Origin of the sequence: Photobacterium obscurum, from assembly GCF_026191635.1 — a bacterium.
In the GTDB taxonomy this organism is placed as follows: Bacteria; Pseudomonadota; Gammaproteobacteria; order Enterobacterales; family Vibrionaceae; genus Photobacterium; species Photobacterium obscurum.
This window is the reverse complement of the sequence record NZ_JAKRRW010000027.1, coordinates 1-57,671: the sequence shown is the minus strand read 5'-3', so window position 1 is coordinate 57,671 and position 57,671 is coordinate 1. Positions and strand designations below refer to the sequence as shown.

At 46.9% G+C, this 57,671-nt stretch carries 46 protein-coding genes (1 of these 46 running past the window's edge); 22 read left to right on the top strand and 24 right to left on the bottom strand.

Translation table 11 applies throughout. The features are described 5' to 3' along the window. From MD588_RS22870 to MD588_RS22845, 6 genes are all read left to right on the top strand, one after another. Positions 1-469, top strand: the 3' portion of a protein-coding gene (locus MD588_RS22870; protein WP_265700122.1) for a DUF1538 domain-containing protein. Its footprint begins 266 nt before the window's first position; 469 of the gene's 735 nt are visible here — the last part of the coding sequence; its start codon lies beyond the left edge, outside the window; its stop codon occupies positions 467-469. Between the two features lie 11 nt (positions 470-480). Beyond that, the gene (locus tag MD588_RS22865) at positions 481-1,266 is read left to right on the top strand and encodes a DUF1538 domain-containing protein (protein ID WP_265700120.1); all 786 of its coding nucleotides are present in this window, start codon (positions 481-483) and stop codon (positions 1,264-1,266) included. Next, positions 1,266-1,616 (top strand): P-II family nitrogen regulator, encoded by a 351-nt coding sequence (locus MD588_RS22860; RefSeq protein ID WP_265700119.1) that lies wholly within the window; start codon positions 1,266-1,268, stop codon positions 1,614-1,616. The genes MD588_RS22865 and MD588_RS22860 overlap by 1 nt, the downstream gene beginning before the upstream one ends. Further along, a complete protein-coding gene (locus MD588_RS22855) occupies positions 1,613-2,017 on the top strand; it encodes a CBS domain-containing protein (protein WP_265700117.1) in 405 nt (134 codons plus the stop codon). Before MD588_RS22860 ends, MD588_RS22855 begins: the two co-directional genes overlap by 4 nt. 91 nt (positions 2,018-2,108) lie before the next feature. Continuing rightward, entirely contained in the window at positions 2,109-2,660 is a 552-nt protein-coding gene (gene yfcE / locus MD588_RS22850) for a phosphodiesterase (protein WP_265700116.1), read from the top strand. 165 nt (positions 2,661-2,825) lie between these two features. Next, positions 2,826-3,548, top strand: a complete 723-nt coding sequence (locus MD588_RS22845; protein ID WP_265700115.1) for an SIMPL domain-containing protein — start codon at positions 2,826-2,828, stop codon at positions 3,546-3,548. Between the two features lie 67 nt (positions 3,549-3,615). Here MD588_RS22845 and MD588_RS22840 read toward each other — a convergent pair whose 3' ends face one another. Then, positions 3,616-4,377 (bottom strand): sulfite exporter TauE/SafE family protein, encoded by a 762-nt coding sequence (locus MD588_RS22840; RefSeq protein ID WP_265700114.1) that lies wholly within the window; start codon positions 4,375-4,377, stop codon positions 3,616-3,618. Between the two features lie 354 nt (positions 4,378-4,731). On the opposite strand from MD588_RS22840, the gene MD588_RS22835 reads away from it, so the two are divergent. Together MD588_RS22835 and focA (MD588_RS22830) are read left to right on the top strand one after the other, a co-directional pair. Further along, positions 4,732-5,061, top strand: a complete 330-nt coding sequence (locus tag MD588_RS22835) for a CaiF/GrlA family transcriptional regulator (RefSeq protein WP_265700112.1) — start codon at positions 4,732-4,734, stop codon at positions 5,059-5,061. 438 nt (positions 5,062-5,499) lie between these two features. Beyond that, complete coding sequence (gene focA, locus MD588_RS22830) at positions 5,500-6,345, top strand: formate transporter FocA (RefSeq protein ID WP_265700110.1); 846 nt, start codon at positions 5,500-5,502, stop codon at positions 6,343-6,345. Positions 6,346-6,562: 217 nt separating this feature from the next. Here the strand turns inward: focA (MD588_RS22830) and MD588_RS22825 are convergent, their stop codons facing one another. The 3 genes from MD588_RS22825 to MD588_RS22815 all read right to left on the bottom strand — a co-directional run bounded on the left by MD588_RS22825 (position 6,563) and on the right by MD588_RS22815 (position 10,568). Beyond that, positions 6,563-6,862: a hypothetical protein gene (locus tag MD588_RS22825; protein ID WP_265700109.1), complete on the bottom strand. Its 300-nt coding sequence runs from the start codon at positions 6,860-6,862 to the stop codon at positions 6,563-6,565. Positions 6,863-7,037: 175 nt separating this feature from the next. Beyond that, positions 7,038-9,176, bottom strand: a complete 2,139-nt coding sequence (gene pta / locus MD588_RS22820; protein ID WP_265700137.1) for a phosphate acetyltransferase — start codon at positions 9,174-9,176, stop codon at positions 7,038-7,040. Positions 9,177-9,371: 195 nt separating this feature from the next. Beyond that, positions 9,372-10,568: an acetate kinase gene (locus MD588_RS22815; RefSeq protein WP_265700108.1), complete on the bottom strand. Its 1,197-nt coding sequence runs from the start codon at positions 10,566-10,568 to the stop codon at positions 9,372-9,374. Between the two features lie 332 nt (positions 10,569-10,900). On the opposite strand from MD588_RS22815, the gene yfbV reads away from it, so the two are divergent. Next, a complete protein-coding gene (yfbV, locus tag MD588_RS22810) occupies positions 10,901-11,353 on the top strand; it encodes a terminus macrodomain insulation protein YfbV (RefSeq protein WP_265700107.1) in 453 nt (150 codons plus the stop codon). A 155-nt stretch (positions 11,354-11,508) separates the two neighbouring features. Here yfbV and MD588_RS22805 read toward each other — a convergent pair whose 3' ends face one another. The 9 genes from MD588_RS22805 to MD588_RS22765 all read right to left on the bottom strand — a co-directional run bounded on the left by MD588_RS22805 (position 11,509) and on the right by MD588_RS22765 (position 22,823). Continuing rightward, positions 11,509-12,303 carry an ABC transporter ATP-binding protein gene (locus MD588_RS22805; RefSeq protein WP_265700105.1) on the bottom strand — a complete coding sequence of 265 codons (795 nt, stop codon included), beginning with the start codon at positions 12,301-12,303 and terminating at the stop codon, positions 11,509-11,511. Positions 12,304-12,327: 24 nt separating this feature from the next. Beyond that, positions 12,328-13,254, bottom strand: a complete 927-nt coding sequence (locus MD588_RS22800; protein ID WP_265700104.1) for an ABC transporter permease — start codon at positions 13,252-13,254, stop codon at positions 12,328-12,330. A 200-nt stretch (positions 13,255-13,454) separates the two neighbouring features. Then, the gene (locus tag MD588_RS22795; RefSeq protein WP_265700136.1) at positions 13,455-14,423 is read right to left on the bottom strand and encodes an ABC transporter substrate-binding protein; all 969 of its coding nucleotides are present in this window, start codon (positions 14,421-14,423) and stop codon (positions 13,455-13,457) included. Positions 14,424-14,891: 468 nt separating this feature from the next. After that, on the bottom strand, positions 14,892-15,854 hold the full coding sequence (locus MD588_RS22790; RefSeq protein ID WP_265700103.1) for a ChaN family lipoprotein: 963 nt from the start codon (positions 15,852-15,854) through the stop codon (positions 14,892-14,894). 225 nt (positions 15,855-16,079) lie between these two features. Then, entirely contained in the window at positions 16,080-16,895 is an 816-nt protein-coding gene (gene rlmA / locus MD588_RS22785) for a 23S rRNA (guanine(745)-N(1))-methyltransferase (protein WP_265700102.1), read from the bottom strand. A gap of 180 nt (positions 16,896-17,075) precedes the next feature. Beyond that, the gene (locus MD588_RS22780; protein WP_265700101.1) at positions 17,076-18,347 is read right to left on the bottom strand and encodes a sigma-54-dependent transcriptional regulator; all 1,272 of its coding nucleotides are present in this window, start codon (positions 18,345-18,347) and stop codon (positions 17,076-17,078) included. Next, on the bottom strand, positions 18,337-20,697 hold the full coding sequence (locus MD588_RS22775; RefSeq protein WP_265700099.1) for an ATP-binding protein: 2,361 nt from the start codon (positions 20,695-20,697) through the stop codon (positions 18,337-18,339). Before MD588_RS22775 ends, MD588_RS22780 begins: the two co-directional genes overlap by 11 nt. Further along, positions 20,697-21,953 carry an ABC transporter substrate-binding protein gene (locus tag MD588_RS22770; RefSeq protein ID WP_265700098.1) on the bottom strand — a complete coding sequence of 419 codons (1,257 nt, stop codon included), beginning with the start codon at positions 21,951-21,953 and terminating at the stop codon, positions 20,697-20,699. Before MD588_RS22770 ends, MD588_RS22775 begins: the two co-directional genes overlap by 1 nt. A gap of 369 nt (positions 21,954-22,322) precedes the next feature. Beyond that, positions 22,323-22,823, bottom strand: coding sequence for a YfbU family protein (locus MD588_RS22765; RefSeq protein ID WP_265700097.1), 501 nt, complete (start codon positions 22,821-22,823; stop codon positions 22,323-22,325). Between the two features lie 244 nt (positions 22,824-23,067). On the opposite strand from MD588_RS22765, the gene MD588_RS22760 reads away from it, so the two are divergent. Both MD588_RS22760 and MD588_RS22755 read left to right on the top strand, forming a co-directional pair. Beyond that, on the top strand, positions 23,068-23,727 hold the full coding sequence (locus MD588_RS22760; protein ID WP_265700096.1) for an energy-coupling factor ABC transporter permease: 660 nt from the start codon (positions 23,068-23,070) through the stop codon (positions 23,725-23,727). Between the two features lie 396 nt (positions 23,728-24,123). Continuing rightward, positions 24,124-25,377: a NupC/NupG family nucleoside CNT transporter gene (locus MD588_RS22755; RefSeq protein WP_265700094.1), complete on the top strand. Its 1,254-nt coding sequence runs from the start codon at positions 24,124-24,126 to the stop codon at positions 25,375-25,377. Positions 25,378-25,502: 125 nt separating this feature from the next. Here the strand turns inward: MD588_RS22755 and MD588_RS22750 are convergent, their stop codons facing one another. Both MD588_RS22750 and focA (MD588_RS22745) read right to left on the bottom strand, forming a co-directional pair. Continuing rightward, positions 25,503-27,257: a formate--tetrahydrofolate ligase gene (locus tag MD588_RS22750; protein ID WP_265700093.1), complete on the bottom strand. Its 1,755-nt coding sequence runs from the start codon at positions 27,255-27,257 to the stop codon at positions 25,503-25,505. A 238-nt stretch (positions 27,258-27,495) separates the two neighbouring features. Next, the gene (gene focA, locus MD588_RS22745; RefSeq protein ID WP_265700092.1) at positions 27,496-28,968 is read right to left on the bottom strand and encodes a formate transporter FocA; all 1,473 of its coding nucleotides are present in this window, start codon (positions 28,966-28,968) and stop codon (positions 27,496-27,498) included. A 221-nt stretch (positions 28,969-29,189) separates the two neighbouring features. Between focA (MD588_RS22745) and MD588_RS22740 the strand changes: the two genes are divergently transcribed. Together MD588_RS22740 and MD588_RS22735 are read left to right on the top strand one after the other, a co-directional pair. Next, positions 29,190-30,095, top strand: coding sequence for a LysR family transcriptional regulator (locus MD588_RS22740; protein ID WP_265700091.1), 906 nt, complete (start codon positions 29,190-29,192; stop codon positions 30,093-30,095). Between the two features lie 771 nt (positions 30,096-30,866). After that, positions 30,867-31,826 carry a hypothetical protein gene (locus tag MD588_RS22735; protein ID WP_265700090.1) on the top strand — a complete coding sequence of 320 codons (960 nt, stop codon included), beginning with the start codon at positions 30,867-30,869 and terminating at the stop codon, positions 31,824-31,826. Between the two features lie 84 nt (positions 31,827-31,910). On the opposite strand, the gene pflA is transcribed toward MD588_RS22735, so the two are convergent. The 5 genes from pflA to MD588_RS22710 all read right to left on the bottom strand — a co-directional run bounded on the left by pflA (position 31,911) and on the right by MD588_RS22710 (position 41,181). After that, entirely contained in the window at positions 31,911-32,651 is a 741-nt protein-coding gene (gene pflA, locus MD588_RS22730; protein WP_265700089.1) for a pyruvate formate lyase 1-activating protein, read from the bottom strand. A 355-nt stretch (positions 32,652-33,006) separates the two neighbouring features. Then, complete coding sequence (gene pflB, locus MD588_RS22725; protein WP_265700088.1) at positions 33,007-35,283, bottom strand: formate C-acetyltransferase; 2,277 nt, start codon at positions 35,281-35,283, stop codon at positions 33,007-33,009. Positions 35,284-35,494: 211 nt separating this feature from the next. Then, positions 35,495-37,009, bottom strand: a complete 1,515-nt coding sequence (locus MD588_RS22720) for a DUF3360 family protein (protein ID WP_265700087.1) — start codon at positions 37,007-37,009, stop codon at positions 35,495-35,497. Between the two features lie 495 nt (positions 37,010-37,504). Further along, positions 37,505-39,262 (bottom strand): 30S ribosomal protein S12 methylthiotransferase accessory factor YcaO, encoded by a 1,758-nt coding sequence (gene ycaO, locus MD588_RS22715; RefSeq protein ID WP_265700085.1) that lies wholly within the window; start codon positions 39,260-39,262, stop codon positions 37,505-37,507. A 170-nt stretch (positions 39,263-39,432) separates the two neighbouring features. Continuing rightward, complete coding sequence (locus tag MD588_RS22710) at positions 39,433-41,181, bottom strand: methyl-accepting chemotaxis protein (RefSeq protein ID WP_265700084.1); 1,749 nt, start codon at positions 41,179-41,181, stop codon at positions 39,433-39,435. A 975-nt stretch (positions 41,182-42,156) separates the two neighbouring features. On the opposite strand from MD588_RS22710, the gene MD588_RS22705 reads away from it, so the two are divergent. After that, the gene (locus MD588_RS22705) at positions 42,157-43,512 is read left to right on the top strand and encodes a M20 family metallopeptidase (RefSeq protein WP_265700082.1); all 1,356 of its coding nucleotides are present in this window, start codon (positions 42,157-42,159) and stop codon (positions 43,510-43,512) included. Beyond that, entirely contained in the window at positions 43,509-44,990 is a 1,482-nt protein-coding gene (locus MD588_RS22700) for a YfcC family protein (RefSeq protein WP_265700081.1), read from the top strand. The genes MD588_RS22705 and MD588_RS22700 overlap by 4 nt, the downstream gene beginning before the upstream one ends. Positions 44,991-45,064: 74 nt before the next feature. Here MD588_RS22700 and MD588_RS22695 read toward each other — a convergent pair whose 3' ends face one another. Next, the gene (locus MD588_RS22695) at positions 45,065-46,765 is read right to left on the bottom strand and encodes an ABC transporter substrate-binding protein (RefSeq protein WP_265700080.1); all 1,701 of its coding nucleotides are present in this window, start codon (positions 46,763-46,765) and stop codon (positions 45,065-45,067) included. Positions 46,766-47,080: 315 nt separating this feature from the next. On the opposite strand from MD588_RS22695, the gene MD588_RS22690 reads away from it, so the two are divergent. The 4 genes from MD588_RS22690 to MD588_RS22675 all read left to right on the top strand — a co-directional run bounded on the left by MD588_RS22690 (position 47,081) and on the right by MD588_RS22675 (position 50,292). Further along, positions 47,081-47,851, top strand: coding sequence for an ABC transporter ATP-binding protein (locus MD588_RS22690; RefSeq protein ID WP_265700078.1), 771 nt, complete (start codon positions 47,081-47,083; stop codon positions 47,849-47,851). Between the two features lie 84 nt (positions 47,852-47,935). Next, positions 47,936-48,712 (top strand): ABC transporter substrate-binding protein, encoded by a 777-nt coding sequence (locus MD588_RS22685; protein ID WP_265700076.1) that lies wholly within the window; start codon positions 47,936-47,938, stop codon positions 48,710-48,712. 158 nt (positions 48,713-48,870) lie between these two features. After that, positions 48,871-49,611, top strand: coding sequence for an ABC transporter permease (locus tag MD588_RS22680; RefSeq protein WP_265700075.1), 741 nt, complete (start codon positions 48,871-48,873; stop codon positions 49,609-49,611). Between the two features lie 3 nt (positions 49,612-49,614). Then, entirely contained in the window at positions 49,615-50,292 is a 678-nt protein-coding gene (locus MD588_RS22675; protein ID WP_265700074.1) for an ABC transporter permease, read from the top strand. 176 nt (positions 50,293-50,468) lie between these two features. Here MD588_RS22675 and grxB read toward each other — a convergent pair whose 3' ends face one another. Both grxB and xthA read right to left on the bottom strand, forming a co-directional pair. After that, complete coding sequence (gene grxB, locus MD588_RS22670; RefSeq protein ID WP_265700073.1) at positions 50,469-51,119, bottom strand: glutaredoxin 2; 651 nt, start codon at positions 51,117-51,119, stop codon at positions 50,469-50,471. Positions 51,120-51,185: 66 nt separating this feature from the next. Beyond that, positions 51,186-51,992, bottom strand: coding sequence for an exodeoxyribonuclease III (xthA, locus tag MD588_RS22665; protein WP_265700072.1), 807 nt, complete (start codon positions 51,990-51,992; stop codon positions 51,186-51,188). A 236-nt stretch (positions 51,993-52,228) separates the two neighbouring features. On the opposite strand from xthA, the gene MD588_RS22660 reads away from it, so the two are divergent. From MD588_RS22660 to MD588_RS22650, 3 genes are all read left to right on the top strand, one after another. Next, a complete protein-coding gene (locus MD588_RS22660; RefSeq protein ID WP_265700071.1) occupies positions 52,229-53,176 on the top strand; it encodes a LysR family transcriptional regulator in 948 nt (315 codons plus the stop codon). 199 nt (positions 53,177-53,375) lie between these two features. Beyond that, the gene (locus tag MD588_RS22655) at positions 53,376-54,440 is read left to right on the top strand and encodes an alanine racemase (protein WP_265700070.1); all 1,065 of its coding nucleotides are present in this window, start codon (positions 53,376-53,378) and stop codon (positions 54,438-54,440) included. Positions 54,441-54,679: 239 nt separating this feature from the next. Beyond that, positions 54,680-55,654, top strand: a complete 975-nt coding sequence (locus MD588_RS22650) for a glutathione S-transferase family protein (protein ID WP_265700069.1) — start codon at positions 54,680-54,682, stop codon at positions 55,652-55,654. Here the strand turns inward: MD588_RS22650 and MD588_RS22645 are convergent. Next, positions 55,651-57,378 carry a response regulator gene (locus tag MD588_RS22645; protein WP_265700068.1) on the bottom strand — a complete coding sequence of 576 codons (1,728 nt, stop codon included), beginning with the start codon at positions 57,376-57,378 and terminating at the stop codon, positions 55,651-55,653. The two genes, MD588_RS22650 and MD588_RS22645, sit on opposite strands and share 4 nt — an antisense overlap. Positions 57,379-57,671: the final 293 nt, after the last annotated feature.

Sequence of the window (57,671 nt, the reverse complement as noted above, 5' to 3'; positions counted from 1 at the left end):
TTTTTGCCTCGGGTTCGGAACGACCATTGCCGAGCCTGCCTTAACGGCGGTAGCCGCCGAAGCCGCAGAGGTTGCTGCCGAAGGCGGATTGATCGCCCCCGATGAGACTGAGCAGGAGGAGTATGCAAACGGACTGCGGGTTACCGTAGCCCTGTCTGTCGGGCTCGCCATCATGCTCGGGGTGATCCGGATATTGAAGGGCTGGCCCATTCACTGGATGATTATTAGCGGCTATGTTCTGGTCATGATTATGACCTGGTTTGCTCCACCGAGTATTGTTGGCATTGCCTATGATTCCGGAGGGGTGACCACCTCGACCATTACTGTTCCACTGGTGACGGCTCTTGGGGTCGGGCTGGCATCATCAATCAAAGGCCGCAATCCGATGATTGACGGTTTTGGGCTGATCGCCTTTGCCTCTCTGACGCCGATGATTTTTGTTATGGGCTACGGCATGCTGGTGCATTGATTGAAGGACGCATGATAGATCTATCGTCAGTACTGACTCATTTTTTGAATACTCTAGGAACAACAGTGCGGGATGTACTGCCTATCGTGATCATTATTTTTGGTTTCCAGCTCGCGGTGTTGCGACGACCGGTTGCGCACTGGCACCAGGTCTTGCTTGGATTTGTGTATGTTGTTCTCGGGTTATCACTGTTTTTGATGGGACTGGAGCTTGCGTTGTTTCCCCTTGGGGAATCAATGGCCGCGCAGTTGACGGCGCTCGATTTTTTGTTTGGTAGTGATGAAGCAATACCGGCCCAGGTGCCCTGGACAGAATACTACTGGGTATACCTGTTTTCGGCCGCGATAGGATTCAGTACCACAGTGGCAGAGCCATCGTTGATAGCCGTGGCCATAAAAGCAAGTCAGGTTTCTGGTGGCACGATTAAGGTCAATGGATTACGTATTGCTGTTGCTTTGGGGGTTGCCTTTGGTATTGCCTTGGGAAGCTACCGAATCGTTGCCGGTGATCCGCTGCATTATTATATTTTGGCGGGCTATATCGTGGTGGTTGTTCAAACCTACTTTGCCCCCAAAACCATTGTACCGTTAGCTTATGACTCGGGTGGGGTAACGACTTCAACCGTGACGGTGCCGATTGTCACGGCACTGGGGTTGGGCTTGGCGTCGACCGTGCCGGGGCGCAACCCGATGTTGGATGGATTTGGATTGATTGCGTTTGCCAGTTTATTTCCGATGATCACCGTAATGGGCTATGCCCAGTTGTCGGTATGGCAAGGCCGTAAGGAGACAGACTAATGCGCTTTAAGTTACTACTTGCTTTTGTTGAAGATTCAAAAACGGACGATGTGCTGGATGCTGCCCGTGAGGCTGGGGCAACTGGGGCAACGGTGATTAATAATGCCCGGGGGGAGGGGCTGCATAAGAAGAAAACGTTTTTCGGCTTAAGCCTGGAAGTGCAGCGTGATGTGTTGCTGTTCGTGGTTGAAGAACATTTGGCACGATCGATTCTGGAAACGATAGAGAAAGTCGGTGAGTTTGATTCCGGACCCGGTCAGGGTATTGCCGTTCAGTTGGATGTCGAAGATGCCATCGGGGTTGCTCATCAGGTTGAAACGTTGACTAAGGTTGTGGAGGACAAGTTATGAGTCGCGATACGGTTGTAAGGGTCAGGGATGTGATGATGAATACCTACGCCATAGTGGAAGGGTTGACGACGGTTGCCGAGGCGGTAGGGATTGCCAAAGAGCGTCAGGTCAAGGCTCTGATTGTGAACAAGCGTCATGACGATGATGAATATGGCATCGTGCTGATGAATGATATAGCCAAGAAAGTACTGGCAATCGATCGCTCGCCACAGCGTACTAATGTCTATGAGATTATGACCAAGCCTGCCTTGTCGGTGAGTGCTACCATGGATGTTCGCTATTGTGCCAGGCTGTTCGAACGCTTTGGGATCAGCCGGGCCCCGGTGATCGAGGACGGCAAGGTGCTGGGGATGGTGAGTTATAACAATATTGTGCTGAACGGTATGCTGCGGGATAAATAAACCGGAAGCTACAGGGGAAGCTCTTGCCGTTAGAAAAGTTGAATTGTTCGGTGTAGTATTCTGCCATCCTGTTCTGGTAAGTAACCATCCTATGAAACTGTTTTTTGCTTCTGATATTCATGGCTGTGCTGAAAGCACCAAGATCATGTTGGAGACGTTCGAGCAAAGTGGCGCCGAACACCTAATTTTGCTTGGTGATGTACTCAATCACGGGCCGAGAAATGCACTGCCTTCCGGTTATGCGCCGATTGAGGTCGCGGAGCTGTTGAATCCGTACGGTGATCGTATTACCGCCGTACGTGGTAACTGCGACAGTGACGTTGACCAGATGCTGCTCGATTTTCCGATGATGGCCGACTACAACCTGGTATTACTACCCAATGGCCGCCGTTTGTTCCTGACTCATGGCCACTTGTACCATGCCGATAAGCATCCGCGTTTGCGAGCGGGTGATGTGATTGTCTCGGGCCATACCCACCTGCCGGTTGCCGAAAAAAAGGATGAACTTTACCAGTTCAATCCTGGCTCAATCACGATCCCTCGCGGTGATCATCAGGCGAGCTATGGCCTGCTTGAGGACAATACGCTGAAAGTGGTTGGTTTTGATGGCTCGATAATTTGCGCTGTTGCCTTGGATGAATAACCGAGAAGCTCAATGGTAAGTAAAAAAAGCGTGCTGTTTGCACGCTTTTTTTATATCTGTTTGAAGCGGCTCAAATAATCCTGACATAAAGTTCACATACTAGATCTAGAACAACCGCTTTTCGCTTGTAACACTAAGTTATGTTTAAGGATTAGGGAGATAAGGATGAAGAATAATTTATTGAGTATTGTGCTTGGTGGTTTATTGATAGCCCTCGGGTTAGGCAGTTGTGGCTATTTCATTGGCCAGACGATGTTCAATGCGAAAGTGGCAATGAATATCGCAGAGGTAAGGGGGTTAGCGGAACAGCGTGTTGAATCTGATATTGCTAACTGGCAACTGAGCTTTTCTAACCGCTCGAAAAGCAAACAAGATATACCGGCTCTTTATCAACTCGCAGAGCAACAGCAGCAAGAGATCATCAGTATTCTTAAGGCCAACGGCTTCACTGATGATGAAATTGAAGTTGGCCTGATAGATTACAATTACTACGAATACCGTGATGAAAATCAGACAGTGGTCGATCAGGATCATGAACTGGAGGGGACGATTAGTCTCGAAACGACCAAGGTACGTGATGTTGCCACGGTGCGTGGCGAAGTGAATAAATTAGTCGCCAAAGGGTATAACATTGTCAATCATTCCCCGACATATCGCTTTACCAAACTCAACGAGATTAAACCTGATATGCTAAAAGTCGCGACGACCAATGCTCGTATTGCGGCAAATGAGTTTGCTGAAAATGCTGGGGTCTCGGTGGGTGGGATCCGATCTGCCCGTCAAGGGAACTTCTCGATCACGGATGTCGGTGAAGAGTATGGAGACCGATATAAAATCGAGAAAGATGTTCGGGTTGTTACCCGGATTGAATTTTATCTAACGGAATAACGCCAGCCTTAACGATGAGTGAAAAAGTGATTCGTATATCGCTTTTTCACGTCGAACTTTTCTCGCATCATAACCCTGAGATCAACTTGAGCCCAATCAGAAAAGTCAGGATTTCAAAACACCGTTTAATTACCGTATTACTTTTTTGTGCAGCCAGATGGGCACCGAGGTAGCCACCAACCAGAGAGCCGAGCAGTAATACCGGGATCCAGGGCCAGTATATTTCAGCGCCGGCAATATACATGGCTGCCGCGCCAATACCGTTCCAGAACAGGCCAACGCTGACGAGGGTGAGGGCAACTGCCTGTTTGTAATCAAACCCGAACCAGCGGATCAGGAACAAGGTCACGAACAGGCCGGTTCCTGCAGTAAGCGAGCCGTTTAAAATACCTATGAGAGCCAGTCCCACGCCTCCTATGAGCATTCCCTGGCAGTGGCGATTCCGGTTATCTTCCTGTTGGCCTAGCTCAGCCTTGGCCAAAGAATAGATCCCTAATCCCAGGATCAGCCCTCCCAACATCGATTCGGCCATTCTTCCGGGAACAAACAAAATGATGTTTGCGCCAAGGATGACACCGAGCATCCCCGACGCTATTACATAGATGGTCAGATGCCAGTTTAGGCTCCCAGCTCGGATGTGTTTGATCGCGGCGCCAAGCCCGAGGGCGACACTGGCGATCTTATGGGTAGCAAGCGCAATACTGAATGGTAGGCCAAGAAAAATAAGTAGCGGGAACTGGATCAGGCCAGCACCACCTCCGGACAGGGAGGCGAGCGTGTTAGAGAGCAAGGAGCCTATAAACAGCCCAACTGTATTCAGTATGTCCATAGTATTAAGCAACTTCCTTTTACCAGCCGTTGTTTATACCCAATTCACTTGGGATTACACATTAACAATATCGCAGCTCTTCTGCATCAAGACATTAATTTGTTGCTTTAGAAGTATCTGCTGTTTTCATTTGGGGGAATTATTGATGTCTTTATGCTTTTATGTTCTTTTTTGTTTTTGCTTATTCTGTTGTTTTTAAATGATTTTTGTCGTTTTACAACTGTTAAATTAAATTAATAATACATAATAAGATGACTCGCTGTTTGGTGTTATGAATAATGCTGGAAAAGTGTGACAACCATTCCAACTTGTGAATCAAGAGGAAGTGATAAGACAAGCAATAAGGGCCGGAAAATGTCGTTAAAGGAGCAGGTGATTAATTGGGCTTCGCAGTTGGATAGGGCGATCTCTCATCATGAGATTGCAGAAGCATTTGCAATTTCACTACGAAGGGCCAGCTATATTCTTCACCGAGTGCGCCACGAGGCTGAGAGCGATTGTTATTACAATGTGGATGTTATGCGACAGAAACGACCGGATACCGGCCACTGGATTACTAAGCTGAAGATCCGTAAGCATACGCTGCCAACCCATCGACACCAGGAATTTAAGTTAGAAGAGTTTATTAAAAACAGAGAAACGTCAAAGTCGACCGAAGCTCAAATATCCGGTTTTTCTGACTAGGCATCCGGTAATCTGTGTTTGTGGACTCAGTGTTGAAATAGATAAAACAACGTGTAGAAAATAATAATAGCGAGCTGTTTTGCCACTTTTAGGGTGGCTTTTTTTTTGCGTAATATTATTACGGTTCGCGTCAGAAAGTAGTGTTAGATATGCTTTCGGTGGTGATTAATGAATGAAGCGCATCCCGAACAGGTATTCTGAAGTTGTTTATTTATATATGTCAGCCCTTGCGTATTGTGAGGGCTTTTTTGAATGAATTGATCAATAGAATTGCCGAAATGTTGATGGATGTTTACTATATTTGTTGATTCGGAATATTCGAGGTATTGGCTCGTATATATCGAGTTTTTGTTGTGGTCGAACCTTGTAATTTGGCCGATTTAGGTTCACTATCCGGCATCGCTTTTTATGTGTTTCAATATGTTTGGGTGCAAGATTATGAGTCAGGGTCAATTTGATTCTCTTTTACCACCGCAGATGGCCGAGAAGGCTGCTGAGGTCGGGGTAGGCAAAGCCACCAAAGATCCAATTAAGTCGCTTTTGTTGGCAATTACAGCCGGTATGCATATTGGAATTGCATTTGTTTTTTACACCACGGTGACCACGGGATCGGGTGACATGGCGTGGGGGATGTCGCGCTTTGTTGGTGGTTTGGCGTTTAGCTTGGGCCTGATTCTGGTTGTGATTACTGGTGGTGAGCTGTTTACCAGTTCTGTGCTGACCTTGGTTGCAAGGGCAAGTGGAAAGATCAGCTGGAAGAGCCTCTGTCTGAACTGGGGAGTCGTGTATATCGGTAACCTGATTGGTGCACTGCTGCTGGTGGGAATTATGCTGATCAGCAAGCAGTATATGTCGGCTGATGGTGCATTAGGGATCAACACTATGCAGATCGCCCAGCACAAGCTTCACCACGATTTTTTCCAGGCTGTTGCCTTAGGAATTATGTGTAATGTCTTGGTGTGTGTGGCGGTATGGATGACCTTCAGCGGTCGTACCCTGACAGATAAAATTATTGTCATGGTGTTGCCTGTCGCGATGTTTGTTTCTGCTGGCTTTGAGCACTGTATTGCCAATATGTTTCAAGTACCTATGGCCATTGGTATCAAGACCCTGGCATCACCGGAATTCTGGCAGATGAGCGGGATGAACCCGGCTGATTTTGCTGATTTGACAATGAGTAACTTCATCATTAACAACCTTATCCCTGTGACTCTCGGTAACATCATCGGAGGTGGCGTGTTTGTCGGTATGGGCTATTGGATTATCTACCTGCGCGGTAAGTAATTTATCTGTATGTAAGAGTTAACAGTTCTACGTTTACTAACCTATTTTGTTAGTTATATATTTCTTGTTAGATATTCGAGTCTGATGTTGGCCATAGCAAATTGCTGTGGCCTTTTTTTATATTGCTTATACCGGTTGCTCTTAATGAAAAGCCCTAGCGGTAACTGGTTGGGAGGTATGTATCTATGTTCGGAGAATGCAGAGACAATTGAGCGATTTAACGGTAAATACTGGTTAAATGAGGAGGAAGTTTTTGGGATATCTGCTCTTTTTCAAAACACATCACAATAGATGTATTCACTTTATTTGTTGTCGTATATTCAGAAACATAAATCATTTTCCAACCATCATACGCTTCTAAATCTTCATTCATATTGCCGTCAGTGGTGGATTCAAACTGAGTGCATCGAGTCATCATGTTATTGTTATCGTTTGACTCACGAATGTGTGAGCTGATATTCGCCCCAGAGCAACCACTTAAAGCCACGGTAAGAATAAGACATAATAATCTGTTCATTTCAAATGCTCATCAAGTATAAATTTAATAAAAATCAACAAATTAAATACCGCGACCATTTGTGGGGGAAACTTAAATTTTGATTTTGGTATAAGCAAAAGTTGTGAATTTCATCCATAAAAAAACGCCCCCGCAATGCGGAGGCGTTAGTCATTCAGCGAGTCAGTAATGAATATTACTGGCCAGCTTCTTCAGCTTGTTTCGCCTGAATCGCAGTTAGTGCCACTGTGTATACGATATCGTCTACAAGTGCGCCACGAGAAAGGTCGTTAACCGGCTTACGCATGCCCTGAAGCATTGGACCGATAGAAACTAGGTCAGCTGAACGCTGTACTGCTTTGTAAGTCGTGTTACCCGTGTTTAGGTCTGGGAATACGAATACAGTCGCTTTACCCGCTACAGGCGAGTTAGGCGCTTTAGAAGCAGCAACATTTTCCATGATCGCAGCATCGTACTGAAGAGGACCGTCGATCACTAGATCTGGACGCTTCTCTTGAGCAATGCGAGTTGCTTCACGTACTTTATCTACATCTGCACCCTTACCAGAAGTACCGGTAGAGTAAGAGATCATCGCAACGCGTGGTTCGATACCGAATGCTTTTGCAGAGTCTGCAGACTGGATAGCGATTTCCGCTAGCTGCTCAGCGTTTGGATCTGGGTTGATTGCACAGTCACCGTATACCAGTACCTGATCAGGTAGTAGCATGAAGAATACAGACGATACGATTGACGCATCAGGTGCAGTCTTGATGATCTGGAACGGAGGAACGATAGTGTTCGCCGTTGTGTGAACAGCACCAGAAACCAGGCCGTCTACCTCGTTGTTTTCAAGCATCATTGTGCCTAGGAAAACAGAGTCTTGTAGCTTCTCACGAGCAACAACGTCAGTCATACCTTTCGCGCCACGAAGCTCAACTAGACGAGCAACGTAGTTCTCACGTACTTCTTCAGAGTTGATGATAGTGACGCCAGAACCTAGAGTAACGCCTTGCTGCTCTGCAACACGCTTGATTTCTTCTGGGTTACCAAGAAGCACACACTCCGCGATACCGCGCTCAGCACAGATAGCTGCTGCTTTAACGGTACGTGGCTCATCACCTTCAGGAAGAACGATACGCTTAGCCGCTTTACGTGCTAGTTCAGTTAGCTCGTAACGGAATGCCGGTGGGCTTAGGCGACGCTCTTTCGTTGAACCTTCAGTTAGAGATTCAATCCACTGGCCGTCAACATGGCTAGCCATGTATTCGTTAACTAGCTCAACACGCTCTTTATCGTCAGCTGGAACTTCTAGGCTGAAGCTCTGAAGGTTCAGAGATGTCTGCCATGTGTTACCTTGTGCAGTCATTACAGGTAGGCCTGTTTCGAATGCACGCTCACATAGATCCATTACTGGCTTAGGTAGCTCGTAGCCGCCTGTTAGCAGTAGGGCACCGATTTCAACGCCGTTCATTGCAGCAAGACATGCTGCAACAATAACGTCTGGGCGGTCTGCAGAAGTTACTAGTAGTGAACCTGGACGGAAGTGCTCAACCATGTGCGGGATAGAGCGCGCACAGAAAGTGATGCTCTTGATACGGCGAGTATCAATGTCACCTTCGTTGATGATTTCAGCGTTCAGGTGCTTTGCGATGTCTGTTGAACGTGTCGCGATTAGCTCAGAGCTCCAAGGTGCACAGCCTAGTACACGGATTGGGCTTGAGTTGAATACCTGCATCACTTCAACGTGAGAAGGAACAGTTGCTTCTGCATCGTCAAAGATTTCAGATAGGTCAGGACGAGTACGGCCTTCAGCATCAACTGGAGCGTTTAGTTTGTTAACGATAACGCCTGAGATCTGCTTGTTCTTGATACCGCCAAAGTTAGAACATGCTACTTCGATACGCTCTTTAAGTTGAGCTGGGTTGTCTGTACCAGGCGCAACAACGAATACGATTTCCGCATCCAGAGTTTTCGCAATCTCATAGTTGATCTGGTTTGCAAACGGGTGCTTACGAGTTGGTACTAGACCTTCGATTAGCGCCACTTCAGCGTCAGCGGTTGCTTCTTTGAAACGAGCAACGATATCTTCAAGTAGTACATCGCTCTTATCACTACGGATAAGCTCTTCAGCACAAGCCATTGAGAATGGTGCGGCAACTTTCATGTCACTGTTAGCAGTGATGATGTTAGTTGTCAGATCTGGCTGATCGCCGCCGTGACGTGGCTGAGCGATAGGCTTGAAGAAAGAAACGCGAACACCTTTGCGTTCCATTGCGCGTAGCACACCAAGGCTAACGCTAGTAAGACCAACTCCGGCACCAACCGGAATAAGCATAATAGTACGGGACACTATGGATTCCTCAACTATTGAACAATACAGTGCTGTTCAATAATGATTTGTTAATCGTTATTGAGCAACACCACAAAAAAAGGTCATAGCTTTCGTACTCGACGATAAAGCCATGAAAAAATGGCTGGCCAAAGCCAGCCATTATTTGCTGTGCTCAGGGCACAGCAAAGAATCGCTAGATCAGATTTCAGCTAGACGAGCTGTATCTTCTGCGATTACTAGTTCTTCGTTAGTTGAAACAACCATTGCAGGAACACGGCTGTTTTCAGAAGTGATCACACCTTCGCCGCCGAAACGAGCTTTAAGGTTAGCTTCACCGTCAACTTCAACACCTAGGATAGCAAGGCGGTTTAGAACCATCTCACGGATAGGAGCAGAGTTTTCACCGATACCACCAGTGAATACGATAGCGTCTAGGCGACCTTCTAGTGTTGCAGTGTAGCCAGCAACGTATTTAGCTAGACGGTGGCAGAACACGTCCATTGCACGTGTTGCTTCTTCTTTCTCACCGTAGTTGTCTTCAACGAAACGGCAGTCAGAAGTTACGCCAGTCAGACCTAGTAGGCCAGACTCTTTAGTGAACATAGTGTTGATTTCATCAACGCTCATGCCTAGTTTGTCATGTAGGTGAAACATAACAGCTGGGTCAAGATCACCACAACGTGTACCCATTACTAGGCCTTCAAGAGGAGTCAGACCCATAGAAGTATCTACAGACTTACCGTTTTTGATAGCACAAACAGAAGCACCGTTACCTAGGTGGCAGTTGATGATGTTTAGTTCGCTTTCAGGCTTACCTAGACGCTCAGCTGTTTCACGAGTGATGAACAGGTGAGAAGTACCGTGTGCGCCGTAGCGACGGATACCGTGATCTTTGTATAGGTTGTATGGTAGAGCGTATAGGTACGCTTCTTCTGGCATTGTTGTGTGGAATGCAGTATCGAACACAGCAACGTTTTTCAGAGCTGGGAAAGATTTCTGAGCTGCTTTGATACCAATGATGTGAGCTGGGTTGTGAAGAGGTGCGAAAGTCGCAGCGTCTTCGATACCTTTTAGTACTACATCGTCGATTAGCGCAGACTTAGTGAACTGCTCACCACCATGAACAACACGGTGACCGATAGCGGCTAGGTTTTCAGCTAGTTCAGGCTTAGAAGCAAGAATAGTGTCAACCATAAACGCTAGTGCTTCTTCGTGAGCTGCGCCGTTACCTAGTTGAGCTTCGTGCTTGCCGTCAAGTTTCCACTTGATACGAGCTTCTGGAAGGTGCAGACATTCTGCAAGACCTGTCAGGTGCTCTTCACCTGATACTGCGTCAACAACAGCGAACTTAAGAGAAGAACTACCGCAGTTAAGAACTAAAACCAGCTTAGACATGAGAGTGACTACCTATAATCTGTCTGAGAGTTGATATTCAACTGAATAAAAATTACCCATAGAATAGACGACTTTTGGTTGGGTCGGTCTAATCTGGGTCAAATTCGTGTTATATCCATATCTAGAGAATTGGGGAACCCGCAATTCTGGGCCATCCGTGGAGGTTGCCTTGTTGCTATAACGGTAATTACAGGCAACAATTACTTTAGGCGTGCTTAGGATAGCGATTGTTACGCAATATAACAAAAAGATTTTTAGAAAAATTTAATTTGAATCAAGTTTATTATCACTGGTTTTGAATTCTTACTGTTTTTTTTGAAGTTTGGTGCTTTATGAGTCAAAAAAAATCGATCTGGCAGTCCTTTCGAAATGGCCAGCAGTACATGGCGACCTGGCCAATGCGTAAAGAGCTGGCAATGATGTTTCCGGAGCCGCGTTACATCAAGGCGACCAAGTTTGCGACCCGCGTTATGCCGGCCGTTGCGGTGATGAGCGTGCTGAGCCAAATGGCGTTCAATAATTATGATGCTCTGCCTCAGGCGATAGCCGTGGCGCTCTTTGCATTGAGTATGCCATTGCAGGGGCTTTGGTGGCTGGGTAAGCGCAGCCGTACTGACTTGCCGCCGACACTGGTGACCTGGTATCGCGAAATTCATGACAAGATCACCAGCGAAGGCTATGCGCTGCAGCCTTTGAAATCGCGACCGCGCTACCTTGAACTGGCGCAGGTGCTGAATCGGGCATTCAAGCAGCTGGACAAGGCCTCGTTAGAGCGGTGGTTTTAATAAATGCGGATACTTGGTTCTAGGAAAAGCAGGCCCTAGGGAAGAGCATAGCTTGGTACTTGTCTTAGGTTTCTGAAGCCTGCTTGCAGGACCCAGGACCCCAAAAAAGCGCCAGAGTGATCCCGGCGCTTTTTAATGTGCATTTCAAATACGTGCTAGCTTAACAGCAAACTATCATCCGCCAACTCTTCGCCGCGTACCTTGCTGAACATCTCGAGCAGTTGCTTGACATCCATCTGGGCACGCTCTTGCCCGTCGACATCCAGCACGATCTCGCCCTGATGAAGCATGACGGTACGGTCGCCATAGGCCAAGGCATCTTTCATTGAGTGGGTGACCATCATGACCGTCAGGTTGAACTCTTCTACGACCTTTTTTGTAAGCGCCAGAACAAAGGCTGCCATTCTTGGATCAAGCGCAGCGGTGTGTTCATCAAGCAGCAAAAGCTTACTGTCGGCCAGTGAGGCCATAACCAGGCTAACCGCCTGACGCTGGCCACCAGAGAGCAGGCCAATGTTATCGCCCAGGCGATCTTCGAGGCCAAGTCCCAGGATACTGATACGCTCCTGAAATAGCTTGCGGCGCTGTGACGACAGAGCCATCTTCCAGCTGCGCTTTCCGCCTCGTTTGTATGCCAGTGCCATGTTTTCTTCAATAGTTAAAGAGGCACAGGTTCCCGCCAATGGGTCCTGAAACACCCTAGCCGCATATTGCGCCCGCTCATGAACTGGTTTACGGGTTACATCGATTTCGTCAATGAGTACCTGCCCCCCGACCATCGGTGTTTCACCACTGACCGCGCCCAGCAAGGTTGACTTGCCGGCCCCGTTGGAGCCGATGACGGTGACAAACTGTTTTTCTGGCACGGTGAGTGAAACTCCTCGCAGCGCCTGGTTTTCTAAAATAGTGCCTTCATTGAAGGTAACGCGGATGTCATTTAATTCAATCATCTTTATTTATACCCTCTGAACGGCTTAGGCCAGCTTTTTGGCGCTTACAGCTTGTTTTTTCTTACGCTGAATGGTGGTTTTCATCTTCGGTGCAATCAAAGCGACGGCAACAAGCAAGGCGGTGATCAGGTTCAGATCAGATGCCTGCAGGCCGAACATACCGCTGCTCAGGGCAAAGGCGACGGCCAGGCGGTAAAGTACCGAGCCGAGGATCACGGCTACCACGGCGACCCAGATTTTGCGCCCAGGGATCAGAGTTTGGCCGAGGATCACTGCCGCAAGCCCGACAACAATGGTTCCTACGCCCGAAGTGACATCGGCAAAGCTGTTGGTTTGGGCAAACAGGGCGCCGGAAAAACCGACCAGACCGTTAGAGAGCGCCAGACCGAAATAGGTATATAGTGCGGTATTGCCGCCCTGGGCACGAACCATTCGGCTGTTGACACCAGTAGCCCGCAAGCCAAGGCCAAAGTCGCTGGCTAACAGACGGGTGATAAACCAGGCGCTGAATATAACCAGAAGCAGCACGATACCTAGCCGCATGATCCCGGAATCAACCCCCATATCCATTGCCAGCAGTTCAAACGGAGTCAGGATGGTATCTTCGCCGAGCAAGGCGAGGTTGGGGCGTCCCATAATTCGAATGTTGATTGAAAATGCGGCGATCATCGTCAGGATACTGGCGAGCAGATGGAGGATACCGCAGCGGATTGCCAGAAACGCCGTGACCAAGCCACACAAGCCACCGGCCAAAATAGCCAGCAAGGTGGCAATCCATGGATTGACGCCGGCAACAATCGCAGTGGCGGCAACGGCAGCTCCCATCGGGAAGCTACCATCGACGGTGAGATCAGGGAAGTCCAGTACCCGGAAAGTCAGGTAAACACCGAGGGCAACCAGCCCGTAGACCAGGCCAATTTCCAGCGTTCCCAGAAAGGCAAAGAAAGACATCAACAACACTCCTTGTCTTTTTAATATTCCATTAATACCAATCCGGATAAATAGATTAGATATTTATTAAGATTGGTATAAGTCCTTGATAAGTATCGAGGGATAAGAGCTGAGGTTTCTAGGCCCTAGGAAGAGATTGATGTTTCTCTAGACTTTTTATAGCTGCTCCCAGGTCCCAGGACTGCTCTTACCCCTATTTCTTATTTAGCTACCGACGTTGCCCGTTCCAGTACCGAGGCCGGGAAGGTGATTCCTAGCTTGTCCGCTGCTTTCTGGTTGAGTGCCAAATCGGAACCTTTCGCAACTTTTACCGGAAGCTCCGAGATTTTTTTACCTTTCAGTAGGGCATCGACATAATCGGCCGTCTGTACACCGACCTGATAGTAATCAAAACCCAGTGCAGCCAGAGCGCCACTTTCGATGTAGGTGGTTGAAGCGCCGACAATTGGCTTGTTTGCCTGGTTTGCGGCATTGACTAGACCGTCAATAGCGCTGGCAACAGTGTTATCAGTCGGGGCATAAATGACGTCAGCTTTAGAGGCCACAATCTGGGCGGCGGCTTGTACGTCGGCACTTTTAAGTGCGGTACCTTCGACAACTTTGAGGCCTTTGGCGTTGGCGGCATCACGAAGTAGTTCAACCAGCGCTACCGCGTTGGCTTCTCCAGGGTTGAATACCACACCGATGGCTTTCATATTCGGTAGCAGCTCCTGCATTAACTCGACATGCTGGGCAACGGGAGATAGATCGGATAGACCTGTAACATTACGTGACGGCTTGTCCATGTTTTTCACCAGTTTGGCCCCGAGCGGATCAGTCACGGCAGTGAAAACAACAGGGATGGAACGGGTGGAGGCTGCCAGAGCTTGAGCCGTCGGCGTCGCGATGCCGACCAGTACATCTGGTTGTTCGCCAACAAACTGCTTGGCAATTTGTACCGCAATAGCAGGGTTACCTTGGGCTGTCTGGTAGCTGAACTCTAGGTTTTTCCCTTCGACATAACCTTTCTGTTTAAGGCCATCCAGCAGACCTTCGCGGGCGGCATCCAGTGCGGGGTGTTCAACGATTTGTGATACTGCCACTTTGGCAACATCCGCAAAAACAGACGTCGAACTGAGCGCCAGAGAAGCAGCAACGCAGGCCGCGGTTAGCAGTTTGTTTCCTTTGATTTTTTTATATTCCATTATCGCAAGCTCCTTGCCTAGTCGAAATTATGATGTTCTGCGAAAGAGGGGGGAGTCGGGTGGGCTGGTTTCCCTCTGGAATAATGTTTTAGCGCAATGAGGAAAGAAAGAACATCTAATTTTTAACAATTATGAAACATATAAAAGGTGGTTAATTTCGCATGTCTGGAAGTTTTTGGGGGAAGAGTCTATTCATTAGCTCTGTTCCAGGTCGAATTTCGAGCATCATTGCTTACAGTGGTCGTATATTCTTATTTGGAATTTTGTCGGTTATGGCATTTGCGTGCTTGTTATTATGCGAAACGCCTAGCCATTCTGTTCAGCGAGGGAACAGCTCTAGGTAGGATAATCGACGGGTTTCAAGAGGTATTAGCTGTATCTCTCCCTGAGACAACTTCTAGAACCCCACATGCTTGGTCGCCGGTGGGGTTCTGCTTTATGCGGTATCAGGTTTTACTCATAACACTTCAATTCTTTGTTGCGGCCATGGATGCTTTTCATTGCAGCCATCATCTTGTTTTGATCGACATAACTGGTCGGTAGTGGCATGACTTCAATACGGTAGTCGGGTGCTGATTCCGATAATTTGGATTCTTCTGTCACCGGCGTCACCATCATCACTTTTAAAGCTGGATTCCGGGATGTAATGCGCGCGGCGGTTCCAAGGCCTTCTGCAACATGAAAGCGTCCAGCAACATGAATGATCTGCTTGTCGGGATGTAGTGCCAGATAATCCACCATGCTCTCGGCCATTGTGTCGTCCCAGGCTGTCTGGGCTGCAAATTGACGCTGGGTTTTGGCTTCGTCGCCGTGGTGCATTGAGGCGGTGAATTTCTCTTGGTAGGCGTCGTTGTTCAATGTGAGCGACTCGGCGACCCATTTGCGTTCAACCGCAGGTAGGCGCTCGAGATAGTCGGCACCATTTTGGCCAATACAGCGCACAATCGGCTTCGGGGCATTGGCGGCAATAACGTCAAGCTGGTTTTGTTTGGCAAATTCAACTAACGGGCGATAGTCGCTGCCGTAATTGGGCCAGGCATTGCCCTCCTTGATCAGTGTTTTCTCACCAATCTCCCCTGTAAGATATTGGTTGACGATGCTCTGTTTTTCTCGGGTGAAGTGTTCCATCGACAGGGCTATGTTGGTGTTTTGGCTATAAAGCTGGGCAAAGAGCTGTGCCTGCATCAGGTGGGCACCCGGGTGGCCATGCCACTCGCCGACCAAAATGATATCGGCGTCTTTTAATGCTTGTGCCAGTTCGCTTAGGTTCAGGGTGTCACCTTGCGGAGAGGTGATTGAATAATCGTAAAACGTCTTAGGCTGTACTTCCGCTTGTCCATCAAGCCGTGCTGATTCGGGTTGGCTAGCACATCCCATAAGTACACTTACCAATCCGAGGGAAAACCATTTTTTCATTATTATCACCGTTATGGTTTGAAAAATATCAAGCATTCAGAGCCATGTCGTATGCTACGGTATCGCTGGTGCTGTGGCTTGATATAACTGTAGACGGTGCAGCATGATAAGAGAGATACGTATTGTAGGCAATGAAAATGATAATTAATTTCATTTCTGAGCGAGGGTAGGTGCCACTTATCGATCCCAGCCGTATTCTGGGACCGATCTATTGGTAGCTGAAGGCTATGATTTGCGGTAAACCCTCACTGAAAAATCAGCTTCGCAGCTAAAGTTTTCGCTTGTGGCCAGCTGCTGCCAAACTGCGTCGCTAGTTTTCCAGGCAAAAGGCGTCATCTGCATCAATGCCGTTGCTTCTTCGCCTGACAGGTGCATGTCGTAATGTAGCTGTCGATCCGCGACTAACTCAAAGCCCTCAATGGCTTCTGCTGTCATATCATGTAAGCGTACGCCGTCGTAAATCAGCTCTTTTAGTTGGTATAGGTGGCGAGCTGCAGGTGTTACTGTGACTAACAGCCCCCCGGCCTTTATTGCACGGTAAAGTTCTTCGTCCTTGCAAGGCGCGTAGATGCGAACCACGCCATCCAGCAGGCCGTCTGGGAAAGGTAGTCGGTGGCTGGAGGCAACACAGAAGTGACAGTCCGGATAACGTTTTGCAGCATAGCGGACAGCCACTTTTGAGATATCTAATCCATGGACGCAAAGATCTGAATGCGTTTTATTCAGGCTGACAAACTCGGAGGTGTAATAGCCCTCACCACAGCCAATATCCAGCAAGTGCCGCGAGTTTTCTGGCAGGTGCTGCTTCAACTGTTTGACCACCAACTCCCGCAAAGGTTGGTAATGTTCCGTATTAAGAAACAGGCGGCGAGCCTGCATCATTTCTTTGTTGTCTCCCGGGTTTTTCGAACTTTTATGGTGAGCCGGCATCAGGTTAACGTAACCTTCTTTGGCCTGATCAAACTGATGGTTATTTTCACAGCGCCAGGTATTAGCCTGAAGGCTAAGCGCTGAATGACAAAGTGGACATTGGTAGGACATGGAGTAAACCGGACGATGTAAGAGACAGCGGGTATTGTAAACATCCCCCTATATGGCTGCAAGCCAGCAAGAAGGCGGGTACCGCTTGCTGGCGAGAGATTATCTGAGTAAGTCTTATGTGATGAAGGGAGGCGAATCCCTCCCCAGACCTTGCATGAGCTTCGGCCTGTAATAACCCGTTTAGTTCGGGCGAACCTTGTACTCGGCTTTATCAAGGCTGTGTTTTTTCATTCTCAGATAGAGCTTTTTGCGTGGGATCTGCAGATAGTTTGAGACATCATTGATCCGCCCGGCGAACAGGTATAGGGCGTCTTCGATGACCTGCTTTTCGTAGCTGTCGACAAGATCATCCAGTGGGCTGCTCATTTGATCTAACGGCTTGGTTCGCTCTTGACCGGTCAGTTTAACAATACCGATAGCATATAGCTCTGCCACATTCTTCAGCTCCAAGACGTTGCCTGTCCACTCGTGGCGGTTGAGTGTATTGATATAGGCCTTGTCTACCGCCGGCACTGTCTTATTGAGCTTTTGGCAGCTGCGCTTTAAGAAGTGGCGGAACAGCGGGGTAATATCGCAATTACGCTGTCTCAACGGCGGCAGGCTGAAGCGCACCTGGCTGAGGAAGTAAAATAGCTCCGGCAGCAGTTTGTCCTGTTCAACTTCGGCTTCTGCCGGGCCTTCGATTACCGCCAGAACACGAACTTCTTTCTTGCCCTGACGTTCTTGCTCTAGCAGGAAGCGACAAAGCCATTGCTGAGCTTCCATCGGCATATCTTGGGGGTTGATAAGGCACAGACTACCGCTACGTGCGGAGATCATGCTGCGCTGTAGATCCGCCGTGCAGGTGATGTCCTGCCCCAATGCACTGGCGTAAGGACCTGCGCTGAGATCACTGCTTTGATGGAGTTGTTTGGCGACGGTGTGGCGGCCGGTGCCGCTTTCACCTTCAATGAGTACGTCCTTGGTCGTTAGGGCTATCTGGGCAATTTGCTCGCGAATCTTGACTATCAGCGGGCTTTCGCCCAGCAAGACTTCGGCCGCCGAATGGCTCAGGTTAGCGCGCTGTTCAATTTTTTGCTTACGGACCGGCAGATGTTTTTCCAGCAAAGCCAATAACTCATTGGGCTGCAACGGCTTTTGCAAGAAATCGAGCGCGCCTTTTTTCACGGCATCCACGGCCATCGGGATATCACCGTGGCCGGTGATCATAATAACGGGAAGATCGGGGTCTAGTGCTTTTACTTTTTCTAGCAGTTCCATGCCGCTGAGGCCCGGCATATACATGTCTGTCACGACAACGCCAGGCCAGTTTTTATCCAGCATCGAGAGTGCCACTGTCGGATCTGTCGAGGCGAATGCTTTGTATCCGGAGACTTCAAGCAGATGTTGATATGCGTCGACAACATCTTGATCATCATCGATGATCAGTACTTCAATATTGTTATTCATCATAATTGTTTAGCTCCAACACTACCATCGCGCCACCTTGAAGGTTTGATGCGAGATAAATGTCACCATCAAAGCGGGTCATTATTGAACGGCAGATACTTAGCCCAAGGCCAAGGCCTACGTCTTTTGTTGTTGTAAAAGGAATAAATAGTTTTTCGATAATATCGGCAGCAAATCCGCATCCGCTGTCACTGACCGCGATACGTACACGGCTGCCCTCACTTTCTAGCTCACTAATGGTAATTTCACGCAGTTCGCTTCTTGCAACCGCATCACAGCTATTGACCAGGAGATTGACCAGTACCTGCTCTAACTGCACTTGATCAGCTTGGGCGGTAAGGTGATTGTCAATATGGCTGGTAATGATTGTTTTTTGTACTTTGGCCCGGCTTTCTACAATTAACATGGCTTGATGGAACGAAGCCTGGATATCAACTGATTCAAGAGGACTGTTAGCTGATTGTTTCTTCGAAAAGCTGCGAAGGCTGGTAATAATTCGCCCCATTCTAGCCGTCAGGTTGTCTATTTTCTCCAAGCTGGCAGGTAGCTGGGTATAGTTACCTTTGTCAGTCGCCATTCGAGTTGCAAAAACATGGGTAGAGATTGCAGATAGCGGCTGGTTGAGCTCATGAGCCAAAGAGGTCATGGTCTGGCCAACAACGGCCATTTTTGCCGCTTGGATCAGTTCATCCTGAGTGGCACGTAAATCGGCCTCAACGCGTTTACGGTCTTCGATTTCGGCATTCAACTGGCGGTTACGGCTGGTGAGGGACTGGGTTTTTTCCCTGACCATATTCTCGAGCCAACGAGCAGCATTTTCCTGCTCGGTAATATCCGTCATCGTAATAATCACCTTATGATTATTACCCTGTTTAAAGCGACGAAAGTCGAGCCGCAGGTACAGGCTGTGATCATCAGCCTGGACATGCTTGAGGGTTAGATTGCATGCTCCGTAGTTTAGCAACGGGCTATTTTTGCTAAATAAAGACTTTAAGCGCTGCTGCATACTGTCATCAAATAGCGCCCAGACCGTCTGCTGCACCGGCGAGCTATCATAACGAAATAGGGTGAGGGCACTGGAATTGACAGATTCCACGACGCCTTTCAAATTACAGGTGATAATACTTGCCTGGGTATTGTTGATCAGGTTGAGTGCATTACTCTGCTGCATTTCCTGCATCTGCTGGCAAAAGAGGCGCAAATTGTCTCCCAGCATCCCGATTTCATCATCGCCTGTGACTTGAATTTTGGTATTCAGGTTACCGCTGGCCACGGCATATAAATCTTGTGATAGCAGGTTAAGACGCTTGACGATGCCACGCCCGACAAGATAAATCGACAGCACGATAGAAACGAATACTGATAAGACCATGACACCAAACAGGATGAGGTTGCTGAGTGTGATTGACTTGCGAGTTTTTTCGTTCAGTTGCTGCAGAGAAGCGTTTTCCTGCTCAACCATGGTCTGGATTAACTCTTCCTGATATGCCAGCCGAGTCTGGATCTGCTTTTCATACATGCTAATGGCATTATATAGCTCGACATCAAGCCTCAACTGCTCTTCCAGAACACCCTCAGGCTCAACGAGAGTGATTAGCTCTTGTAGCAACTGGCGGTACGAAATTGTGGAAGGGTAGTGGTTTAAGTTCTGACTCATTTTGCTGACTTCTTCTGTTTTATAGCCGATGAAGTAGAAAGCATTGCTGAGATCTCGGTTTTGCCGTTGCAGGATGATCTCCTGCACCAGCTGATGCAGTTCATTTTCTTTAATAGTGATCGACTGGATGAAGGAAAACTCAGTCATCACATCCGTAATAGCCTCGGTGTTCACGGCATTGGGTAACATTCGAGTCAGCTGCCATTCGACTTCCTGACGCAATGGGGTTAGCTCATCCACCAGGTCCTGGTGTAACCATTTGATGGTGTTTTCTGTTTGCGCCAAGGAATACAAATGCGTATTGCGCCGATAGAGCAGTTCTGAATAGATGGAGATATCGGTCTGCAAGGTTTCATGTGCGGTTTTGATGGCCGGATGAAATCTTAAGCTGGCCGTATCCGTAATGGCTGCCGTGATTTGGTCCAGTTTATGGCGGATATTTTGTTTTAGCTCGGCATGTAGAACCGGATCGGTATTGTTGCGTAGCACGTTGAGCGCAGCCTGCAGCCCCGCAGTATTTCTTTCCAGCTGGTAGCTTGCCTGTAGGGTCGGCATATTTTTTTCAACGATCGTTTTAATCTGGGTATCAAGTGACTCCCAGTTAACGACGGTAATGATGCTCACACTAATGGTGAGAAAGGCCATAAAGGCGATTGATGCGATCAGGCGGTTGCCAATCGTTTTTCGGCCAAGCATTATTCAGCCTCTTTGGCGCTGGTAATAATGCGCTCGGAGATTGCTATTGATGTTTCTAGCTGGGTACTCATGGTTTGGCGCCAGTTGTTTAGCCGTTTTGCCGTATCAACATCGGTGCGAGATCGTGTCAGAGCCTGAAGGTAGGCATCGCTATCGGCTTGCTCTTTAGTGACTGGCGGTGTTGACGCGAGTTTGATCGCCTGGTTATAGAGGCGGCGTTGGTCATCGCTTAGGTGATTGAGTTTGCCGATTCTATGGATGAGCTGCCACGCCTGGTTTAGCAGGATCAGTTGATGGTTAATACTCTGCTCAAAAAGCTGCTTGATTAAGGTTGCCCGGTGTTGCATCAGGTTATGATCGAGAGGCAGCACAGAATAGTGCTGCCGTGTTTTTTGGTGTAGGCCATACTTGTTTAGTGAACTGGTCGACAGTGTTTGCTGCACATGTTCTGACAGTAAGTATTTGATAAACTGTTGGCTATGCTTGGCCTGGTTAATGTTCTTAACCGCGGCAATATAGCTTGGCAGCAGCGGGCTATGCATCTGGTAATTAAAACCGATAAAAGGGAATTGCTTCTGGCTTTCATAGGCAAAACTGTCGATGACCGGGCCGATACCAGCCAACCCGCGGGATACCGCCTCGCTGACACCAAAGCTACGGGCCGAGAGCGATGAAAGGTTTCCTCCAATCTGAAGCAACAGCTTCCAGCCTTCATTCCAGCCATAGCGTTGCAAGATGTTTTCAACCATCAGGTGCGTAGTGCCCGAGCGGGCCGGGCTGCTCATAATAAGGTGACGATAATATTGTGGCTGGGCCAAGTTTTCCCACGCCGTCGGAATATCTAACCGCTGCTTTGCCAGGTAGTCTTTATTCCACATTAGGCCATAGCCTGAATATCCAAAAATGGCGAGATAGTCAGGATAGTCCTGCTGGAAATTGAGCTGTTGGGCATCGGATTTACGATTAACGTCATTGAGGGGCAATAGCCTATTTTGCTCAATGAGGGGCAAAAACAAAGAGCGGGAAGAGGAAACCACGATATCGATGTCATGATCATTTTTTTCCAGCAAACGAAGGCCGGACTCTTCTCGTCGATGAAGCACTTTTATCGACGTGTCAGGATAATGTTGCTGAAATTTATCTGTGATCGGGGTAATAGATGACTCGGTAAAGGTCGTTAAAATGATCAGTTGATTCGTTGGAGCAGCTATACATGCAGGTGAAAAGGAGAGTAGTAATAGAATAAATCGAATCATGACATTTTAGACTTACCTTGTATTTAGAATCCTTTATATACAAGGTTACTTCGCTGGATAGTAGTAAATTAAATCGGGTTCTTTGTGAATTTCTAAGATGTTAGCTATTTATAAATATAAATGTGCGGTTTTGGGTCGCTGTTGACGCATTATGGTATCAAAGCTGGTCCGATGTCACACTTTTTCATTATCGCATAGAGTGAAATTGGTGCGCTGAGCGTGGCCGCCGGAACACAAAAAGAATGATTGATTCTGTGAATGCCGGTGTTAATTGTATGTTGGCTTTGATTATAAATAAAAGCCACAATAACCTACAAACAAATAACCGGAGCAATGCTCCGGTTATTTATTTAAATTCATTGTCCGTTATTACGCGTTTTGAATCTGCTGAATTTCTGTTGCCGATAAGTGATACTGGCGTGGGCAGTTGCGCCATGTTTGTAGCATGCGCTGGTATTTTTCCAGCATCGGGATTTGGCTGTTGAACATATGTTCTGATTTGTCGAACTGAGGATAAAGGCCTTCTTCTTCCGTTAGGAAGCGGACATAGTGCACTAGCTGGGACTCTGTCGCGGCATCAAAGCCAAGGAACTGAAGGCGACGCTGATCAACTTGGCTTTGATTGTCTTCATTCAGCATTTTGAATGATTCTTGCAGCGCGTGGTACATTTCCATGAAGTCAATGACGTTGCGGCACTCTTCTTCTTCAAGGCAACCAAAATCCTTGTCCAGCTCACGCATTTGTAGGCCGTAACCACGTTCTACAATGGTTTGTAGACGGCGGTATTTTGCCGCGTTTTCCGGGTTCATTTGAGACATCAGGTAGTACTGGTTAGAAAGAATAAGACGTTGTGCGTTAGTCATTTCCATAATGATTGGCCTTTAATAATAGTATTGAGCTGGCATTGAGATTATCAGGTTGAAGACAAAAAAACTTGATCTGACGCCGTCTTGCTAACGATTTTTTGTTAAAAAAAATTGACTGGCTAAACCTTGTTCAAGCTGGCATTTCAGGGGCAATTTAACAAAGTTTACCCTTACTTATTACATGGTTAATGCTTCGCTATTCTATGGGTATCAGTTTAGCGTAATAATATAAAAGGCGCCGAAAGGGATGACGATACTACAGTGGGGAGGTTATCTGGTTTGGTTGGGCATATTGGCTTTTAGCCTTCCTCGGGAGTTCTGGCCAAAATTCAGAGCCGAGAAGGATTACCAGCATCTGGTACTGGCGAGTGTAGTCGTACTGTTTTTGCTCTGGAGCCTTAGGGCTGGTATTGCAGAGGGCTTGCAGGTTCATTTTCTTGCGATAACGGTTCTGGTTTTATCACATGGCTGGCGAATCGCTGGCCTTATAGGCTCTTTTCCATTGATCTTTCTGAGCGCTATCGGCCTGGTAAGCTGGCAAGATACGGGCTTGCACGCTTTAACCGGGGTTATCTTTCCCGTGCTGTTCAGCTATGCCGTGTTTTTGTTTAGCTACCGTTTTATGGCCCGGCACCTGTTTGTCTATATTTTTGTCGCGGCATTTCTTAACGGTGCACTGACGATGATCATCCACCTGTTGCTGACCAGCGGCTGGATGTATTTAGCCGGCCACTACTCATGGTCATACATTGTTGATAATTATTTGGTGTTGCTACCATTGCTGCTTTTTCCCGAGGCACTGATTAACGGGATGGCGATGACCTTGCTGGTGGTCTATAAACCGGAATGGGTGAGAACCTTTGCTGACCGAGATTATATTAACTCTTCCAATAACAAAGATGAATAGTTAGCTTAGTTTCTATTTGTTTGTATTGTAATTTTATTACACTCCTGAGGGTTGTCTGCTAGTAATTCCACCGTTATGTTGATCATGCAAGCGTTTGCGCGGCTGTCTCTTGCGAAATGTTTGTAACCTTTCTACTCTTTGCGCGCTTTATTACACGAGATGTTCGTGTCCACTCGCATATTGCGCGAGAATCCCCGTTTTATTCAGAGAAGAATACTGAAAGATATACAGTACTCTTTTTTTGGCTTACATAAGCAAACGATTGCCAGGAGGCATGGATTCAAAGCAGAGGGAAACCGAGTGCATTTGGTGTCGGACAGCAGGACTGTCTGGCAGAGGTGTACCAGAAGGTAGTGATGTGAATAAAGCTACCTTCATTGTTCTTATGAGTTTGAAATGCAAATTTTTTCGGGTGTGATCGGTATTCTAGTGCTGATCCTGATTGCCTATTTCCTTTCTGAAAAGCGTTCCCACATCAACTGGCGTACGGTATTGGGTGCGCTGGCTATTCAAGTCACCTTCGCTGCACTGGTTCTGTACAGTGATTTCGGACGTAGTGCGCTGGGTTCATTTTCTGGCGGTGTTCAAAATGTCATTAACTTCAGTAACGACGGGATCGGCTTTCTGTTTGGCGGGCTGGTTTCTGACAAAATGTTTGAAGTGTTTGGCGGCGGCGGCTTCATCATGGCGTTACGGGTCCTTCCTGTTGTGGTCTTTTTCTCGGCGCTGGTATCGGTGCTGTATTACCTAGGGGTGATGCAGCTGATCGTGAATACGCTGGGGAAAGGGCTATCGAAGGCTCTGGGAACCAGCCGTGCTGAATCGATTTCGGCTACTGCCAATATTTTCCTTGGTATTTCAGAGGCACCGCTGACGGTGCGTCCATTCATTGCCAAGATGACCCGTTCGGAGTTGTTTGCCGTGATGGTTGGCGGCATGGCCTCGGTGGCGGGCTCGGTATTGGTGGGGTATTCACAAATGGGTATCCCATTGGAATATCTATTGGCGGCTTCCTTTATGGCGGCGCCTGCAGGACTGATGATGGCTAAGTTGCTCATCCCGGAGTCAGATACGCCGCAGTCTAATGCCGCTGAAGACGCTGATGAACAAGGTAAACCGGTCAACATAATTGATGCGGCGGCACAGGGGGCCATCCAGGGGATGCAGCTGGCACTGAATATCGGTGCAATGCTGCTAGCGTTTGTCGGTCTGATTGCGTTGATTAATGGCATGTTGGGTGGCATCGGGCAATGGTTCGGGATGGAGAACTTAAGTTTAGATTTAATCTTTGGTTACCTGTTTCTCCCTTTTGCCTATATCGCAGGTATATGGGACTTTGATGCCGCGCAGCAGATGGCAGTCATTTTTGGTACTAAAACAACCATCAATGAATTTGTGGCTTTTTCGCAACTGGCTCCGTTGATCAGCAGTGGCGCGCTAGAGCCGCGGGTTGAAGCGATTATTGCCTTTGCACTGTGTGGCTTTGCTAACTTCGGCTCAATTGCTGTACTGCTGGGGGGCGTCGGACTGATGGCACCTAGCCGGTATAACGAAATTGCCAAACTGGGCATGAAGTCTCTGGTGGCTGCCACGCTGGCCAATTTGCTTAACGCGACCGTTGCCGGCCTGTTTATTTCGTTGGCGATGTAAGAGCGGTATTTTTTAGGGAGCTCCCCCTAAGCTAAGGTTAGTATGCCGAAAGCAGACATTACAAAAGCGCCAGCGATATGCTGGCGCTTTTTATTAGTGTTGTAAGGTGATGACGAAATAAGGGGTTAGCTTAGCCCGATGATATTCCCGTCAGCATCAATATCCAGTGCCATGTAAGCCGGCTTTTCTGGCAGTCCCGGCATGGTCATCACATTGCCGCACAGGGCATAGACAAACCCGGCTCCGGCACATAGCTTCAGTTCCCGCACCGGAATCATGAAGTCTGTCGGCGCTCCTTTCTGGCTAGGATCATGGGTAATGGATAGTGGGGTCTTCGCCATGCAGATAGCCAGGTTATCGTGCCCTTGTGCCTTTAACTCTGCCAGTTGCTGTTTGGCCTGTTCAGACAATTCAACCCCGCAGCCGCCGTAACCGACTTCCGCCACCGTCATCAACTTTTCTTCCAGGCTCTGCTCAAGTGAATATAGTGGCTTGAACTGCGCCGGTACCTTACATGCATCAACAACAGCCTGAGCCAGTTCTGTTGCCCCTTCGCCACCTTTGCCGAAGGCCTCGCTGATTGCGACATCGACGTAGCTTCCGAAATCTTCCTCGGCAATCAGGGCCTGTAGCTGGTTTAGCTCGGCATCGGTATCTTGCGGAAAGCGATTAATCGCGACCACAACCGGAATACCGTACTTGGCAGCATTGCGAATGTGCCACTTCAGGTTGGCAAAGCCGGCGAGCAATGCTTTTTCATCCGGGGCGAAGATAGCTTCAGGAAGCGCTTGTCCCGGACGAAGATCATATAAGCCGGAATTGGCTTTCAGGCCGCGCAACGTGGCAACGACAACGGCGCAATCAGGACCGCGCTGTGCTTGCTGCGCTTTAATATTGCAGGCTTTCTCGAACCCCATATCAGAGCCAAAGCCGCCTTCGGTAATGGTATAGTCGCTGAGCTTAAGGGCGATGCGATCGGCAATAATCGAGGAATTGCCGTGGGCGATATTGGCAAACGGGCCGGCATGGATAAGCGTGGGGACTCCTTCCAGCGTCTGCATCAAAGTCGGCTCGATAGCTTCGCACATAGTGACGGCCATGGCGCCAGCTACTTGAAGATCTTCGGCGGTTACCGGTTGGCCGTCCAAATTATAGGCCAGTACAATGCGTCCCAGACGCTGGCGCATATCGGCCAAGTCTGTGGATAGTGCTAGGATTGCCATTAGTTCAGAGGCAGCCGAAATATCGAATCCGTCATCGCGGGCTATGCCGTTAATGGTTTTGCCCGGTTCGTTGTTGCCGACAGTGATCATCCGCAGGGCCCGATCATTATGATCCATGACCCGTTTCCAAGTAATACGGTTGATATCTATGCGAAGCGGCGTTAGGCCGGTTTTTTCTGCAAATACCTCGTAGCCGTGGCGTTCTTCATGGTACAAGCGCGCATCCAGTGCCGCTGCAGCTAAGTTATGAGCCGCGGTAACGGCGTGAATATCACCGGTCAGATGGAGGTTGAGCTTTTCCATCGGAGCGACCTGGCTGTAGCCGCCCCCGGCTGCGCCGCCTTTAACCCCGAAAACCGGTCCCATGGATGGTTGGCGGATACAGGCCATTACGCTTTGGTTGATCTTGGCCAGTCCTTGTGACAAGCCGATTGTGGTCACCGTTTTGCCTTCGCCCAGCGGTGTCGGGGTGATGGCGGTTACCAGTACCAGTTTGCCTTCTGGCTTGTTGTCCAAGCGCTTAAGAATAGAGGGTTTAATTTTTGCTTTCAGGGTGCCCTGAGGGGTTAGATCTTCTGGCAGTATGCCTGCTTGCAGAGCGATTTGATCAATTGGGGTGAGTGCTGTGTCACGACAAATTTGAATATCACTTTTCATCGGCGGCCATAACCTCGCATAGGTAGCAATAGAGATATACTGCAGAGAGCTGCATTAGCAGGTCACGCAATCGTTTGCGTTTGGTTTATACCATAATTTTATCATGTATAAATAGGAAAAATCCGAGATAAGTGTGGTTATTTTGTTTTCTTAACGACGGGGCCACTTTGTCAGGATGGCTAATGGTAATGAGGAAAAGAGAAAAACCTGCCAGAGTGACTGGCAGGTTATTGATAAATTAAGCGATTTCAGCAGCAGGTTTGGTGTCGCTGATTTCTGTTACAGAAACAACGCTGCCATATACCGGGCGCAGTGCTTTGACAATTTCGTGACGAGTGATCATGCCAACCAGTTGCTCGTCTTTTACTACAGGGAAGCAGTGAGGACGGTTCACGACCATAGTACGGGCGCGTTCGTTCAGTGAAAGCGTGGTAAGTTGAGTTGCAATACCGCCGCTGCTTACCGGATATAGGATATTTTTGTCGATACTCATGTACTCCGCGATTTCTAGAATCGAGTTATCCGGACTGACTGTCTGGATTTCATGCTTCATCAAGTCTTGCACCTTGCATTCGGCATCTGGCATGTAGTCATTGCACCAAAGATCAACCAAGGTATCGTGAATAGAGAAGAAACCGACTAGACGCTGGTCGCTTGAAAGAACCGGAGCTCCAGATAGCTCTTCTTTAAGAAGGATATCAAGGGCTTCTGCTACAGGCATTCCAGGCTGAAGAGTGGTTGTTGCAGGACGCATAAAGTCGTTAACAAGTAGGTTTTCCTGAAGCATAGTATTTCCCTTATTTATTACGTTAGAAGTCGAGAAGTCGGGTGTAATGATGGTTGCAGTTGCATGGTGCTCTTTCGGTGAGCTGAAAATAGCCCAGTAACTCAATCCGACAAGCACGCCGCCGCCAACAATGTTGCCCAGGGTGACGGGAATCAGGTTGGCAAAGATGAAGTTATGGATATTGAGGTCGGCATATTGCTCTGGCGATACACCAAGGTTGAGCCAGAATGACTCCGGAGCGATATTCTGGATAGTGATACCCAGCGGCACCATAAACATGTTGGCTACACTGTGCTCGAAACCGGTGCTGACAAACATTGCAACCGGAAGCACCATCATGGCCATTTTGGTCATCATGTTGTTTGAGCAGAATGTCATCCAGATTGCCAAGCAAACTAGCAAGTTACATAGAATGCCCAAGGCAAAGGCTTCCAGCGGCTGGTGGTGCAGTTTATGTTGGGCAATGTTGAGGGCATTTAATCCCCATTGGCCACCATCAAGCTGGTACAGGCTAGCCATCGAGACCAGGGCCAGTAGTAGCATCGCGCCCAGGAAGTTGCCGAAATAGACTTTTGCCCATGTACCCAGCATGCGGCCGGTTGTGATGTGCTTGTTGGCGCGGGCAATCGAAGACAAGACCGTACTGGTAAACAGCTCGCCGCCGCAGATAACAACAAGGATCAAGCCTAGGCTAAATGCCAATCCACCAAACAAGCGGTTGATCCCCCAGCTCATATCGGCACCACCGGTTGTGACGGTGATGTAGAACACAAATGCCAGGCCAATGAATACGCCAGCTGTGATTGCCAGGGCAATCGTGGTACGGGTTGGTTTAGATGCTTTACCAACCGCGTATGTCTCAGCTTGTTTCATCATCTCCTTAGGAGTGAAGTTACTGTTAGTGGATGTCATTGCCGAAGCCATTTCAAAAGCCTCCTGTTAGTTGACCGACGAGTAAGTCGGGGATGGTGATTACATAGGGGGTTGATAGCGTCACATTTCCTCCTGTTAGTGACTGGGTTCTGCTAAACAGAGTACGGCTGCATAAATAGTTGAGTAAAATTGATAATTTTTTTAACCCTAATCACTAAAGTTGATATCCTTGGCAAAAGGAATCAATTTGCCGTCGTAGTAGGAGTGTTGAAATGCGTTATTCACTGAAGCAGCTTGCTGTTTTCGAAGAGGTGGCAAGCACGCGAAGTGTGAGTAAAGCCGCGGAAAACCTGGCATTAACCCAATCTGCAGCCAGTATGGCGTTATCCCAGTTGGAGAAGTTGCTAGGGCGTGCCCTGTTCGAGCGCCAGGGTAAGCAAATGGCGCTGACCTACTGGGGGGCGTGGCTAAGGCCAAGAGCCAAGCAGCTATTATTTGATGCTCAGCAGATTGAATTGGGATTCTATGATCAGCATTTAGTGAGTGGTGAAATCAGTCTAGCCGCCAGCCAGACTGCGGCAGAGCACCTCTTGCCAGAGTTAATCAGTATTATTGATAAAGATTTTCCAGAGTTACGTATTCAGCTAATTGTAAAAAATGCTCAGAAAGTCATTGATCGGGTTAGGAATTATGAGTGCGAGCTGGGGATTATCGAGGGACGTTGTGATGATAGCCGGCTGGAGCAGGAAGTATGGTGTCACGATCACCTGGTGATTATTGCCTCTAAGCATCATCCCTATGCCAAGCTAGAGACGGTCAGTTTTGCCCAACTTGAGCAGGCCAAATGGGTACTGCGCGAACAGGGGGCCGGGACTCGCAAAAGCTTCGAGAGTGCACTGCATGGGGTCATCGAGGATTTGGATGTATGGCGCGAATATGAGCAAATTCCTGTGTTGCGTGCTCTGGTAACGAATGGCCCTTATTTAAGCTGCCTGCCATATCTAGATGTTGTGAAGCATATCGAGCGCGGAGAACTGGTCGCCCTGAATGTTCCTGAGCTGAATATGAAGCGAACCTTGTCTTTTATCTGGCGCGCAGATTCAATCGAGAACCCGCTCCGCGATTGTATCCGTCGTGAAGCCATTAGGATGATAAAAGACCGGAAAATGGAAATGTAATATCGAGGTTGTTGACTGGTCGTCATCTATCTTTTTTGAGGTGATGAGAAGATAGATGATAGTGGTATTAGGAAAATTGATTGCTCACAGCGAATATTCTGATATGTAACAGTGTGCTTATTATCGGATTTGTGAATGTGGTTAGTACTTTTTATTGATGATAGAAGGAGATATTTAGATGTTTAATAAGAGTATTCGACTTTTTACTACACAATTTCGCTAGAGCTGGTAAAAGTAGTCCTTTTTGATCTCAGGATCTTGTTTTTTTTCTTATCAATATTTCTGATGCCTGTAAGTTGTAGGTTTGATATGCAATCACTTTATTTGCTAGTGATTGCATTGTGATTTGTTTTGTATTGTTTGCTACGGCCAAAAAAATGGGAGGGTATTTGGCATCAGTTTGACCTGCTAATCGATTGTGATAACTGCTGGATATGTGCTTACCCTCAACGAGGCAAGCGGCGAAAATGATAAGGCGCATTATCAATAATGCTGATTGTTATGTGCTATTTGTTTTATAACTATATTCGTTATTGTCAGATAGGTTATACAGTGATGCCTGATAGACTGTATAACCAGCCTTCGGAGCTACTAAGCCCTCGATCATGGCGAATAAAGAGGTTGCTCACAAAGATAAAGAAAAAAGAAAATACATCTCTTTGATTTCATTTATCACATCAATGACTGTGCAAAAAGTGAGCAGTTGGTCTATGGACAAGGGAGTTGTTATCTATAAAATCCGGCCGTAGATGATACTGCTAGGAAGATACAATGATAATCAAAGGAAAGCCGGTCAGGGACTTTTCCCTCAAGCTGAATACTCTGTTTCGTGGCCTAGGCTGCTTACTGCTGCTGCTGTTATTGATTAACTTATATAAGGTCTCAGCAAGCCTATCTAGCACTGCATTATTACTGCAGCAGTCGGCCGTACCGGCCGGTTCTGGCGAAGAAACCTTGATGATGCCAGCAGAGCCTTTGCAACCACCTGCGGAAGCTCTGATTCAGTCTGCTGAAGTAACAACAACCGATGAAGACCCGATCGTCGAGCTCAGACAGGCTGCCCTAACTCGGTTTGCCAATAAGTTTAATTTTCCCAATTCAGTTGAGTTTTATAGTCTGAGCAGCAACGAGAACTGGATGTTCAACCCGGCGACGGTGAGGGAGAAGGACAATGTTCTCAATCTCACCACCTGTGGCTATTATGCGGCGAAGAATGCAATGGGCCTTGCCCGTGAAAGGGTGCCGTTTATCGTTGATTTGGTGTATGACTTTTTAAATAAAAAATATAGCGTACACGGTTATTTCGAAGACGATAGATCCCGTTACCATCAGTTTAACGGCAATAAAAAACCCGTAGAATTAAGTCGTAGTCGCTTTAAGAATAAGTGGGATGTTAACTGTAAGCCGCTGAATGTAGACAAGTATGATGACATTCTTTCGCTTGCTAGCGTAGGGCGTTTTGTGCCGACAGAGGAAATGACTTTCAAGCGACAACTAAATGCGTTTGATGAAAACGTTCAAAAGACGATTGCTAGCTGCATCGATGATGAGGTACTTAGCGCATCAGTGCCTGCTCTGGCAGAGCGTCAAAAACTATGCTTAGTCAATGCCCAGTGCAGCGTATTAGATGGTATGGCCCAAGATAAGTGTGAGTTGGTGAAACAGAGTTGTGCTGACAATAAGCAGTCGTTGCTCTGTCAGGTAACTAAAGATAATCAGGTTGCGAGCTAGTAACCAATGGGGTAATTGCTAAACAGGAGGCAGGCCGTCCGGCATGCCTCTTGTTGAGTATATTCGTTATGGCTGGCTAATGTATTAGTACATTACGTTATGACCATAGCTGGCAATGATACCTTTTAGCTTTTCCATCGTTTCTTTTGATGGCGGCTTTACACCTGTCAACTGATATTCAAAGCCCAGAGCTTCCCATTTATGTTCACCAAGCTGGTGATAAGGGAGCAGTTCTACTTTCTCGATATTGTCCATATCTTTAATGAACTCACCAAGCAGGTGGGCAGATTTTTCATCATCTGTGAAGCCAGGTACTATGACATAGCGGATCCATGTCTTTTGGCCGCGTTTGTGCAGATAGCGAGCAAAATCAAGCACACGCTTGTTAGGAACACCGACCAGATCCTGGTGAATGGAGTCATCAAGCTGTTTTAGATCCAACATAACAAGATCTGAAGCATCAAGTACTTCGTCAACCACATCAGTGTGTTTACGGATATAACCGTTTGTATCTAGGCAGGTATGAATACCTTCGGCTTGGGCTGCCCGGAAGAAATCACGAACAAACTCTGGCTGCAGCATTGCTTCGCCGCCTGAGGCTGTTACGCCACCACCAGAAGCATTCATGAAGTGACGGTATGCGGTGGCTTCTTTCATGAGCTCTTCGACAGTGATTTCTTTACCATCATGAAGATCCCAGGTATCGCGGTTGTGGCAATACTGACAGCGCATTAAGCAGCCTTGCATAAATACGATGAAACGGATGCCGGGTCCATCCACGGTACCGCAGGATTCAAAAGAGTGAATACGGCCTTTTACTGACATTGCTTAACTTCTCCGCGTGGTGCGTGTTTTGGTTGTTATTTTATTACAAAACTAACGGCTAAAGTAGTCATTAACGCACTTAAAATGTAAGGATAAAACTTTTATCAGTTAGGTCGAAAAGGGGCTTATAAATGGGGGCTCGCAGCATATCACTTACATGGCGATGAACCATTAAGGCGTAATAGCTGGGGAAGTGGTAAGGATAAACAGTATCGTTTGGGAATGTTTTGTTGAGGTAGGAATGGAATGTACAGGAAAAAAGCAATAAAAAAGCCGGTCATCAGACCGGCTTTTTTGATATTGAGATGGTTAGTGGCTATTGCAAGCCATCAGCCTCTCGTCACTTGATTCTCAATTATAGAGACTCAGTGAAAGTACGCGCGATAACGTCTTTCTGCTGTTCAGCAGTTAGAGAGTTGAAACGCACAGCGTAGCCCGATACACGGATAGTTAGCTGTGGGTACTTCTCTGGGTGCTTAACTGCGTCTTCTAGAGTTTCGCGGTTAAGAACGTTAACGTTCAGGTGCTGACCGCCTTCGATGCCAGCTTCGTGGTGGAAGTAACCATCCATTAGGCCTGCAAGGTTAGCTTTTTGAGTCTCAGCTTCTTTACCTAGCGCGTTAGGAACGATAGAGAAAGTGTAAGAGATACCATCTTTCGCATCAGCAAACGGCAGTTTACCAACAGAAGTCAGAGATGCTACCGCACCTTTTTCGTCACGACCGTGCATTGGGTTTGCACCCGGTGCGAAAGGAGCACCTGCTTTGCGGCCGTCAGGCGTAGTACCAGTCTTCTTACCGTATACCACGTTTGAAGTGATAGTTAGGATAGACTGAGTTGGGATTGCATCACGGTAAGTCTTCAGCTTACGGATCTTGTTCATGAACGTTGTAACAAGTTCACAAGCGATGTCATCAACGCGTGCGTCGTTGTTACCGAACTTAGGATAGTCGCCTTCGATTTCGAAATCGATCGCGATACCGTCTTCGTCACGTACTGGCTTAACTTTTGCGTATTTGATTGCAGATAGTGAGTCAGCAGCAACAGACAGACCAGCAATACCACAAGCCATAGTACGTACAACATCACGGTCATGAAGAGCCATTAGTGATGCTTCGTAGCTGTACTTGTCGTGCATGAAGTGGATGCTGTTCAGTGCTGTAACGTACTGCTTAGCCAACCAGTCCATGAAGTGATCCATGCGCTCCATAAGATCGTCATAGCTCAGAACTTCATCTGTGATCTTGTCCATCTTAGGACCAACTTGGATTTTCAGCTTCTCATCCACACCACCGTTGATGGTGTAAAGCATTGTTTTCGCCAAGTTAGCACGTGCGCCGAAGAACTGCATTTGCTTACCAACAACCATTGGCGATACACAACAAGCGATCGCGTAGTCATCAGAGTTCATGTCAGGACGCATTAGATCGTCGTTTTCGTACTGGATAGAAGAAGTATCGATAGATACTTTCGCACAGAAACGCTTGAAGCCGTCAGGTAGCTGCTCAGACCAAAGTACAGTGATGTTTGGCTCTGGAGAAGGACCCATTGTGTACAGGCTGTTTAGGAAACGGAAGTTAGTACGTGTTACCAGCGTACGACCGTCAAGGCTCATACCACCCATAGACTCTGTTGCCCAGATTGGGTCGCCAGAGAATAGCTCATCGTACTCAGGAGTACGTAGGAAGCGAACCATACGTAGCTTCATTACGAAGTGGTCGATCATTTCCTGAGCTTGTTCTTCAGTGATCTTACCAGCAGCGATATCACGCTCGATGTAGATATCTAGGAACGTAGAAGTACGACCTAGAGACATTGCAGCACCGTTCTGTGATTTAACAGCAGCTAGGTAACCGAAGTATGTCCACTGGATTGCTTCTTGTGCAGTTGTTGCAGGACCAGAGATGTCGTAGCCGTATTTAGCTGCCATTTCTTTGATCTGACCTAGTGCACGATGCTGCTCAGCGATTTCTTCGCGAAGCTGCATAGTCATCTGTAGGTCTTCGCCGTTCTCGAACTTCTCTTGTAGAGAAGAGAACTGAGCGAACTTGTTCTTCATTAGGAAGTCGATACCGTATAGTGCTACACGACGGTAATCACCGATGATACGACCACGGCCGTATGCATCTGGAAGACCAGTCAGAACACCAGACTTACGACATTTCATGATATCTGGAGTGTAGATATCGAAAACGCCCTGGTTGTGCGTCTTACGGTATTCAGAGTAGATCTTAGATACCATTGGATCTAGTTCACGACCGTATACTTTGCACGAACCTTCAACCATACGGATACCACCGTTAGGGATGATTGCACGCTTAAGCGGAGCGTCAGTCTGAAGACCTACGATAGTCTCAAGATCTTTGTTGATGTAACCTGCGTCGTGAGCAGTGATGGTAGAGATAACAGAAGTATCGAAATCAACAGGAGCGTGAGTGCTGTTCTCCTGCTTGATACCTTCCATAACCTGATCCCAAAGCTTGTTTGTCGCTTCAGTACCTTCAGATACTAGGAAAGACTCATCACCTTCATACGGTGCGTAGTTTTTCTGGATGAAGTCGCGAACGTTTACATCGTTCTGCCATTCGCCAGCGGCGAAACCTTCCCAAGCTTTAGCAAATTGCTCTGCCATGACATACCTACCTTTTTAGTAGAAAAAACACGTACTGATTTAATCGCTGTTGAGCTCATCACCACCGGTTGATGGTGAACAGTACACTTTCATTAACAATAATACGGATAATCAAATCAATTCGTGCAGCTAAGACTGATTTCATTATTCGTATTAGCACTAATACGGATAGTGAATAGAGAGGGCAGTGCATTGCACTGCCCAATACTAATTATAGTAACGCTGGAATGCCGTATTGGCCTTCAAGCATACCTACTGCCAGCATCGCCACTAGGCAGATGATAAGGACAGAGGCCGGGATAATAACACGATCCATGAACGATAGTTTCTTCGCACGTTCTTTGTCGCCAATTAGGCCGTTGTTATCAAGCAGCATGGTTAGTGCCCATGCCAGTACCGGGTTAACAACCGCTGAAGCAAAGATACAGATACCAGCAGATTGTGAATCTTTTGTGTCTTTAACCATTTGCATACCGGCTTCAAGTAGTGGCAAGAATACACCAACTAGAAGAGCAATACGCATTACTGGAGGCCATACCGCCACATCCATTGGGAAGCCAAGGATAGCAATCAGCATTACCAAGCAGCCAAGAACAATCGCACCAGCAGGGATCGGACGCTTAGCGATTGCCGCAGGGATCATGTATGTTCCCCAAGATGATGTGATGTTACCACCACCAACGGCAGTACCTACCATCTGACGGATAGAACACATAGTCATCGTGTCATCAACATCCATCAGTACTTTCTCAGTACCTTTAGGGTAGTTCAGCTCTTGGAAGATACGGTGACCAAGGAAGTCAGGTGACCACATTGCTACCGCCAGGATTGCAAATGGCAGTGATGCAATGAAGTGCTGCAGGTTTGGAAGACCAAGCATCCAGCCTTGCTCTGTGCTGCCCCACCAGTAAACAGGGTTCAGGTTTGGTAGACCCATTTCAGTTTCGAAAGTCAGGTCAAAGCCAGCACCAAATGCAAGCGCAACAAGAAGACCGGTAATCGCACAGGCTGGGATGGCTAACCAACGCTTGTTGATTTTTGCCAGGAAGGCATAGAGCACAATGTTAACTGCCAGTACAACCAGACCAACATAACCCAGGCTGCCTTTGGCGATTTCTGCAGACTCAAGGCCTGTTGCCCAAGTTTGGATTTGGCCGATTTGGCTCATCGCGCCGGTAAAGCCAAGGAACACCAGCAAGCCGCCGGCAACACCTTCGCCGGTTAGGTTTACCAGCTTGGAGCCACCTTTGAAATAACTAAGTAGCAGACCGAATACACCAAGAAGGATTGCAAGAGCAAGAGGGTGTGCACCGGCAAGGGCAATGGTACCGATCAATGGGATCATTGGACCGTGGTTACCAGCCAGGTTGGCGCGGGGGTTAATGAATCCGGATGCTAGAACGCAGAATAGAAGCGCAGGAATGAGCATTTCAACTCGTGCAACTTCGATGGCGAACTCTTTGCCAAGGTTGATATGATCCCATGCTTGGGTTAGACCGTCTGCCCAAGACATCATTACCGCTGAGTACATGGCGATAATACCGATAGTACCGGCAAGGGCTGGAACCAAATCTTCTAGCTCAAAACGAAAGTCGCGGCCTGGTAGGTTTAAACCAAAGCGGCGCGGCTTCATGATTTTCAGCTCATGATCAAGATAGTCTGATCGACTAGAGAAGTCAGACGCAGGGCGGTGTAGCTCCTGGTAACTTCTTTCTTGTGATGACATAAGTGCCTCGTTCTACGTTTAAAATAATTCTTGTATTTAATGTCTGTAATGTAGCTTGCTTTCCTGAGGTTTGAGCTATCAGGTGCGAGTTTTTTTCTAGGTGTAATTATATTTCACCAAATTTTACTGAAGTCTACCGCTTGGACCGTCTAAGGGAATTGATCTCGATCACTACGATTAAAAAAATGTAGGAAAAAAACCAAAAAAAATTGAGCGGAAAGAGCATTTGTTATGAAAAATGAAAGAAACCTTATAACAAAAGTAAAACTGTGAATAAGCTCGCAAATGACAAAATGTCACTTAAGTTGCTGTTTAATAATAGTTTTGGCTATTGTAGCTCGAAATTTGCGGTTTACAATAAAAACTACACCAAAAGTAGCAGTGGTTCGTATTATTTTTATATAGAGCGGTTTGTCAAAAGGTTAGGAAAGAAAAAAGTGCCAGCAGTTTTTTTGCCGGCATTTTTGTCATACAGGTTGCAAAGTTGTAATTAAATTACTTGAAGTTGGCTTTTTTAGTGACTTGAAGTTTTTGGTACGATGCCAGTAGCTTCTGGTGGGTCGGGAACTGGCTCATGGTTAAATCACCGGCGGTTAGGCCATGGAAGCGCACGCTACCTTCGATAGAGCCCCATGCTGCGGCAACGGTTTCGGTACCGTAAATACGTTCAAATTCAGGTTTGTGTTGCGCTGGATCGCATTTTTCATCCAGCGCCAGATTGAGGCTTGCTAACAGGCAGCGGAAAAAAAGCATTCGTTCTTTGCTATAAATAGGCTCGTTGTAATCGACGCACCAGTTAGCAAATTCCAGTGCCAGGTCTAAATCGCCACCCGCCAGTGCCAAGAAGCACTTCAGCTCACCAATACGGAGTGTCTGCCAGGCGTCACCGGATTGTGGTGCCAGACCAATGATTTCATACAGGCGGACACTGTCATCAAAGCCCTCTTCTTCCAGAATATGGAACATCTCGGCGTACTGCTCGGCATCCCACTCAACCTTGGGCAGCGCGAGTAAGGTTTCACGTAGCTCCAGCGCGACATTATTATTGGCTTCAATCAGCACTTCTACCGGATAGATTTCTGACCAACCCGGAACAATGATACGGCAGCAGTCGACACCAAGGTGATCGTAGTCTGCAATATAGACATCAGCTCTTTCCTCGGTGAGGATGGCCATCAGTTGGGCAAGCTCTTCTTCAGCTGTACCGCTGAAGCTCCAGTCGACAAAATCGTAGTCAGCCTCGGTTTTGAATAGATCCCAGGCTTTCATGTCGGAAGAGTCGATCAAGAGGGTTTTAAGGTTGCGATCATTTAGGACTGTATCGTAACGAAAAGATGGCTCTGGGAAGACAGGCTGATCTTTCAGGTCGCGGCCCTTCAGTAGTTCGGTAATCGCCTGTTCTAGCGCGGTATCAAAGCGTGGATGGGCACCAAATGAGGCAAAACAGGAATTGTTCTGCGAATTTAGCAAGACCACGCAGAGCACCGGATATTTGCCGCCTAGTGAGGCATCGTAGCAGTGGAGCGGGAATCCTTTGGCTTTAAGGGCGTCGAGAGACGCTTGAATGTCCGGGTAGCGGCTGATCACGTGAGCTGGAATTTCCGGCAGGCTGATGTGTTCGGCAAGAATACGGTTCCTGATAGTACGCCCGAGGACTTCAGACAGCCCCTTGGTACGAGCTTCGGCTTTGCTGTTGCCTGCCGACATACCGTTTGATGCATAGAGGTTACCGATGATATTCGTCGGGATATAGACTGTTTCTTTGTCGCTCTGACGCTCGTATGGCAGGCAGCAGATCCCGCGCTCCATGTTGCTAGCTTGCAGATCAACAAGATCGGTGCCCAGTAGTTCCAATGTTGGGTCGTAGAATTGGGTTAGGCGTTCGTCTAGGATCTCTTCAGGCGGCAAGTTCTCTTCCAGATCAATCGGGAACCATTTCTCGTTCGGGTAGTGAACAAACTCACCTTCTGCCAACTCTTTACCAAGGTAGTAGTCAGCGTAAAAGTCGTTGCTGGACAGGCGTTCGAAGTACTCGCTCAGCGCAGAAGCTAACGCGGCTTTCTTGGTTGTACCTTTACCGTAAGTGAAGTTCATTGGCGCATCTACGTCACGAATATGCACTGACCAGACATTTGGCACAGGGTTAAGCCATGCGGCCTCTTCAATGTTAAAGCCAAGTTGTTTGAGCTGAGTTTGAGAGTGCTCGATTGATTCTTCAAGCGTGGCATCTTTACCTGGGATAAATGTTTTCATTACGGTTCCGTCAGCAGTGTGGAGTGGCGCGGAGTATACCGAATTATGAATCAGATACCTAAATGTGAACTAGATACCATTTAGGTATCTGATGATAGCGAGCAAGGTATTGAAAGAGGGGATTTGAGGGAGGGGGAGCGTGAAGTGGCTTCCATGCCACTTCGTCGTTGTTAGTTTGCTACCTGGAATTCACCTAGGCGATTTTTCTGATCTTCAGCCAGTTGTGACAGGTGGTTGCTGGCTTCGGCGCTCTGGCTGATACCGGCTACGTTCTGGCTGATGATATCGTTAATGTTATTGATATTTTGGGTTATATCAACAATTGCGCGGCTCTGTTCATCGACCGAGCCGGTAACATCGCCATTAACCTGACTAATATGTTCCAACGCCTGAGTGATGGACTCAATCTGGTTGCTGGTCTGCTCGGCGATCTCGTTGTTGCTATTAACCTTGTCCAGGCTGTTGTTAACCGCATCGACAACGGCTGACGATTTCTGCTGCAGTTGTTCGATGATGGTTTGGATCTGCTGGGTGGATTCCTGGGTCTTGGCAGCCAGTACCCTGACTTCGTCGGCAACAACAGCAAACCCGCGACCGCTCTCACCGGCACGCGCCGCTTCAATGGCTGCGTTGAGCGCCAGCAGGTTGGTTTGTTCGGAAATGCTGTCAATAACCGTAATCACTTCACTGATTTTGATACTTTGTTCGTTCAGGTCGATCACCTGGCTGGATGTATCGTTCAGTTGTTCGGCCAGCTCCTGAGTGAGCTGACGCGCATGATGGGCAATGGTCGTGCTTTCCGCACCTAGAGTTAATGCCTGCTGGGCACTTTCATCAGCCATTTTTGCGTAGCCATCAACCTGGTTGGCTGCTGCCGATAGTTCGTTAACGGCCGTGGTAATTTGCTCTACCTGCTGTTGCTGCTCACGGCCGTTGACTTCGCTCTGGGTCATGACGGCGGCAAGTTCGGTTGACGAGGCGGCGACTTCATCACCGACACCACGCAGGGCGCGGATTGTATGGCCAAGCTGCGAGATTGCATCGTCCAGGCTCTCGCCTAGCATGCCGATTTCATTTTTGCCCCTAATTCGTGACTGGGAGTTTAGATTACCGTCTGCCAAATCTTTAACGGTTAAATACAGTGCACTCATTACTCCACTAATTGCATTTGATAGTAAGAGGCTAATTGCAAGTGCTAACACGGTTGCAATTACTGTTGCTGTTAATTGGCTGGTTGTGACTGACTCTAATAAATCAGAGCTCTTATCAGATAATTCTTCTGTTGTATGAATCGAGCTTTGTGCCAGTGAGGTAATAATCTTGGTATTGGTATTACCCAGTTCAATCATATGACTGACCGTTTTTGCTTTCTCGTTTTGTAACTGAATAATATCGTTAGTCTGCTGCACCCATCGTTTGGCATTATTTACGACTGATTGCGCTTCTGGCCAGTGATTGAAATCTTTTAGATAAGCATTTAACTCTTTGGCGTACTCTAAGGTCTTTAGGGTATCTTGCTGGCTCTGGCCTTTGACACCGACAGCAAGGTGATAAAGCATTAACCCTGCTGCATCGGACATTTCGGATAAGTTGTTAGTCCATTGTTCCAGCTCGTAGTCATTTCTGTTTTTGGCTATCAGTGCATCAGCTTCGGTGATATCGGTCGTTATCCAGCTGGTTGCATCATAAAGCTTGATAATTTTCTGGCGTTGCTCTCGGAGCTGTTCGGATGCTTGTACATACAACTTATAGTTGCTGACGAAGGTATCTAGCGATTGTTTTGCTTGTGGAGTCAGGGCACGGTTGTCACTTTGCATCAGATTGTTATTACTACGCTGGACTTTCGCTAGGTTTTCACCATTGACACGAACCATTTCGTCCAGGCGCTCATAAAAACCAAGTGCATATATTGATTTCATCCGGCTTACATCTTGCAAATCCTGAAATTCTTTCATTGTGCTATTAAAAGCGATGAAGTCGTTGACTTTATTAGTATTAACTTCAACTTCAGATAATAGGTTCTGGCTAATTATTATCGTAATGATAAAACATAGAACAGCAAATGCTGAGGATAATGAAAGGAGTATTCGTAATGGGATGTTTTTAATTGTGTTTAGCATTATTTGTCAACGTATTATGATGCGCCTAAATAAATAAGAGCACTTGGTTTTTGTAAGTTATGGAACGTTGCGATAGATATACATGCGCAACACCTTTATTGGTTCTTGTTATTTTTGTGGAATTATATATTCAGGAGCTGAAACTTGATAGAGGGTGTTTGTGTCTATTTTGGTATGTTTGGTCTGGTAGTGAACAATAGCTGTTAACTTTAATTAATAAGCGGTAATAACTCCATACAACTTGATTTAATATTTTAAAGTTTGCTTGTGTAATTATTTTATTGTTGTTGCATATTAAATATAAAACCAAGCCAATAACGAATTTTGTTTATTGTGGTTTATAGGTTTTAAATATTACTAATGTCATTTGTTAAATACCTATAGATATAACAATGACTGAATCTAAAAGTTTAATTAATTACAAATTTTCCAGTTAGTTTGGGGTGTTTAGTCTTTGATATGCCACTAATTATTATATCTCGATACAAAGTATCCAAAAGGGGAGAGGGATTCTATTTTATGCTACTTAATAATCCATGTCGGCATATGAAAGATTGAAAGCAAAAAGAGAATGCCGACTTTTTGACCGCTATCTCATCTTAATTTTGTGTCGAGTGAAAGTTGTCACAGTTCAAGATCTTACGCTGTAGCAGAATGAATTGGTCCGAGGAGATGCGATGGTGCATTTATACTGACAACTAATAACTATTCATCATTTTTGTCCGTGATGGCTGAACATTGCAGACTAAAATGGGTGAGACAAAGAGGGATACGATGAAAGCAACAATAGCATCAACAATAAACGCAATGCGTGATGACTATATTGCCGCAGTGAAGCGTTTAGTTGCCATTCCCAGCGTTTATCAGGATGACGACAGCGATAAGCCGTTTGGTCAGCCGATAGATGACTGCCTGACAGAGACGTTGAAGCTCTGTCATGAGATGGGCTTTGCAATCTATAAAGATCATGAAGGTTATTACGGTTATGCCGAAATTGGTGACGGCGATGAAATGATTGGTGTGCTTGGTCATTTAGATGTTGTGCCAACCGGTGAGCTAGCCGCATGGGATTCGGACCCATTTGCACCGGAAATTCGAGAGGGTAGGCTTTATGGCCGTGGGACGCAGGATGACAAAGGGCCAACTCTGGCTGCAATATTTGCCGTCAAGGCATTAATTGACAGTGGTGTGAAACTGAACAAGCGAATTCGTTTCATTTTTGGCACTGATGAAGAAACCCTATGGCGTTGTATCGACCGTTATTTGGAGAAAGAAGAAGTTCCGCAATGCGGCTTTACACCGGACTCGGCATTTCCGCTGATCCATGCCGAAAAAATGCTGATCCAATCTTGGCTCCATGGTCCCGGTGACGAATTGCTGCAGTTGGACTGCGGCGGTACGTTGAATGCTGTACCGGAGTTGGCCAAATACGAAGGACCACTGTGGGAAGAATTGGCCGCGAAGCTCGATGAGCTTGGTTTTGATTTCACCGCCGAAGATGCCGAAGTGACGGTATTTGGTAAAGCTGCCCATTCGGCTGCAGCGGATATGAAAGGGGTCAATGCAATCGCTCGCTTGTGTGTCGCCCTGCGTCAACTTGGTGTGACGCATCCGGCTATCAGCTTTGTTGCCGAGCAGGTTGGCGAAGATGCGAATGCCAGAGAGATTTTTGGGCCGGTAGAGGATGTCAGTGGCCGTTTAACCTTTAATGTCGCGCAGCTTCGTATTGACGAGCAGAGCAGTAAGCTCGGGGTCGATATTCGGGTGCCGGTGACCTTCAGTAAGGAAAACTTTGACAGCGATATTCAGGCTGTCTCTGAGCAGTACGATCTTCAGTACGAAGAATTTGATGTCTTGCCATCTCTTTATATGCCGGCGGAAAGCCCGGTGATAGAAACCCTGATGGCAGCCTATCAGGAAGTAAGCGGTGATCTGGAAAGCCAGCCTATGACCTCTGGGGGTGCAACCTATGCACGTGCGATCCCTAATTGTGTCGCTTACGGGGCTATTTTTCCCGGTCGTGAAAAAGTTGAGCACATGCCCAACGAGTATCTCATTATTGATGACATGCTCAAAGCGATGAACGTGTATGCAAATGCGATCTATCAATTGCAGGGAGTAGAGCTATGACCACAGCAACTGAGGCTGGCAAAGTGAAAAAATCATTCAAGATGCCAACGGTTTATACCATCCTATTTATCATTATTGCACTGGTGGCATTGCTTACCTGGATAATGCCTGCCGGTAAATATGACTATATTGTCAATGGTACCGATCAGGTGATCCCGGCGGCAGAGGTACTGGATTATGATGGCGGAGAGCGGTTGTTGCCGATCCCTGGCTCATATCAAGAGCTGGAATCCTCCCCGCAGGGATTCATCGATGTGCTAATGGCGCCGATTAAAGGCTTCCACAAGGCGGTAGACGTTGCGCTGTTCGTATTGGTGATCGGTGGTTTCCTGGCTGTCACTATGCGTACCGGGGCAATGGACTCCGGTGTTGCGGCGATTGTGCGAAAATTCCACGGCCGCGAGCAGATGATGATCCCGGTGTTGATCTCTCTGTTTGCGCTGGGAGGATCGACTTACGGTATGGCTGAAGAAACCGTGGCGTTCTGGGCGGTGATCCTGCCGGTGATGGCAGCTGCGGGCTATGACCGTATGGTTGCCGCGGGGATCATTCTGCTGGGGTCGGGCGTCGGGGTGCTGGCATCAACCGTTAACCCGTTTGCTACCGGTATTGCATCTGGCTTTGCCGGGTTACCAATTGGTGACGGTATCGGCTTGCGTGTTATCCAGCTCGTTATCCTTATCGCCTTGGCTTCTTGGTTTGTGATGCGTTATGCCTCGAAGGTCAAAGCTGATAAATCACAGTCAGTACTTGCTGACATTGAGTTTAACGACGAGTTTTCTCATGTAAAAGACGATAACGGCGAGTTTACGACTAAGCAAAAACTGACGATGAGCGTGTTCTTTGGCGCGTTCCTGGTTATGATCTATGGCGTGATCCCATGGGAAGATATGGGGATTACAGCTATTCCAACCCTGTGGTGGTGGTTTGATGAACTGTCGACACTTTTCCTTGCCTCTGCCATCTTGATTGCGCTGATTAACCGTATGTCTGAAGGCGACTTCATTAAGACTTTCCTTGAAGGGGCCAAAGACCTGATTGGTGTCGCACTGGTGGTTGCGGTAGCTCGGGGTATCTATGTAGTGATGGATAACGGTGTGATCATCGATACGATCCTAAACTGGGCTGAAGGTGTGGTAACCGGACTATCATCGGGTGTGTTCGTGGTGGTAACGTACTTTGTTCATATTGTACTGAGCTTCTTCATCCCATCTACATCGGGCCTTGCCACTGTTTCAATGCCGTTGATGGCACCGTTGGCTGACTTCTCTGGCATTGGCCGTGATTTAATTATCACTGCCTATCAGTCAGCAAGCGGCTGGATCAATATCTTTGCCCCGACGGCAGGTCACTTGGTTGCCGGTCTGGCATTGGCCAAAATCCCTTATGAGCGATTCCTTAAATGGGTTATGCCGTTTGTGATTATGGTGCTGGTGGTAACGATTGTGATTCTGTTTGCTGGTGCGGCGATGGTGTAAGAGCTGGGAGCTAGTTCCTGGATCTTAGGAAAAGCAAATAAAGGCGAGTGTGATGGTTATCACACTCGCCTTTTCTATTGGTCTTTCGGCCGTAATGCCAATACGTGAAGCAATCGTTCCGGTGCCTGTGGCCAAATCAGTGGGCTGGCAATAGGATTATTTTCATTAAACCAGCCTTCGAAGCGCTGGGTATTGTATTGGTAAAACTGTACTGTGTTATACAGTGGAACGGTAACTTGCTGGCTGGCGATAATCTCGTTGAGCTCACGGATGATAGCCAAGCGCTTATGCGCCAGGGAAACCGTCGGGAACTGATTGAGAAGCTCATCGATCCGAGGATTTTGATAAAAATGCATTGCATAGCGTGGGTACTGCGGGGCCTGGTAGGCGCTATTAAAGGCTGTATCAAAATATTTGAACGGGGTCGGGCCTTGTGGGTAATTAGTTAACGCCATCGTATAATCACCATGAGCCAACTGTTCGACAAACAGAGTAAAATCGACCTGCACGGGTGATACCCTGATCCCAACCTGCTCCATCATCTCGACCAGTAGCAGGGCTGTCGTATTAAAATCAGACCAGCCTTTAGGTGTCAGGATAGTCAGCTCCAGTTTTTTTCCTGAAGGTAGTTCTCGCCAACCATCACCGTCCTTATCAACAACCTTAAGTTCGTTCAGCCTGTCGATAGCGAGGGCCGGATTAAATGTCATATACGGCAGGTATTTTTCTGTTACCACCGGATCAGCCCAGCGGGTAAAGCGTTGACTCATGCCAGATGCAAACGTCGACGGCACACCTTGACCAAATGATGCAATATCAATCAGTAACTGACGTTGCACCGACATCGAAATGGCTCTGCGAAACTCGACCTGGGCAAAGAGTGCCTGTATCTCCGGATCAACAGCTTTAAAGTTAAACATTAGGCTGATGTTGCTGGCAGGTGGAAGCCAGTATTTAAAGTCAGGCGAGTATGACGCATAGTGGCGCTCGATATCTGGTATGAATGAGCCGGTCCAGTCAAATTCTCCTTTGGCGATACGGGCGATGAAATCGTCATTATTAGTGACTTTCGGATAACGCAGGCAGTCAATCTTGTGCAGCTCTGCTTGCCAGTAAGACGGATTTTGGCATTGCAGGTAGCTGCTTTCGTTTAGCGCTTCAACTTGGGTATAAGGTCCGGTACCTATCGGTGTGGCATTGGCGTAACTGACTGGATCGGCAACGTTCTCCCACTGGTGCTTCGGCACGATAGGCAGTAATACCAGAGTATATGCCACTAGCGCATTTGGTTTGACGAGCTTGAAATACACCTCTCCGGACGGGCGTTTATAGACCTTTTCTACCCATTGATTTATGCCATGTGAATCAAGTTCTGGGTATTTTTGTGCTAGATAAAATGAAAAAACAACATCATCCGCGGTGAATGGTTTTCCATCAGACCAAGTAACATTGTCTCTTAGGGTAAAAGTTATCCCTTTGAGATCTTTATCTAAACGGTAGCTAGTAGCAAGTCGGTATTCTGGCTTGTTGTTCTGCAAGCTATTAAAAATGATTAATGGCTCAAAAATGAATTCATGCGTCGTTGGCATGCTCGCTTTAGAGAAAGGGTTAAAATTGGCAATAATTCGATCTTTATATTCCGGTACGACGGTAAGAATACTGCGGTTTTCATCAGTAGGCGCTGCGGCTGCCAAATAGCATGAAACTAGAGGTAAACCAATTAGTAAGCATTTAATGCTTCTGCTGATGACTCGGTGAAAAGAGGTTTTAAACATATGCCAATCCGCTACAACTTACACAATGACAGTTTTATCGCGTTAACCTACCGTAAGTTGGCGCTATTTTCAAATCACTAGATATAGCCATTAAGCGACTAATTATGCACGGTATTTAACTGTTGATTCGTGAGTGAATTAGGTTAACAAAATGTTGCCAATTGTTGTTTGTGGTGATACCTTCGATGAAGTGCTCGGAAAACAGACAATATATCTACTGCTGGATTTATGTGCTAGAAAGGCAAAATTACGGTTGGTAGGACATTGTTGGCGAGTGTAATTTCCCTATTCACGGAGCAACAGGAGTTAGCGCGCATGGCAGATGTAGTGGCGCTTGATGTAAAGGAACTGCATAAGTCTTTTGGTCAGAACGAGGTTCTTAAAGGGATTTCACTGACGGCTCATCGTGGTGATGTCATTTCAATTATTGGCTCTTCCGGTTCAGGCAAGAGTACATTTCTTCGCTGCATCAATTTACTGGAAACGCCGACTCAGGGTGAAATCTGGGTGAATGGTGAATTGATTAAAATGAAAAATAACCGGCAGGGAGAGTACTTGCCCGTTGATGAAAAGCAGGTGCAGCGGATTCGTTCTCGATTAGCGATGGTTTTTCAGGGGTTTAACCTTTGGTCTCATATGACTGTTTTGGGTAATGTCATTGAAGCCCCCATTCATGTTCTTGGAGTGCCTAAGGCTGAGGCTGTTGAAAAAGCAGAAGAGCTATTGAAGAAAGTCGGCTTGTATGATCGTCGGCATTACTACCCTGGACACCTTTCCGGTGGCCAGCAGCAGCGTGCGGCTATTGCCAGAGCGCTGGCCGTTGATCCGGAAGTGATGCTATTTGATGAACCGACGTCGGCGCTTGACCCGGAACTTGTGGGTGAAGTGCTCGGCGTCATGCAGGATCTGGCTCAGGAAGGGCGAACCATGCTGGTGGTGACACATGAGATGGCATTTGCTCGAGATGTTTCAAATCAGGTGATGTTTTTACATCAGGGCTTGGTGGAAGAGCAGGGACACCCTGATAAATTGTTCACCAACCCTGAATCAGAAAGGTTACAGCAATTTATTTCTTCGATTTACTAAACTGATTAACCAGTACCTTAATAATTGCGCTCGCTATGTTTGGGGACAGGCTGGCGCAGACAACGAACACAACAGGAGTAGAAGATGAAAAAATGGATTTTGGCAGCAGCTATGGTATCAGCTCTCGGTGCAACGTCGGTACAGGCGAAAGACTGGAAAGTGGTACGTTTCGGTATTGAAGGTGCTTACCCTCCATTTAGTTGGACAGAGCCAAATGGTGATCTGAAAGGTTTCGATGTCGACATGGCGAACGCATTGTGTAAAGAGCTACAGGTGAAATGTAAAATTGTGGCCCAAGATTGGGATGGCATTATTCCTTCTCTGCTAGCACGTAAATACGATGCAATTATTGCTGCAATGTCGATTACTGAAGAGCGCAAGAAGAAAGTTGACTTCACTGGCAAGTACGCCCTTATTCCAAACAAGTTTGTTGCCAAGAAGGGAACTGAAATTGATTTTACCAAAGAGGGCCTGAAAGGGGTGAAAGTGGGGGTGCAGCGCGCGACGACTCATGATAAATACCTGACTGATAACTATGGTGATTCTGTATCGATTGTGCGTTATGGCTCATTTGATGATGCCTACCTTGACCTGAAAGCTGGCCGTATCGCCACTATTTTAGGTGATGCCTCTGCGTTGGAAGAGGGTTTACTGAATAAAGATGGCGGTGATGGTTATGAGTTTATTGGCCCATCACTGACAGATCCTAAGTGGTTTGGTGATGGCTTCGGTATCGCTGTACGTAAGCAAGATAAAGATCTGACTAAGCAATTGGATGAGGCCATTAAGTCATTGCGCGAGAAAGGTGTTTACCAGGAAATCGCGGCGAAATACTTCGCATATGATGTTTATGGTAAGTAAAACCCTTCGGGGGTAAGAGCGAGGACCTAGGTTGCTAGGTCCTAGAAAGAGCGGAAGATCGTGGTCCTGTGGAAATGTTAACAGTAATTAAGGTATTCGTCGCATACTGCAGGATCTAGGTACCCGCTCTGACCTTTGTAGTATAAAGGAGCAACCTTTTGTTAGATTTAAAAGGATATGAATGGTCACTGGTGGAAGGGGCATGGATTACCCTTCAAGTTGCTTTGTTGTCGCTAGTGTTGGCCATGATCTTAGGTATGCTGGGGGCGCTGGCCAAGCTTTCCCCGTATCGCTGGGCGAGGGCGATAGCGACACTTTATACCACAGTGATCCGAGGTATACCGGATTTGGTACTGATGATGCTGATCTTCTTCGGCGGACAGATGTTGTTGAATGATAGTCTGTATAGTATCAACGAGTGGCTCAATAACTACTTCTCCTCATCGGATCCAAGCCATGAATGGACGGAGTACTTACCGGATTATGTTGAGATCAGCCCGTTCCTGGCTGGTATCTTAACCATCGGCTTTATTTTTGGTGCCTATATGGCGGAAACGTTCCGCGGGGCGATCCTTGCTGTTGACAAAGGCGAGCTGGAAGCCGGTAAAGCTTATGGGATGAGTGCTTTTCTCTCGTTCCGACGAATTTTGCTTCCGCAGATGATCCGCCATGCATTGCCGGGGTTTGGTAACAATTGGCTGGTACTGCTAAAAACCACGGCCCTAGTATCAATCATCGGCCTTGATGATATGGTACGCAAAGGAGCATTAGCTGCGGGAACCACGCAGATGCCCTTTACTTTCTATATGGCCGTTGCGGTGATTTTCTTGCTGTTTACCTCATTCTCCACTTCTGCACTGAAATGGGTTGAACGTAAATTTAGTATTCATGCGAGGTAAGTGATGGACTTTAGTATTCTGATTGAAAGCTGGCCGCTTTACCTTGAGGGTTTATATACCACGGTGTGGATGGTCTTTGTTGCGCTGGTGGTTGGTCTGTTGATTTCGATACCGATCGGTGTTGCCAGAAACAGTAAGATTCCGTTTATATCAGGACCGGCATGGGCGTTTATCTATTTTTTCCGTGGGACGCCGCTACTGATCCAGCTGTATCTTATTTACTATGGCCTGAGTCAGCTGATGTCGGTGCAGGGAACACTCTGGCAAGAAGCTTGGTTCTGTGCGCTAGTGGCATTTGTCCTGAACACCTCAGCTTACACGGCTGAAATCGTTCGCGGTGCGATTAACAGTATGCCGAAAGGCGAAATTGAAGCGGCGAAGGCATATGGTATGAGTACCCTGCAGGCTTTCCGAAGGGTGATTCTACCGAGTTCGTTGCGACGCGCGTTACCGGCTTACAGTAACGAAGTGATCTTTATGGTTCATGGCTCGGCTGTGGCAGGTATCGTTACTATTGTCGACCTGACAGGAGCGGCAAGGATTGTAAACTCGCGCTACTATGCGCCGTTTGAATCCTTCTTGTTTGCCGGTATGTGCTATATGGTTCTGACATTTCTCATTATCTGGGGCTTCAGAAAGCTGGAAGGACATTGGATGAGGCACCTAAGGCCACTAACGTAGAAATGAGAGTGGTAAGTTCATAGAGAAAGATGGTTCTTGTCCCGAGGAAAAACAGGCTCTAGGGAAGAGCTTGACACTTTTCTTCGTCTTTTTAAGTTGCTTTCAGGATCCTGGACCTAAAAAACGCCGGAGTGATTTTCACTCCGGCGTTTTTGTCTGGCAGAAAGGAATTAGAATTATACGGCTACATCATCATATAGGGGGATGCCTGTTAGCATGGCAACCTCATCAATGTACTGGCGTACCCGAGAAGGGAAAACAAGGCCTTTGATAACTGTGTAGTTACGTAGGGTCGGGAACAGGTTGACGTCATCATATGTCAGTTTGTCGCCCCGCTCGGAGGGTAGGGTGAGCCAATCCAGTTGCCCGAGAACCTTATTCAGCTTTTCAATGTAGTTCGCAGAGTTATCGAATGCCTGCTCAAAGCTTTCATCAATCATGGCTGATTTTTTTGAGTAGAACCAATCTTTAGCTTCTTGGCACTGGAACTCAGGTAAATCGATTCTTAGCCAACGAGGGAAAAGTAGTAGCGAGCCATATGGGCGGGTGGCTTCAGACCATGCTGCAATGTTATCGGTATGGGTTGAAGCACCCAGAGCCGGGTGACCGTCAGCGTTATCGAGGTAAGCAGCGATATCCAGGCTTTCTGCCATGTAGCTACCATCAGGCTTTTGTAGGATCGGTACCAGGTTGGCACCAACTTTTTCAATCCGGGCTTCAATATCGTGATTTTGAAGATATACCAGTTCCAGGTCGATCTTCTTCAGGCCGGCTACCATCATTGCCTTGATGCAAAATGGGCAGTGATCAAATACAAATAGCTTCATAATCATTCCTTGAATCAAAACGAGGCTCTTGAATAGAGCCCCATCTATCGTCTCGTCTATAACGAATTATTCAAATGTCGACCAGATTGGCGCATGGTCTGACGGTTTTTCTATACCACGTAGCTCGTAGTCGATACCGGCATCGATACAGCGTGCCGCCAGTGATGGCGTTGCCAGCACGACATCGATACGCAGACCACGGTTATCGACAAAACCTTTTGAACGGTAGTCAAACCATGAAAACTTGTCGTCAACTTCAGGGTGAAGTTGACGGAAGGTATCGGTAAAGCCCCACTCTAACAGGTTTTTTAACCACTCGCGCTCGACTGGCTGGAAAGAACATTTCCCTGTTTTTAGCCAGCGCTTGGCGTTGGCAGGGCCAATACCGATGTCCAGATCAATTGGGCTGATGTTGATATCGCCCATTACAATCACCTCTTCCTCATTATTATGGTGATCGTTGAGGTAGTTCATCAAATCGGCGTAGAATTTTTCTTTTGCTGGGAATTTAGTTTCATGGCTGATGTTTTCCCCCTGCGGGAAATAGCCATTGAGTACTGTAACCTTCTTGCCATTGTCTTGTTCGAAGGTTGCCATGATCATCCGTCGTTGGGCATCTTCTTCATCGCTTGGAAAGCCCTTGCGTACTTCTGTCGGTTCCTGTTTGCACAGCATAGCTACACCATAGTGCGCCTTTTGGCCATGATGGTATACCTTATAGCCCATCGCTTCGACATCCTCCAATGGGAAGGCTTCATCATGAACCTTGATTTCCTGCAGGCCAATCACATCCGGCTGGTGCTTGTCGATCAGTGCTTGTAGTTGGTGAAGTCGAGCCCGGAGGCCATTAATATTGAAGGAGATGACTTTCATTCTATTTATTCCAAAGGTTATCAGGCTGTTAGCTGGCAGTTTTCGGATTTTAGCATATAACGCCTTAAGTGGTGAAAGAAGCGTATTCGGTTATTCAGGTTAACGCCAAAGAAATTCCAAGTTATGTGTCATTATTTTGGCCATATAACACGCTTTAAAAGTATATTGACGTGTGATAGCTTTAGTTCGCTTATTTCCTAGTTCAATAAAAATAGAACAAATAGATACCTATAATAATGAAACTAATTGATGATCTTGATATCCGTTTATTAAAACTATTTTTGGTAATTGCTGATAGCGGAGGTTTTTCTGCTGCTCAATATCAATTAAATATGCACCAATCAAGCATAAGTAAAAAAATGAGTGATCTGGAAACCCGTTTAGGTATGACATTATGCCAGCGTGGAAGGGGAGGGTTTAAATTAACCAGTGATGGCTTGAAGGTATATAAAAGTAGTAAGCAATTATTTGAAAATATTAATGAATTCCAAGAGGTCATTAATGAGATACGCAATGTCTCAAGAGGAAGTATTCAGCTTGCATTGATCGATAGCTTAGCAACCAATAAGAATTGTTATGTTCAAAAGGCACTTTGTGATTTTTGCAGCAAGCATTCAGAGGTCGATATAAATACCAAAATTTATGAAACTTCTATGATTGAAGCTAATTTATTGGAGGGTAAACTGGATATTGGTATTACTTCGCCAGAATTATTTAAAAGCGGTTTAACCTATACCTACCTATTTAATGAGCAACAGTATTTATATTGCGCCCCATCGCACCCGATAAAGGCTTTGAATCGGCCTGTGACAAGCGAAGATATACTGGCACATCCCGTCGTTGACCGAGGGTTGGCTCACCCTGTTACTCCGCTAAGCTGTGCCGGCGATCATTCATATAAGTCGAAAACGACAAGTATGGAAGCTACTGCGCATATGATCCTCTCCGGACACTTTATCGGTTACCTGCCGGAGCACTTTGCACGGATATGGGTTGAACGTGGCGAGATGGCTAAAATCTCTACGGTTGAAGGAATGGAATATAATCCGAACTTTTATTTGACGGTGAATGAGAAACAGGATCTATCATGTGCAGCGAAAGCTCTGGTATTGGCAATTATTACTGCGCATGAAGCAAATAACACGGTCGAACTGGAGCAGCTATTAAAAAGGGTCGGCAAATAGTTATATTTTGCTTAAGTTATATATTAAACTTGTTGAGCTTATGTTTGAAAAAGCAACTGTTGAAACTGGGGATAATTTGCCTATTACCGATTACTTCATTAAATGGTCAAGTAGATATAATAAAATTGCTATTTAAAAATAGGTCTAAATAGATATAACTACGCATCTATTTTCATGGTTAGTTCGAGGCCATTTTTATATGCAACACCCTTCCTTATCTATTAACCTAAGAATCATTGAAGACAATACACGTAAGCTTGTTAGTTTATGTTGTAATAAAGGCGTCATACCTGTCGGTGTTTCTAGGCTAATGGAAGGGGCGGAGCCGATTGCTCGTGCAATGATGCTTGGTGGGATCCAGGCTATCGGAGATACGCAAATAAACAATCTCCAGAAGTTAGCAGATCTTCCAATCCGAAAGATGTTGCTTCGACGTCCGCTTCTATCGGAAGTTGAAGACGTTGTACACCATGCTGATATATCCGTTCACTCTGAGCGTGAAACTCTTGAGGCTTTGTCCTGGGCGGCGGTTAAGGCAAATAAGTGCCATGAGGTTATCATCGCGCATGATTTGGACGATCAGCAGCAAGACGGTGGGGATGACTCAGAGACCGAAAACCTAGCAGAGCTAGTGTTGACGCTTCCGGGACTCACATTCGGGGGGATTGGCTGTCGTCTGGCTTGCTTTAGTGAAGTTGAATCGATGACCGATAGTGATGAGTTGCAGCTGCAACTGGAAGAGCCAACTGGATGGTCGAATAGCCCTGCTTCAGAAAAGCTTTCAGGGGCTGGTGTCGCCGGTATTGTGTTAATGGTACCTAGAAACGGAACACCACGTATCAATCAATTGCGCCTGGGTAGGTCGTCAATTTTGGGAATAGGGTTAAATGACGCCTCGGTTCCTGATACGCCGCAATCAGCAATGAGCCTGCATGCGGAAATTGTTGAAATAAAAGAAAAATCATCAGTCTATGCTTATTCTGTTTTTTCTAGCCGGTGTAATGATGAACTCCAGTTTAATGATCGTGGCATTAGGCTGAGGGCATTATGCGCTATTGGCAAACATAGTGTCGATATCAACCTGTTAGCCCCAACCGACAAGGGCGTTATTATTATAGGTGCGACAAGTGATTATTTGATTCTCGACATTACTGATGCCGACAACCGGTATCAAGTTGGCGAGTCGTTGAGTTTTTACCTTTCCTACCACGGCGTACTGCAGTGTATGGCCTCAGAGTCAGTAGCTACCCAGTATCATTTTTAACGACATAACGATGGCCGCTAGGGATTGCGGTTCTCCAGTATTCAAAAACTTCGAATAATACCATCAGATCCTTTGTAGCGACCTTCCTGCTAGAACTGCATATACTCATACCAAACTGAACAATAATCTGGCCTATCAGCGTGAATAAAAAGGCGCAGATACTCAGCGCTTGAAAGTAGATGTATTCGTCAAAATCAAGCTGGTATCAAGGAAAACTGAAGAAAGGTGAGGTGGCTGCAATGGGTAAGTTAGTTAAAGGAGTCTGGCAGGACGTCTGGTATGACACAGGTTCTAATGACGGAGAGTTTGTTCGGGAAGATGCCGGGTTTCGCCACTGGCTGACCGTGGATGGCGGAGCTGGACCAGATGGCCAGCAAGGTTTTAAAGCCGAATCGGGCCGTTACCATTTATATGTATCACTCGCCTGTCCCTGGGCCCACCGAACGCTTATTTTCCGCCAGCTTAAAGATCTTGTTTCCCATATTGATGTGACTGTTGTTAGCCCGGATATGGCTGAAAAAGGCTGGGTCTTTGATGAGCCTGAACCGGTTAATGGTTTTAAGTTTATGCACCAGCTGTATACCAAGGCCAAAGCAGATTATACCGGGCGCGTGACGGTGCCAGTGTTGTGGGATAAGCAAACCCAGACCATTGTTAGTAATGAGTCGTCTGAGATTATTCGGATGTTTAATTCTGCTTTTAATGAGCTAACAGGCAACGTGGATGACTATTATCCGGCGTTATTACATGACGAGGTTGATAAGTGGAATGACTATATCTATCCAACCATCAATAACGGTGTGTATCGATGTGGTTTTGCAACGACCCAGGAGGCCTATGATCGTGCATTTGAGGAATTGTTTACGGCGTTGGATCAAGTAGAAAATCACTTGGCGGGCAGTCGCTATTTAGCCGGTAACAAGCTGACTGAAGCGGATTGGCGGCTCTTTACAACCCTGATACGTTTTGATGCGGTCTATGTCGGTCATTTTAAATGTAACCTTAGGCGGATAGCAGATTACCCGAATATTCAGGGGTACCTGAAAGAGCTATATCAATATCCAGGTATTGCCGATACGGTCGATTTTCATCATATCAAGCGCCATTACTATGCGAGTCATACAATGATCAATCCAACGGGTATTGTCCCCGTTGGACCGCAGCTGGACTTATTGTCACCCCATAACCGAAACAGTGTAAAGTCTCGCGTTTAGCTGGCTAAAGCGGAAGGTTTTTGAACAAGGACGTAGCGGTTAAGCTTGTTTTTATAGCTTAACGCAATACGAACCTGGCAAAGGGAAGCTTTGGACGAGGCTATTTGTGTCAGAACCTTGTTTCTCCATGTAGCTAACTTATCAGGTAGGGGCATTGCGACTATAGCTTGCAGGCTCTGTCGCGTTTTGCCCTCATCAAATTGATTTAGCAGGTTTTGACACTGCAGTCGACCTAGGTGCGCTTCGGTACAATATGGATAATCGATGAGAATTTGCTCGTAAAGAGTGAGCGCTTGTTCTGGTTGGCCGTTTGACAGTTCCACGCAGTGAACCAGCGTGTTCTCAAGATTTTTTAGTGACTGTAGTAAAGCCTCATTGGTAACTAGTGCGTCAAGTCGATTCTGACTATGGCCATCAAACCGGTTTCTCAACTTCAGGGCGCGGTAAATATCAGCAATTATCCGAGTTTCACCAAGGTGTATCAAAGCGGGTAAAGCATCTGCCAATACGACAGAGGGTAACTTGGAGATAGTGTCGAAGTGAGGTGCTAAGCCAAGCATTACGCGGCGTTTGGCTTTGAGTGGCTGATTTAGAGCGAGTAATAGTCTTGCCTGGGTGATATGGCCCAAACAGTCTAGGAAAGGTTGCTGGTTCGGTAATAGCCGGGAGCGAGCCCGCTGGTGGATAGCTTTGAGCTCTTGCTTCAATTGCCTGCGGGCGTTGTTTGAGCGCTGAGTAAAGTAAAGCTGCTCAAAAATAGCGGTAAACTCAGCAAAGCGGATGATCCAGCTTATATCTATGATAGGGAGTTTGGCTGCTAAGAGTTTGCCGGCGGCGATAAGGTTTTCGCTTTTATCAAGATCTGCGGCTAGTTGGGCGACGGTGAGCGCCCTATGGCTTACGCTCGGAGTAAAGTGTAAGGCTTTTTCGGCGGTGTTTAGCGCATCATAATATTGTTTGTTTTCTTCCTGGTAGTTAGACAGATAGTCATAAGACTCAATATTGAGGGGAGAACGTTTGATGAGATGCTGAAGTAGGGCAATGGCTTCGGGCAATTTGCCTTTATGGTGCAAAAGGCGTGCTTCACAAAGGCTGACTTTATGGCTCGGGTTTTCTTTTTTCAAGATGGCGGTGAAGCGCTCGACTTGCTCCCATTCATTAATTTCAATCAGTAAATCAAGCAACAGACCTTCAATTTTATGATTATGTCCCAGTTTTCTTAATTGTTTCTTACACAGTTCTATAGCCGCCGGGATCCCTTTTAGCTCAAGGGCATCATAGATAGGCTTACGTTGCATACAGGCGGTATGCACCTCTTCAAGTTTTTTCTTTATCACCGATAAGGCCACAGGTTTTGTGATAAAGCTATCTGGTTCTACAGTCATTGAGGTAAGGATAACTTCGGTAGATGTGTCCCCAGAAATCATGATCACCCCACACTCTGCTGAGATATAGCCACGTTTACGTAACAAGGCCGTAAGCTCACATCCGTTTAGTGTCCCATCTAAATGGTAATCAATGAGTAAGATATCATAATGATTCTTCTGGCAGCTTTCGATAGCACTTTGGTAATTAAATGAGAGATCAATCTTTTCGACATCGAGGCTATGTAGCAGGCTCTTGAACATCAAAGCAGCACTACGTTGATCGTCAACAATCAGTAGTTTTAATTTGCTGAAGTCGGTCTCAACGGACTGTTGAGCATTGCTTTGACTAGTGGTCATTCTACATCCTTGTCATCACATTCAATATGCATCTGGTTTTATCTTAGTGTTTTTTATCAAGATGCTAAATCTTAATATTGAGACTGTTGTTATATCTCTAAGAATAGTGGGAGTTGTTCCCCAAAACAGAAAATAATCAAATTTATTCTATTTATCTGTTTTTAAAAGATTTTAAGAGTGATTGAGTAAAGGAATGGAAGTATAGATAGCAAAAAGCCAGCTGCTTGCGCAACTGGCTGAAATAATGGTGGAGGGAGATGGATTCGAACCATCGAAGGCGGAGCCGTCAGATT

Coding starts and splice junctions, on each gene's coding strand:
- MD588_RS22865 (WP_265700120.1), top strand. CDS start 481: ATGATAGATCTATCGTCAGTACTGACTCATTTTTTGAATACTCTAGGA.
- MD588_RS22860 (WP_265700119.1), top strand. CDS start 1,266: ATGCGCTTTAAGTTACTACTTGCTTTTGTTGAAGATTCAAAAACGGAC.
- MD588_RS22855 (WP_265700117.1), top strand. CDS start 1,613: ATGAGTCGCGATACGGTTGTAAGGGTCAGGGATGTGATGATGAATACC.
- yfcE (WP_265700116.1), top strand. CDS start 2,109: ATGAAACTGTTTTTTGCTTCTGATATTCATGGCTGTGCTGAAAGCACC.
- MD588_RS22845 (WP_265700115.1), top strand. CDS start 2,826: ATGAAGAATAATTTATTGAGTATTGTGCTTGGTGGTTTATTGATAGCC.
- MD588_RS22840 (WP_265700114.1), bottom strand. CDS start 4,377: ATGGACATACTGAATACAGTTGGGCTGTTTATAGGCTCCTTGCTCTCT.
- MD588_RS22835 (WP_265700112.1), top strand. CDS start 4,732: ATGTCGTTAAAGGAGCAGGTGATTAATTGGGCTTCGCAGTTGGATAGG.
- focA (WP_265700110.1), top strand. CDS start 5,500: ATGAGTCAGGGTCAATTTGATTCTCTTTTACCACCGCAGATGGCCGAG.
- MD588_RS22825 (WP_265700109.1), bottom strand. CDS start 6,862: ATGAACAGATTATTATGTCTTATTCTTACCGTGGCTTTAAGTGGTTGC.
- pta (WP_265700137.1), bottom strand. CDS start 9,176: ATGCTTATTCCGGTTGGTGCCGGAGTTGGTCTTACTAGCGTTAGCCTT.
- MD588_RS22815 (WP_265700108.1), bottom strand. CDS start 10,568: ATGTCTAAGCTGGTTTTAGTTCTTAACTGCGGTAGTTCTTCTCTTAAG.
- yfbV (WP_265700107.1), top strand. CDS start 10,901: ATGAGTCAAAAAAAATCGATCTGGCAGTCCTTTCGAAATGGCCAGCAG.
- MD588_RS22805 (WP_265700105.1), bottom strand. CDS start 12,303: ATGATTGAATTAAATGACATCCGCGTTACCTTCAATGAAGGCACTATT.
- MD588_RS22800 (WP_265700104.1), bottom strand. CDS start 13,254: ATGTCTTTCTTTGCCTTTCTGGGAACGCTGGAAATTGGCCTGGTCTAC.
- MD588_RS22790 (WP_265700103.1), bottom strand. CDS start 15,854: ATGAAAAAATGGTTTTCCCTCGGATTGGTAAGTGTACTTATGGGATGT.
- rlmA (WP_265700102.1), bottom strand. CDS start 16,895: ATGTCCTACCAATGTCCACTTTGTCATTCAGCGCTTAGCCTTCAGGCT.
- MD588_RS22780 (WP_265700101.1), bottom strand. CDS start 18,347: ATGATGAATAACAATATTGAAGTACTGATCATCGATGATGATCAAGAT.
- MD588_RS22775 (WP_265700099.1), bottom strand. CDS start 20,697: ATGCTTGGCCGAAAAACGATTGGCAACCGCCTGATCGCATCAATCGCC.
- MD588_RS22770 (WP_265700098.1), bottom strand. CDS start 21,953: ATGATTCGATTTATTCTATTACTACTCTCCTTTTCACCTGCATGTATA.
- MD588_RS22765 (WP_265700097.1), bottom strand. CDS start 22,823: ATGGAAATGACTAACGCACAACGTCTTATTCTTTCTAACCAGTACTAC.
- MD588_RS22760 (WP_265700096.1), top strand. CDS start 23,068: ATGACGATACTACAGTGGGGAGGTTATCTGGTTTGGTTGGGCATATTG.
- MD588_RS22755 (WP_265700094.1), top strand. CDS start 24,124: ATGCAAATTTTTTCGGGTGTGATCGGTATTCTAGTGCTGATCCTGATT.
- MD588_RS22750 (WP_265700093.1), bottom strand. CDS start 27,257: ATGAAAAGTGATATTCAAATTTGTCGTGACACAGCACTCACCCCAATT.
- focA (WP_265700092.1), bottom strand. CDS start 28,968: ATGGCTTCGGCAATGACATCCACTAACAGTAACTTCACTCCTAAGGAG.
- MD588_RS22740 (WP_265700091.1), top strand. CDS start 29,190: ATGCGTTATTCACTGAAGCAGCTTGCTGTTTTCGAAGAGGTGGCAAGC.
- MD588_RS22735 (WP_265700090.1), top strand. CDS start 30,867: ATGATAATCAAAGGAAAGCCGGTCAGGGACTTTTCCCTCAAGCTGAAT.
- pflA (WP_265700089.1), bottom strand. CDS start 32,651: ATGTCAGTAAAAGGCCGTATTCACTCTTTTGAATCCTGCGGTACCGTG.
- pflB (WP_265700088.1), bottom strand. CDS start 35,283: ATGGCAGAGCAATTTGCTAAAGCTTGGGAAGGTTTCGCCGCTGGCGAA.
- MD588_RS22720 (WP_265700087.1), bottom strand. CDS start 37,009: ATGTCATCACAAGAAAGAAGTTACCAGGAGCTACACCGCCCTGCGTCT.
- ycaO (WP_265700085.1), bottom strand. CDS start 39,262: ATGAAAACATTTATCCCAGGTAAAGATGCCACGCTTGAAGAATCAATC.
- MD588_RS22710 (WP_265700084.1), bottom strand. CDS start 41,181: ATGAAATCAATATATGCACTTGGTTTTTATGAGCGCCTGGACGAAATG.
- MD588_RS22705 (WP_265700082.1), top strand. CDS start 42,157: ATGAAAGCAACAATAGCATCAACAATAAACGCAATGCGTGATGACTAT.
- MD588_RS22700 (WP_265700081.1), top strand. CDS start 43,509: ATGACCACAGCAACTGAGGCTGGCAAAGTGAAAAAATCATTCAAGATG.
- MD588_RS22695 (WP_265700080.1), bottom strand. CDS start 46,765: ATGTTTAAAACCTCTTTTCACCGAGTCATCAGCAGAAGCATTAAATGC.
- MD588_RS22690 (WP_265700078.1), top strand. CDS start 47,081: ATGGCAGATGTAGTGGCGCTTGATGTAAAGGAACTGCATAAGTCTTTT.
- MD588_RS22685 (WP_265700076.1), top strand. CDS start 47,936: ATGAAAAAATGGATTTTGGCAGCAGCTATGGTATCAGCTCTCGGTGCA.
- MD588_RS22675 (WP_265700074.1), top strand. CDS start 49,615: ATGGACTTTAGTATTCTGATTGAAAGCTGGCCGCTTTACCTTGAGGGT.
- grxB (WP_265700073.1), bottom strand. CDS start 51,119: ATGAAGCTATTTGTATTTGATCACTGCCCATTTTGCATCAAGGCAATG.
- xthA (WP_265700072.1), bottom strand. CDS start 51,992: ATGAAAGTCATCTCCTTCAATATTAATGGCCTCCGGGCTCGACTTCAC.
- MD588_RS22660 (WP_265700071.1), top strand. CDS start 52,229: ATGAAACTAATTGATGATCTTGATATCCGTTTATTAAAACTATTTTTG.
- MD588_RS22655 (WP_265700070.1), top strand. CDS start 53,376: ATGCAACACCCTTCCTTATCTATTAACCTAAGAATCATTGAAGACAAT.
- MD588_RS22650 (WP_265700069.1), top strand. CDS start 54,680: ATGGGTAAGTTAGTTAAAGGAGTCTGGCAGGACGTCTGGTATGACACA.
- MD588_RS22645 (WP_265700068.1), bottom strand. CDS start 57,378: ATGACCACTAGTCAAAGCAATGCTCAACAGTCCGTTGAGACCGACTTC.